Raw genomic sequence first — 53,933 nt, forward strand, 5'->3', positions numbered from 1 at the left:
AGATCCTCGGAGTATGGCCGCATCCTGGCTGGCCTCCATCGCCCAGCCCAGAGCTTGAATCAGATCTCAGCCCGTTTCGGAACCCCCGATTCAGAGCAAACACAGCATGCTCTAGCGGCGGCCCGACCCCGGCAGGAAGTGCGGCCGGCGACGGCCGGCCGCGGCAGGCGCGCGACCCCCGAAGCCTGGGTCCCGCCAGCCGCTGCCCCACCCCCGTGGCGTCAGGGCACCGGCGTCAGGGCACCGCTCCCATCGCCTGGTTGAGCCGCGACCGCGCCCGCCCCGCCGCCACTACCGCCCGGGCATCGGCCGCCTGCGCCTCGATCTGCAATTGCCGCACGCGGAACAGGTCGAAGGCGCCGATCTCGCCGGCGCGGAAGGCGCTGAGCGAAGCGGCGAGCTGCCGGTCCGCCACCGACTTCCGCTGCGCCGCCAGGCGCCGCTCCGCCTCCGCCGCGTTCAGCGCCACGCGGGCCAGGGCGATCTCGCCCTGCACCGCGCGCCGCGCCTGGGCCAGGTCGGCGCTCGCCCTGGTCCGCTCCGCCTCCGCGTCCGCCCGGCGGGGGGCGTTGCGCGCCTCGGTCGGCAGCGGCACGCGCAGGCGGATGCCGAAGGAATAGCCGTCCTCCGTCAGGTTCCCGCCCTGGCGGCGGGTGAAGAGGCCGACCTCGGGATTGTCGATCGGCGTCGCCGCCACCAGCCTGGCCCGCGCCTCGGCGGCGGACAGCGCCGCCTCCGCCGCGACCAGGGCCGGGTGGCCCTCGGCGCTGGCCGGGGCTTCCGGGCGGATGCCGGAAAGCGCCGCCGTGCTGCCGCCGGTCAGCGTCGCATAGGCGTTGCGCGCGCTTTCCTGCGCCGCCTCCGCCCGGGCCAGCTCCAGCTCGGCCGAGAGCACCTCATTGCGGCCGAGCAGGGCATCGGTCGCGGAGATGTCGCCGAGCGCGGCGCGGCGCTCGAAATCCCGGGCCACGTCGCGGGCGGTGGCCAGCCGGTCCCGCGCCACGGCAAGATCCGCCTCCGCCAGCCCCACCGCCCAATAGGCGTCGCGCAGCAGCGCCGCCACTTCCAGCCGGCGCAGCGCCAGGCGCTGGGCCTGCTCGGCCACGCCGGTCTCCACCGTGCCGGCGAGGGCGCTGCGCTGGCCGGGCAGCCAGAGCGGGGCGCCGAGTTCCACATCCCATTCCCGCGCCCGCTCCGTACCGCGGGTATCGGCGCGGAAGCTGCCGCCGATGGCCGGGCTGCCGGCGATGGGGGACCGCACCTGGGCGTCCCGCGCCCGCACCGCATCCCGCCGGGCGGCGAGGCCGCGGGCCACGGCATCGATCTCGAGCGCCGCCTCCAGGTCCCGCGCCAGGCCGGTGGCGACGGGGGCGGGCACGGCGCGCACCGCCGGCGCCGGCGCCGGGTGCGCCGGCCCGGCGACCGGCGGCGGGTTGACCGAAGGCGGCACGCCGAGCGGCCGCGGCGAGAGCGGCGTCTGCTGGGCGAGCGCCGCGGGCGCGGCGGTGGCCAGCAGCAGGGGCAGCAGCCTCCATCGCATGCCGCTCACTCCGCCACCGCCGGCTGGGTGGCCGGCATCGGCTGCGCCCGGGCCGCGCGCGGCAGGGCGAAGCGGTCATAGAGGATGGGCAGCAGCACCAGAGTCAGGGTGGTCGCCGTGACCAGCCCGCCGATGACGACGACGGCGAGCGGCCGCTGGATCTCCGCCCCCGGCCCCTCGGCGAAGAGGAAGGGCACCAGGCCGAAGGCGGCGATGGTCGCGGTCAGGATCACCGGCGTCATCCGCCGCCTGGCGCCTTCCAGCACTGCCTGGCGCAGGGCGAGCCCTTCCTCCGCGATCAGCCGGTTGATGGTGGAGACCAGCACCACGCCGTTCAGCACGGCAATGCCGATCAGCGCAATGAAGCCGACGGAGGCGGGCACCGAGAGGAACTCCCCGGACAGGTAGAGGGCGATGACGCCGCCGATGGCGGCGAAGGGCACGTTGCAGAAGACCAGCGCCGCCTGCCGTGCGGAGTTGAAGGTGAAGTAGAGCAGCAGGAAGATCAGCGCCAGGGCGATCGGCACCACCACGGCCAGCCGGGCGGAGGCGCGCTGCTGGTTCTCGAATTGCCCGCCCCATTCCAGCCGGTAGCCATCCGGCAGCCGCACCCGCTGGGCGACGGCCGCCTGCGCCTCCGCGACGAAGCCCACCAGGTCGCGGCCGCGAACGTTGGCGAGCACCGTGGCATAGCGCTGGGTGCCCTCGCGGATCACCTGGATCGGCCCCTCCTCCTCCGAGATGTGTGCGACCTGGGAAAGCGCGACGGTGCGGCCGCCCGGCAAGGGGAGGATGACGCGGGCCAGGTCGGCGGCGGAGCGGCGCAGGCTGCCCTCGCCGCGCAGCATCAGCGGAATGCGGCGTTCCTGTTCCAGCACGATGCCCATTTCCCGGCCATCCACCCAGACGCGCAGCGCCTGCTGCACGTCCCGCACATTCAGCCCGAGGCGGCCGGCGGCGAAGCGGTCGATCTCCACCTTCAGGTACTTCATGCCTTCGTTGCGCAGGGCGAAGACGTCGGCGCTGCCGCGGATGCCGCGGATCGCCGCCTCCACCTCCCGCGCGATGCGGTTCAGCTCCGGGATGGCGAAGCCGAACACCTTCACCACCACGTCGCCGCGGGCGCCGATGATCATCTCCTGCACCCGCATGTCGATCGGCTGGTTGATGGCGTAGGAGACGCCGGGGATGCGGTCCAGCACCTTGCGGATCTCGTCCACCACGTAGTCGGGGTCCTTCGGGTCGCGCCAGTCGGCGCGCGGGGCGATGGTGAGGAAGAGGTCGGTGTCGTTCAGCCCGACCGGATCGATGCCGAGCTCATCGGCGCCAGCGCGGCCCATCACCCCGCGCACCTCCGGGATCTCCGCCAGAAGCTGCTGCTGGATCAGCAGGTCGGTGGAGGCCGCGGCTTCCACGCTGACGGTCGGGTGCTTGCGGAGGGTGATGACCGGCGTCCCTTCATCCATCACCGGCATGAAGGTGGAGCCGATGCGGGTGAAGAGCATGCCGGCGACGACGAGCCCGATGGCGGCGATGCCCGCCACCTTCAGCGGGTTGCGCATCGCCCAGCCGAGGAAGGGGTCGTAGACCCGGTGCATCGCCCGCACCAGCCAGGGGTCCCGCGCATGGCCGCCGGCCTTCAGCATGGTGGCCGCCAGTGCCGGCACGATCGTCAGGGAGAGCAGCAGCGCGGCGCAGAGGGCGAAGGCGATGGTCAGCGCCACCGGGGCGAAGAGCCGCCCTTCCAGCCCCTGCAGGGAAAGCAGCGGCAGGAAGACGGTGATGATGATGACGACGCCGGAGACCAGCGGCACCGCCACTTCCCGCACCGCCTGGCCGGTCACGCGCATCCGCGCCCGGTAGTCGTGCCGCCCCTCCATCTCGGCGAGGCGGTGCGCCGTGTTCTCCACCACCACCACGGCGCAGTCCACCAGCAGGCCGATGGCGATGGCGAGGCCGCCGAGCGACATGATGTTGGCCGAGATGCCGGTGGCCCGCATGACGCCGAAGGTGGTGAGCACGGCGAGCGGCAGGACGAGCGCCACCACCACCGCGGCGCGGATATTGCCGAGGAAGAGGATGAGCAGGATGGCGACCAGGCCGATGGCTTCCAGCAGCACGCGCTGCACCGTCCAGACCGCGGCCTCGATCAGCTCGTTCCGATCGTAGAAGATCTCGATCGAGACGCCTTCCGGCAGGGTCTGCTGGATCTCCGCCAGCTTGGCCTTGGCGCCGCTGACTACGGTCTTCGCATTGGCGCCGCGCAGGCCGAGCACGATGCCCCAGACCGCCTCGCCCTCGCCGTTCCGCGTCACCACGCCGTTGCGCGCCAGGGCGCCGATCCGCACATCGGCCACGTCGGAGACGCGGACGATGCCGGTGGGGTGGGCGGCGACGACGATGCTGCGGATATCGTCGATGCCGCGGATGCGGCCCTCGGCGCGCACCAGCAGCGCCTCCTCCCCGTCCCGCACCCGGCCGGCGCCGTCATTGCGGTTGTTCTCGCCGAGCGCCCCAGCGAGCATGTCCGTGGTGATGCCGCGCGCCGCCATGGCCGCCGGGTCCGGCGCCACCTCATAGGTGCGGACGAAGCCGCCGAGGGTGTTCACATCGGCGATGCCGGGCAGGCCGCGGAGCTGCGGCCGGATCACCCAGTCGAGGATGGTGCGGCGCTGCATGGGCGAGATCGCGCCGCCCTCGATGGTGAACATCAGCATTTCGCCGAGCGGGGTGACGACCGGGGCGAGGCCGCCCGAGACGCCGTCCGGGAATTGCTCCTCCAGATCGTCCAGCCTTTGGTCCACCTGGGTGCGCGCCCAGTAGATATCCGTCCCCGGGGCGAATTCGAAGGTCATCAGCGCCACGGCGTAGCGGGTGATGGAGCGGATGTTGACGAGGTTGGGGATGCCCTTCATCGCCAGCTCGACCGGGTTGGTCACCTGCGCCTCCAGCTCCTCCGGCGGCAGGCCGGGCGCCTGCATGGCGACCAGCACCTGGGTCGGCGAGACATCCGGGAAGGCATCGATCGGCAGCTTGCGATAGGCGTCGACGCCCCAGGCGATGAGGCCGAGGGTCGCGAGCACGGCCAGCAGGCGCTGCCGCAGCGCCAGGTCGACAATCCGTCCGAGCATGCGGGTTCAGCCCCCGTAGATGTTGCTGAGTTCGGCCAGGAGGGCGAGGATGCCGCGCGACGCCACCAGATCCTCCGGCGCCAGATGGGCGCGGATGGAAACGGCATTGCCGCTTTCCGCCACCACCGTCACCGGCTTGGCACGGAACCCTTCCGGGCTGCGGACGAAGACCCAGGAGCGGCCGCCATGCCGCACCACGGAGCCGGCGGGCAGGCGCCATTGCGGCGTGCCGTTCGGCCGCAGCGCGACAGTCGCCGTCACCACCTGGCCGGGGCGCAGCGCCTCGGCGCCGTCCTCCACCTCCACCACCGCGGCGATGCTCTGCGTCACCGCATCCACGCTGCGGCCGAGCCGGATCACCTCCCCCTGCGCCTCGGTGCCGGGCACGCCGACGCGGGTGCCGGTTTCCACCGCCACGGCCTGGGAGAGCGGCACCTGCAGCGTGACCCAGAGCGGCTTGAGCTGGGCGATGCTGAAGAGCGGCGTCGCCGGCGCCACCCGCTCCCCGGCCGAGACGCTGGTCTCCAGCACCACGCCCTCGACCGGGGCGGTGATGGTGAGCGCGGGGACCATGCGGCGCTGCGCCTTCAGCTCCGCGATCGCCGCCTCCGACATGCCGACCAGGACGAGGAATTGCTCGCGCTCCTGCAGGGTGGTGCGGGCGAATTCGTGGTCGGCGCGCGTCGTGATCAGCCGGCGCTCGGCGATGATGCGCTCGCGGAAGAGCTGCTCGTCCCGCCGCAGCCGCTCGGCGGCGAGCTGCTCGGCCGAGAGCGCCTGGAGGTAGAGGCGCTGCGCCTCCAGCAGCTCCGTGCTGCGCAGCCGGGCGATGGCCTGGCCTTCCTGCACCGGCTCGTTCGGCGCCACCAGCACGGCTTCCAGCAGCCCGGCCGCCGGGGCGGCAACGACGCGAAGCTGGCGCGGCGGCACGCTGACCGTGCCTGGCAGGCTGGTCTGGGTGGTGCCGGCCTCCGCCTGGGCGCGCACCACATCGATGCCGGCGGCGCGCTGCTGCCGTTCATCGAGGCGGATGACGATCTCTGCCTGTGCCGGTTCGCCCCGGGCCGGCAGGGCCGTCGCGGCAAGGAATGCCAGGAGGCAGATGAGGGCGCGCGCGGGATGCTGCGCGCCGTTCAGGCTGGGCAAGGTGAGGGCCTCCTCGGCTCCGTTGGAGGCGCATGGCTCAGCGCCCGGCAATTGGCTTCAGGATGGCCCCGGGGCATCGTCCTGCCCGGGCATCGTCCTGAAGGGGTGGCTCAACAGGTTCCGCGTGCGAAGGAACGCGCCCCTTCGCGGGGTCTGCAGCGCCGGCCAGCGCTCAAGATGGACGTTTCGTAAGGTATTTCAACCCCCCCGAGTTTGCCTTAGGGGATCGGCGGGAAGCGATGGAGTGTCGCGCATGATCGTCCTCGTCACCGGGGCCGGTGCCGGAGTCGGGCACAGCATCGCCCGCCGCTTCGCGGCGGACGGGGCCAGGGCCATCGCCGCCGGCATGCGGCGGGGGCGGCGGTGGCGGCACCCGTCGCGGAATGCGAATGGGCAGCAGGTAATGCCGGTGGCGCGGAGCGACGGCCCGCACCGCGTGCATCATGGCTGAAAGGGCCGGGACAGGCGAGGTCGCCGCCACATCCTTCCCCCGCTCCACAGGGGAGGGGGGGCCCTTCACCCCGCCCTTCCCGGACCGGCCCACCGCCCGCCTGCCCCTGCCGGCGCTGCTGCGGCGGCTGCGGCGGAACATGCTGGAAGTGTGGCATGAGCGGCAATTCGCCGAGCCCCTCATCGCCACCGCCCTGCTCGGCCGCCGCATCCTGATCTGCAACAGCCCGGAGACGGTGCAGGACGCCTTCATCCGCCAGGCCGAGGCCTTCGAGCGCAAATCCCCGCAGCAGCGCCACGCGCTGGAGCCGCTGGTGGGCGACGGGCTCATCATCTCGGACGGGCTGGTCTGGAAGGATCGCCGCCGTGTCGTCGCGCCGGTGACCCATGCCTCCCGCATTGCCGACCTCGCCCCGGTGATGACGGAGGCGGTGGCGGAACGCGCCGGCGCCTGGGGCGCGCGGGACCCGGCCCGGCCGATCGACATGCTGGCGGAGATGGGCGCGCTCGCCGCCGAGGTGATCTGCCGCAGCGTCTTCGGCCGGGCGCTGGGGGAGGCGGCGGCAGGCCAGGTGGTCGCCGCCTTCGCCGCCTATCAGCGCAAGGTCAGCGCCGGCGGGCTGCTGGAGCTGGTGGGGGCGCCGCCCTGGCTGCGCCGGGTGCGGGGCTGGCGGCTGCGGCCGGAGGTCTCGCGCATCCATGCTGTGCTGGACGGCATGATCGAGGCGGCGCTCTCCGCCCCCGCGGGCGAGCCGAGCCTGATCCGCGCCATGGCCGAAGCGACCCTGGCGGGCAGCGGCCTTCCCATGTCCCGCACCGCCTTCCGCAACGAGGCGGCGACGCTGTTCCTGGCCGGGCACGAGACCACCGCCTCCACCATGGCCTGGTGCTGGTACCTGCTGAGCCAGGACCGGCGCAGCGCCGCCCGCCTGCGGGAGGAGGCCCGCGCTGCGCTGGGCGGCCGCCCCGCCGGCTTCGCCGACCTGCCGAAGCTGCCCTTCGCCCGGGCGGTGGTGGAGGAGACGCTGCGCCTCTACCCGCCCATCCCCGTCCTGGCGCGGGAGGCGCAGCGGGAGGTGAGGGTGGCCGGCGAGACGCTGCCCAAGGGCGGGCTGGCGATGGTGGTGCCCTGGCTGCTGCACCGGCACCGGGCCTATTGGGACCGGCCGGATGCCTTCCTGCCCGAGCGCTTCCTGCCCGGCGCCCCGCCGCGGCCGCGGCACGCCTATGTGCCCTTCAGCCTCGGCCCCCGGGTCTGCACCGGGGCGCATTTCGCCCTGGCCGAGGCGGCGATCGTGCTGGCGACGCTGGGCCAGCGCTTTGCCCCGCGCCTGGCGCCGGGGGCGAAGGTGTTCCCCGTGGCGCGGCTCACCCTGCGGCCGGGCGAGACCCTGCCGATGCTGCTGGACCGCGCCGGATGAGGGCGCTGCTCGCCGCCGGGCTGGAGCGGATGCTGTACCACCCGCTGAAATTGCTGCCGAGCCCGGTGGTGACGCGGATCGGCGCCGGGCTGGCGCGGGGGGTGGTGCCGCGCCTCTACCCGCATCTGCAGGAAAGGGCCGTCGCCACCTTCCGCGCCCTGCGCCCGGATCTGGACCCCGAGGCGGCGGCGGCCGAGAGCTGGGGCAACATCGCCGCCAGCTTCGCCGAGATGTCCCGCATCCTCCGCTTCTGGGAGGAAGGGCGGGTGGAGGTGGCGGGGGAGGCGCATCTGCGCGCGGCGCGCGCCGCCGGGCCGCTGCTGCTGGCCGGGCTGCATCTCGGCAATCCGGAGGTGCTGGGGCTGACGCTGGCGAAGCTCGGCCTGCGGCCGGTGGGGGTGGCCACCCGCCAGCCCAGCGACTTCCGCGAGCGCGTCATCACCGATATCCGCCTGCGCGGCGGCGGGCGGATGATCCGCGCCGATCGTGGCGCCGGGCGGCCGGCGATCCGGGTGCTGGAGGCGCGGGAGGAGACGCTGCTCTTCTGGATGGACGACTACATCCGCGGTGTGGTGCGCGGCCCCTCCCTGGGCCGCGGCCCGCGCACCGAGGGCAATATTCCCTATGCCGTGCGGCTGGCGAGGCTGACCGGCTGCGCCATCGTGCCGGGCTTCGTGGAACGCCTGCCGGGCACGCGCTTCCGCACCCATTTCCTGCCGCCCGTCGCCCTGCCGCCGGGCGGGGACCTGGCCGCCGGCTCGGCGGCGCTGGACGCGGTGGTGGACCAGGTGGTGCGGGCACGGCTGACGCAATGGTTTTTCACCATTTCCTGGCGGCCGGCCTAGAGCATTTTCAAGTCCGGCAGAATCGCCGGACGACTCGGAAAATGCGACCGAACAGGGGGCTAGAGCGGGTTCGCCGAGCGCAGGCGAGGTGAAATCGCTCTAGTGTTCTGCCCGCGAAACTCGCGGGATTTTCAGCGAACGCAGCGGACCAGCAGGCCACTGAAAACAAAAGCTGGTGTTCCGACCGAAGTCCGCAGGACTTCGGTCGGAACACCAGGAAAGGGCCGTTGGCAGCCACCAGGCCCCGGCTGGAGTATCACAAGGGTTGAACCGGCCGACCCGGGAGCCTGTCGCGCAAGGGTCCCGGCAGGGGACCGGCGAGGGATTTTGCGGGCCAGGAGCGTGGCGCTGCCGCGACGGCGCCAGCCGATGCCGGTGGTATCGGGAACTCCGGCAACTTCGCGGAATTCATGCGAACAGCATGCTGGCGCATGACGCCCAGGGTGGAAAACTCCCGCCGCGACGCGCGCAGACCCTTTTGCGGCAGGCTTTCAGGGTGGGGGCCGGGGGAAGCCGTTCCGCCGACGGGGCGCAGGGGCAGCGCCCCGCTTTTTCTTCCTAGCGATCAGCGGCAATCGCGCACGGCGTAATCCGCCGTGCGGTTGGCGCGGCCGGCGTCGAGGCTGGAGCCGGTCGTCGCGGCGCGCGCCGCGGCATCCTGCGCTTCCGCCACCGCCTCGGCGCAATAGCTGCCCGGCGCCGGGGCGATGGCCTGCGCCGGCGGCGCCGCGTAGGAGGAGGCGGCATAGGGCGCGGCGCCATAGGGTGCTGGGCTGGAATAGGCCAGGGGCTGCGGCGCCGGCCGCTCCACATAGGCGCAGGCCGGCAGCAGCAGGGCGAGGGGGGCAAGGTGGCGCATCGCGGATCTCCTTGCCGCGCCAAGCGCCGCCCGCCCCGTAAGGTTCCCGCCCTGGCCCGACACGCGGCGGCGACCGGGGCCTGCGCAACGAGGTCGTGTCACGCCCAGCCGCGGCGGCTCTCACTCCGCCCGCGCGCCGCCGCTTGCGCGCCGCCGCCCGCGCCGCTGCGGCTCTGCCCTGCCCGCATGGTCTGCAGCGCGGCGTCGCTGGCCACGGCGCTCATCGCCGCCAGTCAGAGGCCGGGCAGCGGAGGCGCCGCGCTCATGTCGGCGCGCCCCAATTGGCGCCCCAAGTCGCACCCCATTGGGCGGCCAGCGTCGCGGGCTCCGCCGCCGGGGCGGCGGCGGGGGCGGGCAGGGCGCGGTCCAGGATGCGGGCGATGGCGGCGATATCCTCCGCCGCGCGGCAGCCGGGGGCGTAATCCGCCAGCAGGGTCTGGCAGGCCAGCGCCTCCGCCACCGCATGGTCGCGGGCGACGGCGCCGATCAGCCGCTGGCCGAGGCTTTCCGCCATGGCCCGCGCCACTTCGCCGGCGAGGCGCGAACTGGCCTCCACCTCATTCACCACCACGCGCAGGCGGGCGGCGAAGAGGCCGCCGAGGGTGCCATTGCCGAGGAAGCGGCCGCTCTGCAATTCGGGAAGCTGCGCGACGCTGGCGCCATCCGCCAGCAGCGCCACCAGCACCAGCGTCGCCTGCGGCACCAGCGCGGCGAGCGCGCGGGAGGGGCCGGGCGGCGTGTCGGCGATGACCAGCAGCCCGGGCTCCGCCAGGATGGAGGCGAGCGGCGTGGCGAGCAGCGCCGGCTCGCGTTCCAGCGCCTCCTCCAGCGCCAGGGCGTCGTGCAGATCCACCCTGCCATGCGGCAGCAGGCGCAGCCCGGGGGCGAGGTGGCGCGCCAGGGCCCGCCAATCCGGCCGCTTCGGCAATTCGGCGAGGAAGCCGGCGCCATCCTCCAGCGGGATGCCGAAATGCAGGCGCAGGGCGTTCTGCGGGTCGAAATCCATTGCCAGCACCTGGCGGCCGGTGCAGGCCAGGACGTGAGCGAGGTTGGCGGCGATGGTGGTCTTGCCGACGCCGCCCTTGGGCGAAGCAATGCAGATGAGCGGCATCAGAACCCCGCCAATTCAGCGGCGCGGGCCTCGGCCAACAGGGTGAAGGGGCGGGGCGGGGCGGGCGCGGGGCTGGGCGGTGCCTCCATCAGGTGGTGCAGCAGGCGGAAGCCCGGCCGGGCTGACGGGGGCGGGGCCGCGAAGGCCTCGGCCGGGACGGGTGGCGCGGCGGCGGGCGACAGCGCGCCATGGGCCAGGACGGGCGCGCCGTAGGCGGGCGAGGCCTGGGCGGGGCCGGGCCGGACGGGTGCACCACGGAAGGGCGGGGCCTGGGCGGGGCCGGCCAGGACGGGCGCGTCGTGGAAGGGCGAGGCCTGGGCGGGGCCGGGCTGGACAGGCGCGCCGTGGAAGGGCGAGGCCGGGTTGGGGCCGGGCTGGACGGGCGCGCCGTCGAAGGGCGAGGCCGGGTTGGGGCCGGCTTGGGCAAGCGATCCTTGGAAGGGCGCGGCGCCGGCCGTCATGGTCTGGGATGCGCCGTAAGCGGGCGCGGCCGGGCCGGATGCGGCCTGGGCGGGCACTGCCTGGGGAGGCATGGCCTGCGCTGGCACGAAGGCGGCGGGCAGGGAGGGCGGCGCCGCGGCATGGGCGACCACGGCATAGGCCGGCGGCCCGTAAGCGGGTGGCGGCGCCATGGCGAAAGGCGGCGCGTAGCCATAGGCGGCAGCGGGCAGCGCATAGGGCGGCGGCATCAGGCCATAGGCAGGGGACGCCATGGCATAGGCCAGCATCGTATGGCCTGGCATCGTATGGCCCGGCATGGCGTAGCCCGGCATCGCATGGCCCGGACCGCCGTAGGCAGGCATGGCATAGGCAGGTGCGGCCAGGGCGGGAGTGGCCTGGGAGGGCGCGGCGTAAGCCGGCTGGTAAGGCGCGGCATGGGCCGGCACGGCCTGCAGGGGCGCGGCCGGCGCCGACACGGCATGGCCCGGCGCCGCCATGGGCCCGAAACCCGCCATGGCCGGCGGTGCGGCCATCGGCGGTGCGCCCAGCTCCGGCCGGGGCAGGCCCGGCAGCGGCACCGGGCCGGCAGGCTCCGCGACGGCGCCCTGGGCGGCCGGTGCCGCCGCCATCGCTTGCGGCGCCACCATCATGTCGGCCGCCGCCGCATCCGCTGCCGCCGGGCGCGTCGGCCGATTGCCGAAGCCGTGGTAGCGGAACCCCCGCATCCCGAAGGACCGCACCAACCGCGCGACATCCGCGTCGCCATCGGCCTTCTGCATGTGGATTTTCCCTGCACGCGCCAGACACCCGGCCATGGCTACAGGGGGAACCGCTAGGGAATGGTGAATCGGCCCGGGCTAATCCGCGCGTTGCAGGCGTCGGCAGGCGGAGGTCGGCCGCCGCCAGCGCCACCAGCAGCCCCAGCGAGGCGGCATAGTAATCCGCCGCCCCGCGCACCGAGGGCAGCGGCACCGGCCGGCCTCGCCCACCAGCGCGGCAATGGCCCGCATGCCGGGAGAGGCGGGGTAGGGCGCCTCCGCGCCGCTGCGCAGATCCACCCAGGCGGCCGGGCGGGCAGCCCAGAAGGCGCGCGCAGCCTGCGCCGCAGGGGCGTCGGGCTGCCCCGCCCAGGCCAGCAGCAGCGGCACCCGCACCGCGTCGAAGGAAAAGCGTGGCGGAAAGCGCCGGGCCGGGGCCAGGGGGCCGCCATTGCCGCTATCCAGCACCCTGCCTTCCGGCGCCAGGAAGCGCTGGCGGAACAGGCGCCATTCCGGATCGCCTGGCTGCGCCGCCGCCGGGCGGGCCAGCAGAAGGGGCAGCATGGCCAGGGCGCGGCGAGGCAGCGACATGGCGGTAGCCAACCCCCCTTGATCGCGGATGAACCCCGCACGGCATAGTCGATTGACCGCAACCGGTCACCCCGCGCATCGTACCGCGAAGCGCCGCCCAAACGGAGGCCGGCGCAAGGGGAGCGAACGGCATGCAGGACCTCGACCCGCAGGGCTTGCTGAAGGACGTCCTGGCGCAGATGGCGCATACGCCGGATCCGCGGCTGCGCCAGGTGACCGAAGCCGCCATCCGCCACCTGCACGGCTTCGCGCAGGAGGTGCGGCTGACGCCCGATGAATGGCTTGCCGGCATTGCCTTCCTCACCGCCGTGGGCCAGGCCTGCACGCCCTACCGGCAGGAATTCATCCTGCTCTCCGACGTGCTCGGCCTCTCCCGCCTGGTGAACCTGATGCATGACGCGGAGGGGCGCGAGGCGGCGGGGACGGAGACCAGCCTGCTCGGCCCCTTCTTCCGGGAGAAGGCGCCCGCCTTCCCGCTCGGCGGCAGCATCGCGGTGCACAAGACCGGGGGCGAGGAGATCTGCCTGTTCGGCCAGGTCACCGACGCTGCCGGAAGGCCGGTGCCGCATGCCTGGATCGATATCTGGCAGACCGATGCCGAGGGGCTCTACGACCTCCAGGCCAATGATGCCTCGGTGATGGATATGCGCGGCCGTTTCCAGGCGGATGCGGAGGGCCGCTACCACCTGCGGACGGTGAAGCCCATCGGCTACTCCATCCCGATGGACGGGCCGGTGGGCGCCTTCGTCCACCGCCAGAACCGCCACGGCAAGCGCCCGGCGCATATCCATGTGCTGGTCGCCGCCGAGGAGCATCGGGAGCTGGTGACGGCGCTCTACTTCGCCGACGACCCGAATATCGACAGCGACACCGTATTCGGCGTCAGCGCCTCCCTGGTGGTGGAGGCGGCGATGGGGGTGCCCGGGACGCCGCGGCCGGATCTGCCGAGCCTGCGCTACGATTTCCGCCTTTCCCGCCGGGCGGCGGGGGAGACGGGCGGGCGGGTCGGCGCCGATCCCTCGCAGATTTTGCCCGCCGCCGAATGAGCGTGATCGCCTGAGGTGGGCTCACCGAAAGGCGCGAATCACGCGAGCAAGCAAAAGGCCGGAGCGGGATGGGTGAGCGGCGCTCGACCCATCCCGCTCCAGCGGGGGATTCCGGCGGGAGAGGCGGCGCGACAGACGCCGCCCTCCCGGTCCAAGGCCGGAGGAGAAGAACGAAGGGGAGGAGACAGGCATGGATCCATTCACGCGGCGGCAATTCGGCCGCCTTTCGCTCGCCGCCGCGATTGCCGGGGCGGGACAGGTGGCAGGGGTATTTCCCGCCTTGGCGCAAGGTGCGAACCCCATCCGCATCGGCTTCGCCATGGCGCTGTCCGGCGGCCTCGCCGGCAATGGCCGCGCCACGCTGCTGGCCTACCAGATCTGGGCGCAGGAGGTGAATGCGAAGGGCGGCATCCTCGGCCGGCCGGTGCAGCTTGTGTTCTATGACGACCAGACTCAGCCCGGCCTGGTGCCCGGCATCTACACCAAGCTGCTGGATGTGGACCGGGTGGACATCGTCACCTCCCCCTACGCGACGGCGATGATCGCCCCCGCCATGCCGGTGGTGATGCAGCGCAACGTGACCTTCCTGACGATCTTCGGCGCGGGCGTGAACGAGGCATTTAAATACGATCGCCATTTCAACATGAACGTCGTCGGCGACGACATGAAGGAGACCTACGCCGCCGGCTATTTCGAGGTGGCCGCCATGCTGCCGACGCCGCCGCGCAGCATCGCGATCGCCGCCGCCGACAATGAATTCGCCCAGAAGGCCGGCGAGAGCGCGCGCTACCATGCGCGGAAGCGCGGCATCCGCGTGGTCTATGACCGTTCCTACCCGCCGAGCACGGTGGACTTCACCCCCATCATCCGCGCCATGCAGTCGGCGCGGCCGGACCTGGTCTTCATCGCCTCCTACCCGCCGGATTCCGCCGGCATGGTGCGGGCGGCGAATGAGCTGCGCTTCACGCCCGCGATCTTCGGCGGCGGCATGGTCGGCACCCAGCTCGCCAGCTTCCAGAGCCAATTCGGCCCGCTGCTGAACAACCTCGTCACCTGGGACGTCTATTCGCCCGAGCCGACGATGAACTTCCCCGGCGTCGCCGCCTTCCAGGCGAAGTACCGGGAGCTGGCGCCGCGCGAGCAGACCGACCTGCTGGGCAATTACATCCCGCCCTACGCCTATGGCCAGATGCAGGCGCTGGAGCAGACGCTGACGCGGGTGGGCAAGATCGACCAGGCAGCGATGGCCGCCGACATGCACGCCCAGGAATTCGACACCATCGTCGGCAAATTCCGCTTCAGCGCGCTGGGCGAATGGGCGGAGGCACGCAACCTCTACGTCCAGTTCCAGGGCATCACCGACAACGACCTAGAGCGCTACAAGCGTCCCGGCGCCAAGGTGATCCTGGCGCCCTCTGCCTACAAATCCGGCGCCCTCCGCACGCCCTACGGCGCTGCGGGCTGAGGTGGCGGGATGGACCCCGACCTGATCCTGCTGCTGAACGGCATCGTCAGCGGCCTGCTGCTCGGCGGCCTCTACGCCGCCGCGGCCACCGGCCTCGCCGTCTCCTTCGGCATGCTGGACATCGTCAACATCGCACATCCGGCGCTGATGGTGATGGGCGCCTTCACCGTGGTGCTGATCGGCACCGCGCTCGGCCTGGACCCGCTGCTGGTCGCGGTGCTGCAGGCGCCGCTCTTCTACCTGCTCGGCGTACTGATCTACGGGGTCTATCACCATTTCTTCGAGAAGCGGGGCGAAGAGGCGCTGCAGGGCCTCGCCTTCTTCTTCGGCGTCATGTTCATCATCGAGGTGGGGCTGGTGATGGCCTTCGGGCCGGAGCAGCGCTTCCTCGACCCGCCCTATGCCTTCATCACCTGGCGCCTCGGCGAGATCGACCTGCCGCTGCGCATGCTGGCGCCGGCGCTGCTGGCGCTGGCGGCGCTGGGGGCGCTGCATCTCTACCTGAAGCGCAGCTTCACCGGCTTGGCGGTGGCGGCGGTAGCGCAGGATGCGGAGGCGCTGCGGCTGATGGCGGTGAACCCGGTGCGCATCAAGCGGCTGGCCTTCGGGCTTTCGGTCGCGCTCGCCTCCATCGCCGGCGGGGCGCTGGTGGTGGTGCAACCGGTGGATCCCTCCTCCGGCCAGATCTTCATCGGCCGGGTCTTCGCCATCTGCATCATGGGCGGCATGGCCAGCCTGCCGGGCTGCCTGACCGCCGCGCTGCTGTTCGGCGTGGTGGAGAATGTGACGGCGACCTTCTACGGCCCCTCCTGGTCGCCCGCCGTCGCCTTCGGCTGGCTGCTGCTGGTGCTGGCCTTCCGGCCGCAGGGCCTGTTCGGGAGGATGGCATGAGCGCCGCCGGGGAGCGCAGCGTCGAGGCCGTGGGCCTGGACGCGCCGCGTGCGGCGGTGCCGAAGCTGCTGGCGCCCTCGCCGCACCACGCGCTGTTCTGGCTTTGCGCGGTGCTGCTCGGCGCGGCGCTGGTGGTGGGGCTGCGGCTGATCGGCAATGAATACGGCTACTTCGCCGGCTACTTCATCCTGCAATACATCGTGCTCTCCAGCGCCTGGAACATCCTCGGCGGCTATGCCGGCTACGTGAATTTCGGTGCCGCCGGCTTCATGGCGGCCGGCGCCTACACGGCCATCGCGCTGCGCAAGGCCTTCGGGCTGGATTTGTTGCCGGGCATCGTCGCGGCGGGCTTCGTGGCGGGGCTGCTCGGCCTCGGCACCGGCTATCTCACCTTGCGGCTGCGGGGGGTGTTCTTCTCCATCGCCACGCTCTGCCTGGCCGTGGTGTTGCAGACGCTGATCGTGAACTGGGATTATGTCGGCGGCTCGCGCGGCGCCTATATCGTCCGGCCGCGGGAAGTGCCGCCCTTCGTCAGCTATGGCGAGTACATGTTCGTCGTCATGCTGGTGCTCGCCATTCTCGCCGTCGGCATCAGCCGGACGGTGGAGCTCTCGCGGCTCGGCCGCGGCTTGCAGGCGATCCGCGACAATGAGCGGGCGGCGGAGGCGGTGGGCGTACCGACGCTGCGGCTGAAGCTGATCGCGACCACGCTCTGCGGCGCCTTGATGGGCGTGGCCGGCGCGCCGCTGCCCTATTACAGCGGCTACCTGAATCCGGAAGCGGCCTTCAGCCTGGCCTATGCGGTGAACGCCATCGCCATGCCGCTGATCGGCGGGGCGGGAAGCTGGCTGGGGCCGGTGATCGGTGCTGTGCTGCTGGGCGGGCTGCAGCAGGCGGCGACGGTGACCATTTCCTCCGCGCTCAACCTCTGGATCGTCGGCTGGATGCTGGTGATCTTCGTCGCGCTCTTCCCGCGCGGCATCATCGGCTGGTTCCGGAGGCGGGCATGAGCGCGGCGTTGCAGGACCCGGCGCCCGCCCCGCTGCTGCGCGCGGAGAAGGTGGGCAAGCGCTTCGGCGGCTTCGTCGCCCTGGCGGAGGTGGATCTGGTGCTGCGGCCGGGCGAAAGGCTGGGGCTGATCGGGCCCAACGGCTCCGGCAAATCCACCTTCGTCAACTGCATCAGCGGCGATTTCGCCCAGCATGATGGCAGCGTGACCCTGGCCGGGGCGAAGCTGGATGGGCTGAAGCCGCATGCCCGCGCCCGGCGCGGCCTGGCCCGCACCTTCCAGCTCCCCCAGCCCTTCCGCAGCCTGACGGTACTGGAAAACGTGCGCGTGCCGCTGCTGTTCGGCGGCCACGCTGCGGACGCCACCGAACGCGCCATGGCCTGTCTGGAGCAGGTGGAGCTGGCGGCAAAGGCGGCAAGGCTGCCGCGCGAGCTGACCCAGGTGGAGCAGCGTCGCCTGGAGCTGGCCCGCGCCATCGCGCTGGACCCGCAATTGCTGATTGCCGACGAGGCGATGGCCGGGCTTTCGCATGCCGAGGTGGACCAGATCATCGCCCTGCTGCTGCGGCTGAACGCGGCGGGCACGGCGGTGATCATGATCGAGCACATCATGCGCGCGGTGACCGAATTCTCCGAACGCCTCATCGTCTTCGTCGCCGGCCGCAAGATCGCCGATGGTGCGCCGCGGGAGGTGCTGGCGATGCCGGAAGTGGAGGGCGCCTATCTTGGCAAGCAATAGCCTGGAGATTTCCGGCATCGATGCCGGCTACGGCGCCGTGCGGGTGCTGCAGGATGTCTCGCTGAGCGTGCCGGCGGGGGAGACGGTGGTGCTGCTGGGCACCAACGGCAATGGCAAGACGACGTTGATGCGCAGCATCATGGGCCAGGTGCGCCCGACGCGCGGCAGCATCCGCGCAACCTTGGACGGCGTGACGCACGAGCTGATCGGCCTCTCGCCCGAGGCGATCGTGGAGCTGGGCATCGCCCTGGTGCCCGAAGGGCGACGACTGTTTCCGCGGCTGACGGTGGAGCAGAACCTTCAGCTCGGCGCCTATCGCCAGGCGGCACGCGCTGCGCTGGGGCGGAATCTCGAGCTCTGCTACGAGATGTTCCCGCGCCTCGCCGAACGCCGCGCCCAGCTCGTCGGCAGCATGAGCGGCGGGGAGCAGCAGATGGTGGCGCTGGGCCGCGCGCTGATGACCGCACCGCAGATCCTGCTGGTGGATGAGCCTTCGGTCGGGCTCGCCCCCATCCTCGTCTCCCGCACCATGGAGATGATCGCGGAGATGAAGGCGCGGCTCGGCCTGACCGTGCTGATGGCGGAGCAGAATTTCCACCAGGCGGTGCGCATCGCCGACCGCGGCTATGTCATCGTCCACGGCCATCTGGCCTTCCAGGGCGAGTCAGCCGCGGCGCTGCAGGACAATGAATTGGTGCGGAAGGTGTATCTAGGCCTCTGAGGCGCGGAAGCATTCGGCGCTGTGGTCGTCCACCACGCCGACTGCTTGCAGATAGGCGTAGATGATGGTGCTGCCGACGAAGCGAAAGCCGCGCTTCGTCAGCGCCTTGCTGATGCGGTCGGAAAGCTCCGTGCGGGCCGGGATGCGCTCGCCGGCTTCGCGCCGCGTCACCACCGGCTTGCCATCGACGAAGGCCCACAGCCAGGCATCGAAGCTGCCGAATTCCCGCTGCACCTCCAGGAAGGCGCGGGCGTTGCCGATGGTGCTCTCGATCTTGCCGCGATGCCTGACGATGCGCGCATCCTGCACCAGCTCTTCCACCTTGGCCGCATCGAAGCCAGCGACCACCGCCGGATCGAAGCCCGCGAAGCACTCCCGGTAGCCGGCGCGCTTGCCGAGGATGGTGCGCCAGGAAAGGCCCGCCTGCGCGCCTTCCAAGGTCAGCATCTCGAACAGCATGCGGTCGTCATGCTGCGGCACGCCCCATTCCTCGTCGTGATAGGCGTGGTGGAAGGGGTCGCGCGCCCAGTGGCATCGCGGGCGGTCGCTCATCCGAGGATCTCGTAATGCGCCTCGGTTGGCTTACCCGCGCGACCATTGATCGGCAGGATGTCCTGCGGGCAGCAGGACATCGCCACGATGCAGTCCAGCTCCGCCCGCAAGGTCACGTAGTCGCCGGGCTTCGTCGTCGGCGGGTCGAAGGAAAGGCCGCCGCTCGGCGTCCACGGGATGTTCATGAAGAGGTTCAGCGGCGCCGGACATTCCGGCGGCACCAGCCCCAGCGCCTGCATGCCGGCGAAGAGGTTGTCGGTACAATTGTCGTGGTATTCCTTCACGCCGAGCAGCGCGTAGCGCTCGCTGTCGCAGGCGGCCATCAGCGTGTCGTGGTCGCCCTTGGTCGTGTCCTCCGTCATCGTCAGGATCTTGCGACGCCGGTTGGTGAAAAGGCCATCGCCCTTCTGCGGCCGCAGCTTCACCAGCGTGGCGCGGGTGTGCTCCATGGACATGAATTCGGTCAGCATGCCGGCAGTGAAGGCCCAGGTATCCACCACCTGCTCGCCATGGGTGTTGACGATGCGGATGGACTGGCCCTGCCTTACGAAGGCGGCCTTGCCGCGGCGGGCGGGGATGGTCTCCATGGCGTTCAATCCTCGATCTGCACGCGGATGGGCGTCGGGTTGTAGTCGTTGCAGGGGTTGTTGATCTGCGGGCAGTTGGAGATCACCGCCAGCGCATCCATCTCCGCCCGCAGCGCCACCTGGCAGCCGGGGGGCGAGACGCCGAGCGCGATGGCCGAGCCGCCATCGCGCTCCACCGGCACCCGCATGAAGAAGTTGACGTTGGGCACGATGTCGCGCCGGCCGAGGCCGTGGCAGGCGAGCGCCGCCAGGAAATTTTCCCGGCAGCCCGGGCAATTCTCCACGCCATAGAGCATGCGGTTGGAGGGGGCGGAGCAGCAGCCGCCGATCGTGTCATGCCCGCCGAACTGATCCTCGATGATGGTGAAGATCGGCTGGGCGAGGTCGGAATAAAGCACGTGCCCTGTGGTCAGGAAGATGCTGCCCGCCGCCTTCATGGTGTTTGGCGCGTGGTAGCGCTCCAACGGGTCCTCCGCATTGTAGCAGAGGAAATCCACCGCCTGCCTGCCATGCAGGTCAGTGATGCGCAGCACCTGGCCGCGCTTCACGATGCCGGACCAGGGTGCGCCGGCTGGGATGGTCTCGTCCAGCATTCAGGCGGGATCCAGCACGCAGTCCAGCACCCAATTGTCGATGGCGTGCACCAGCGGCTCCCGGTAGCTGAAGCGGCCGGGCAGGCAGTAGGGCGAGGTCACTCCCCTCTGCTGCCGGTCGGAGGCGATGATGTCCTCCTCGAGCGTGATGTCCCAGCGCTTGTAGTAGTTCGCCGCGATCTCCTCGAAATCCGGCCGCGTCGTGCGGCTGCGCGGGAACAGCGCGCCATGCACCAGCCGCGTGCGGTCGGGCCCCAGCGGGTGCAGTTCCAGATACCAGGCGCAATCGATGGTGCAGGCCAGGTAGGTGCTGGGGTAGAGCAGCGGCGCATAGGTCCCGCCCGCCTCCCGCCGCCCTGCGAGGCTTTCGATCGGCGGGAAGCCGGCATCGCCCTTCAGCAGCGCCATGCTGTTCTCATGCTGGGCGAAGGTGATGACGTATTCGCCCGTCGCCTCCTCCACCCAATAGCCGGCGCTGCGGGCGCTGGCGTATTTGTTGATGGTCGCGCGGTGCACCGTGCCGATGTGGTAGGATTCCTTCGCGTTCTCCACGAAGATCTTCCAGTTGCACGCCATGTTGAAGGTTTTGCGGCGCGTCAGCACCATGTCGTCGAGGTTGTAGCATTCCAGCTTGTCCGGCAGGCCGCCGAGCCACTGCGCCAGGGGCGGCGCCGCGTTATCGAAGCAGACGAAGAGGAAGCCGCCCCAGCTTTCGCAGCGCAGCGGCACCAGGCCGTTCTGTGCCGGGTCGAAGCCCTCGGTCTTGTGCATCTCGGGCGCGCCGTACAGCGTGCCGTCCAGCGCGTAGCTCCAGGAGTGGTAGGGGCAGACGACGAGGCCACAATTGCCATGGCCGTGATCCAGCAGCGTGGAGCCGCGATGCCGACAGGCATTGGCGAAAGCGCGCAGCACGTTGTCCTTGCCGCGGATGATGAAGAGCGGAACGCCGGCGAATTCCATCGCCAGATAGTCGCCCGGATTCGCCACCTGAGTCACATGGCCGAGGAAATTCCATGCCTTGCGCCAGATGCGCTCCACCTCTCGCTGGTAGAAGGCGTCGGAGGTGTAGCACCAGGTCGGCAGCGTCTCCGCCTGCAACAGGGGCTTCCGCACCGCCTCGTAGTGGCGCGGGTGGAAGAGGTCGGCCGGGACGTCCATGCTGCGTCTCCCTGTGCTCAGTAGCCGGTCGTGGGATCGACCGCGTTCTTCAGCGTCTTGCCTGCCCGGAACCGCGCCAGATTGGCCATCACCAGATCCAGGGTCAGCGGCATATAAGCGTCCAGATCATCCGAGGAGCAATGCGGCGTGATGATCAGGTTCGGCACCTGCCAGAGCGGATCGCTGCTCGGCAGCGGCTCCGGATCGAACACGTCCAGCATCGCGCCCGAGACCTTGCCGTTGCGCAGCGCCTCGCTCAGCGCCGCGTAGTCCACCACGCCGGCGCGGCCGACATTGACCAGCCCGGCGCCGGGCTTCATGGCGGCGATCGCCTCGGCGTCGATCAGGTAGCGCGTCTCCGGTGTCAGCGGCGTCGCCACCAGCACGATATCGGCCTCGGCCAGCCCCTTCTTCAGCGATTTCAGCGGCAGCATGGCGTCGGCGTAGCGATGCGGCTTCGGGTTGCGGCGCATGCCCAGCACCTTCATGCCCAGCTTCTTCCCGGCTTTCGCCGCGGCGCCGCCCATATCCCCCAACCCCACCACCAGCAGCGTCTTGCCGGCGATGCTGGGCGTGAAGATCTGCCCCCAGCGCGCCTCCCGCTGCTGCGTCATCAGCGCAGGCAGGCGGAAGGTCAGCGCCAGCAGCGCCATGGTGGCGAATTCGCCGGTCTTCTGCACATGCACGCCGCTGTTGTTGGTCAGCACCACACCCGACGGCAGCCAGTCCAGCGGCAGCAGTGGCTCGATCCCCGCGCCGGTGATGTGAATCCAGCGCAGCTTCGGCGCCGCCTCGGCCAGCATCGCCTTGGGGAAGGCTGGATCGGTGATGATGTCGTTGCCGCAGACCAGCCCCTCCGCGGTCTTCAGCCAGGACAGCTCGGACAGATCCTCGCCCACCGTCCAGCGCAGCCCACGCCCGGCCTTGGCGCGCCGCGCCGCCGCCTGCACCAGCGCCGGCGTGATCTGGAAGCAGGCGGGCTTGTTGGCACGGCTTTCGAAATGCAGATGCGTCATCGTTGCTCCGTAGGGCCGGCCTCGCCGACCTTGGGCTGGGTCAGGATGTGGCCCAGCGTCGCGTAATGCGGCCCGCCGAGGCGCGCGACGGGGAGGAAGCGATCCACGGCGATGCGCCGCCCCTGCTCCAGCAGCGCCTCCTCCACCTGGAATTCCAGCACCTCGCCGATCAGCAGCCCGCTCTTCTGCTCGCCGAGCTCCAGCATGCGTTCCAGCCGGCATTCCATGGCGATGGGCGAGCAGGCGAGGCGCGGCGGCGCGACGCGCGCGCTCGGCAGCACCTCCAGCCCCAGCGCCGCCACCTCGCTGACGCCGGGCGGATAGGCGGCGGAGCTGGCATGCATCGGCGTCAGCGCGGCCTCGGTGACGACATTCACCACGAACTCGCCGCTGCTTTCGATATTCGCCGCGGTGTCCTTCAGCGCCCCGTCGCGCCTTCCGATATTCACCGCCAGCATCGGCGGCCGGTTGCAGACGAAGGTGTAGCAGGAGAAGGGCGCGGCGTTCACCGCGCCCGCCGCATCCATCGTGGTGATCCAGGCGATCGGCCGCGGCACCACGATGCCGACCAGCAGCGCATAGGCCTCGGCGGCGGAGAGGGTTTCGGCGGTGAAGCGGCGCATCATGCGCGGCAGTGAAGCGCAGCGTTGCGGCCGACACAATCGGGTTTGGATACGCAAGCACCCAATGTCTGCGCAGCGTGCAGCCTGCACGCGTGCCCTGCCGATTCCCCCGGCATTCCAGGCTGCAAGCCGCGCTTTTTCGCGGCACGCGGCTTGCTGCAAAATCGGCAGGCTCGTTTCTTATCCCGGCCGGAGGTCATCCCCATGCTCGACGCCATGCTGCCGCTCGACGACGCCGCGCTCTTCCGCCCGGAGACCTATGCGGGCGTGCGCAAGCCGCTGCTCGAAGCCTCCACCCTGCCGCCCGCCTGCTACACCTCGGAGGCGTTCTACAAGCGGGAGGTCCAGACGATCTTCCTGAAGGTCTGGAATTTCGTCGGCCGCGACGACCGCATCCCGCATGGCGGCGACTACTTCACCATCGAATTCGCCGGCATCCCCGTCATCATCGTCCGCGGCAAGGATGGCGAGGTGCGGGCCTTCGCCAATACCTGCCGCCACCGCGGCGCGCTGCTGGTGGAGGGCGAAGGCAATTGCCGCGCCTTCCGCTGCCCCTACCATTCCTGGGCCTTCGATACGGAAGGCAACCTCATCGTCGCGCCGGAGATGGAGCAGACGAAGGATTTCCGGCTGGAGGATTGGTCCCTCACGCCGGTCCGGCTGGAACGCTGGGCCGGCTTCATGTTCATCAATTTCGACAGCGAGGCCGCGCCGCTCACCGCCCATCTCGGCGACCTGCCGGAGAAGCTCGCCTCCTACCGCTTCCAGGACATGGCCTGCGTGCGGCGCAAGGAATACGACCTCGCCTGCAATTGGAAGATCTATGTCGAGAACGCGATGGAGGCGTACCACATCGCCACCGTCCATCGCAGCACGCTGTCCCGCCAGAAAGGCAAGCCCTCCCTGCCGCAGCCGGCGGCGGGCGAGTACTGTGCCCTCTACAAGGAACACAAGGGCAGCCGCGCGCTGCTCTCCGGCGATACCGGCTTTCCGGAGATGGACCATCTGGAAGGCCAGGCCGCGGCGGGAAGCTGGTATCCGCTGATCTATCCCAGCACCATGTTCGGCTGTACCTATGACTGCATGTGGTGGCTGGAACTGCATCCGATGGGCCCGGCACGCACCAAGCTCATCGTCGGCTCCGCCTTCCCGCGCAGCAGCGTGGAACGCCCGGATTTCGAGGAGGTGGTGCAGCGCTACTACAAGCGCTGGGACATCTCCATCCCCGAGGACAACGAAATCTCCGAGCTGCAGCAGCGCGGCCTCGCCTCGCCCTTCGCCAAGCCCGGCCGGCTCGCGCACATGGAGCCGCTGGTGCACACCTTCAACAATTGGGTGCTGGACCGCGTGCTGGGCGTCGCCGCCTGATGGGCTATGTCTGGCAATGGCAGATGATCTGGGACTACCGCCAGGTCTTCTACCGGGGCGTCGAGGTGACGGCGATCCTGACCTTCTGGGCGCTGCTGATCGGCATGGCGCTCGGGCTGGTGCTGGGCCTCATGCGCTCCTCCCGCGCGGCGTGGCTGCGGGTGCCGGCGGCGGTCTATATCGACGTGTTCCGCGCCACGCCCATCCTGGTGCAGCTCGTCTGGATCTACTACGCGCTGCCCATCCTGACCGGCGTGCAGATGGGCAACATCGCCTCCGCCAGCGTCGGCATCGGGCTGCACGCGGCGGCCTATATCGCGGAAATCTTCCGCGCCGGCATCGCCAGCATCGACCGCGGCCAGTCGGATGCGGCGAAATCGCTCGGCATGTCCTACGGCCAGGCGATGCGCCGCATCATCCTGCCCCAGGCGGTGCGCCGCATGGTGCCGCCCTTCATCAATGAATTCGCCACGCTGATGAAGCTGACGACGCTCGGTTCCGTGCTGGCGGTGAATGAGCTGCTGCATGAGGCGGAGAACCTCATCAACAACACCTACCGGCCGCTCGAGACCTATACCGTGGTTGCGATCGTCTTCGGCCTGCTGATCTACCCCTTCATCTGGCTGTCGCAGCGGCTGGAGCAGCACTGGAAGACCCGCGGATGATCGAGAAGCCCATCATCCGCGTCGAAGGGCTGCGCAAGAACTTCGGCAAGCTGGAAGTGCTGCGCGGCCTTGGCTTCGAGGTGAAGCGCGGCGAGGTGCTGGCCATCATCGGCCCCAGCGGCTCCGGCAAATCTACCTTGCTTCGCTGCCTGAACTTCCTGGAAGACTACCAGGCGGGCGAGATCCATTTCGAGGAGCAGCTCGTCGGCTATCGCCGCGATGCCAAGGGCCGACTGAAGCCGGACACTGAGAGCAGTATCCGCCGCATCCGCGCCCGCATGGGCATGGTGTTCCAGAGCTTCAACCTCTTCCCGCACAAGACGGTGCTGGAGAACGTCATCGAGGGCCCGGTCATCGTGCGCGGCGAAAGCCGCGGCGCGGCAGAGGCGCGGGCGCGCGCGCTGCTGGAACGGGTGGGCCTGGCGGACAAGGTCGCGACCTACCCCACGAAACTCTCCGGCGGCCAGCAGCAGCGCGCCGCCATCGCCCGGGCGCTGGCCATGCAGCCGGCGGCGATGCTGTTCGACGAGCCGACCAGCGCCCTCGACCCCGAACTGGTGGGGGAGGTGCTGGAGGTCATGCAATCGCTGGCCGCCGAGGGGATGACCATGGTGGTGGTGACGCATGAGATGGGCTTCGCCCGCCAGGTCGCCGATCGGGTGATGATGATGGACCGGGGCGAGATCGTGGAGCTCGGCCCCCCCAGCCAGATCTTCGGCGCGCCGGAATCGCCGCGAACCGCGGAATTCCTGCGGCGCGTGCTGCACTGAACAACCGGGGAGAGCAGAGCATGACCGATTTCGCGATGGGCCGCCGCGCCGGGCTGGCCGGGCTTGGTATGGCGGGGGCGCTGGTCGGCAGCGCCGCGGCGCAGACCGCCGCCGGTGGGGTGATGGAAAAGATCATCCGGGAGAAGCAGTTCAAGATCGGCTTCATTCCCTCCCCGCCCTCGGTGGTGAAGGATCCGGCGAGCGGCCAGCTCAAGGGCTTCGTCATTGACGGGGTGAAGTTCATCTGCCAGGCCATCAATGTGGAGCCGGTCTTCGTCGAGACGACCTGGGCGAATTTCACCTCCGGCCTCAATTCCGGCCAGTTCGATCTCTCCGTCGCCGGCACCTTCGCCACCATCCTGCGCGCCAGCGCGGTGCAATTCACCCGGCCGATCTGGTATCTGGGCTACAGCGCCGTGGCGAAGCGCGGCGACACGCGCTTCAGCAAGCCCGCGGACCTGAACCGCGAGGGGATCAGGATCGCCCTCGTCCAGGGCGGCGCCAGCGTGGAATACGCCAAGGAGAATTGGCCGAAGGCGCAGCACATCCTGTTGGCCACCGGCAACCTCACCGCGCCCTTCGTGGAAGTGGCCGCCGGCCGCGCCGATGTCGGCGTGGAGGATGCCTGGCAGGCGCGGCGCTTCGCCGCGGCGCAGCCCGCGGTGGTCGATCTCTTCGGCAGCGCGCCCTACAACGTCTTGCCGATCAACTGGGCCATCAAGCGCGGCAACCAGGATCTGGTGGAGTTCATGAACATCGCCATCGATTTCCTGCTGACCACGGGGCGGTGGGAGAAGATGGCGGAACCCTATGGCGCCACCGGCCGGTTCTGGGCGAAGCCGGCGCTGGTGCCCTTCGGTCCGGAGGCCTGACGGGCGGCACGAGCCGGGGTGATCGCCCGGCGCGCATGCGCTGAAGCGCAGGTAACGCGAGGGGCAGGAGGGTGAGGTGCGGGCCAGGGCACCGCGCCCTGGGGTGCGGCCATAGGCGGGTGAAACGCCAGCCATGCGTCGCGGCAATAATGCCGGCAGACCGGTTCGCTGACCGGGCCGAGGAAAGGCGCTAGAGCGGGATCGGTTGAGCTGCGCTCACCCGCCCCGCTCTAGCTCATTGTTCGGTCGCGTGATTCACGGTTCCGGTCGATTCGACCTCAACCGATCCCGCTCTAGAACGGGTCGCCGATCGGGGCCGCTGGCATAAGCCCGCGCTTCTGTCTGGCGGGCCGGGGTCCAGGGCGGTTTCACCGCGCCTGCGCTCGGCGAACCCGCTCCAGCCCTTTGTCTGGTCGCATTTTCCGAGGCGTCCGGCGAGTCCGCCGGACTTGAGAATGCTCAAGTGTCCCGATTCCGCAGCCCTGCGGACTTCGTTCTCGGGCTACTGGCTTTTGTTTTCAGTGGCCTGCTTGTCCGCTGCGTCCGCTGGAAATCCAGCGAACTTCGCGGGCAGGACGACACTAGCCGTGACGCGGCGTGGCTCCTATGACCCTGGCTCCGGCCGCGCCCGTGGCGACCGTCTTCGGTCGTCCGGCCTCGCAGCCCGGCCGAGGGTCCGATGGGTCACGACATCCTGGCGCTGGAGCGCTTCTGCCTCACCGCCCTGCCGGCGCCGCGCCAGGCATTCATCGGTCCCTTCGTGGTGAAAGGGTTTTTGGGCGGCACCGGGCGGGGCAATGCCGCCAGCTCGCTGGACCCGGCGCCGTTGGCCGATCTGCCGGGGGTGGTGGCGCGGGTGGAAGCCTGCTTCGCGGGCATGGGGCTGCGGCCGCGCTTCCGCTCGACGCCGCTGGACCCGGTGGGGCTGGGCCCGTTCCTGCAGGCGCGTGGCTATGCGGAGCAGGATGAGAGCCTGGTGATGGTCGGCCCTCTGACGCCGGTCGCGGCGCCGGATGCGGCGGTGCGCGACGAGGGCGGGCCGAGCGCGGCCTGGATGGCGCTGGTGGCGACGGCCGAATACCAGGTGCCGGCCCGACAGGCGGAGAAGCTGCGCAATCCGGAGCTGTTGGCCACCCCCGGCGCCTGGCTGGTGTTGCGGGAGCAGGGCGTGGATGCCGCCTGTCTCTTTGCCGTGGCGGAAGGCCCGTTCTGCGGCTTCTTCGATCTGGCGACCCGGCCGGAATTCCGTCGCCGCGGCCTGGCAGCAAGGCTGATCCGTGCCGCTGCGCATTGGGCCGGGGCGCGCGGCGCATCGGTGCTGACGGCCCAGGTGGCGGCGACGAATGCGCCCTCGATCGCGCTGCAGGAAAGCTTGGGCCTGCGCGAAGCCTATTGCTACCGTTATTGGCTGGCGCCGGCCTGACTCAGGGCCGGGTCCGGGGGGAAGCTCTTCCCCCCCCCGGTGGGGGTGCAGGAGGCAGCGCCCCCTGCCATGGACGCTACCGCGCCCGCAGCCTGGGATCCTCCGCCGCCTTCTTCACCAGCACGTCCAGCACCGCTCTCACCCGTCGCGGCATGGCCCGCGTCGAGGGCCACGCCACATGCACGTCATGCGGCTCGCTCCGCCAGCCCGGCAGCACCGGCACGATCGCGCCCGCTTCCACATGCGGCGTGGCGGACCAGGGCGTGAGCAGGGAGATGCCGAAGCCGTCCCGCGTCGCCCTGATCAGGCTGACGAGGTTGTCCGCCCGGAAGCGGCTCGGCGTGTTCACCATCGCCGCTTCCCCGCTCGGCCCTTCAAGTTGGACCTCCTCCCACGGCCTGCCGCCGACCAGCAGGGAGCAGAAGCTGTGCCCCGCCAGCGCCTCCGGCGTTTCCGGCCTGCCTGCCCGGGCGAGGTACTCCGGCGCGGCGTAGAAGGCGAAGTCCAGCCGCCCGATCTTCCGGGCGATCAGCGTCTGGTGCTTCAGCTCGCCGAAGCGGATGGCGAGGTCGATGCCCTGCTCCACCAGGTCGATGATGTTGGGGCTGAGATGCGCTTCCAGCACCAGGTTGGGATTGGCCAGCAGGAAGTCGCTCAGCCAGGGCATCACCACCGCGTCGAAGAAGGCGCCGATGCAGGTGAGGCGGACGGTGCCGCTGAGGCCGGATTGCGCGCCGCGGACGCTGGCCTCCGCCTCGTCCAGCGCATCGATGATGCGCACCGCCTCGGCATGGAAGGCGGCGCCGGCATCGGTGACGGCGAGGCCGCGGGGAGAGCGGAGCAGCAGCGGCACGCCGAGGCGCTGCTCCAGCTCGGCGACCAGGCGGGAGACGGAGGGCTGGGAGAGATTCAGGTCGCGGGCGGCCCGGGTGATGTTCCCGGTTTCCACCACGCGGCGGAAGACCATGAGCTGCTGCAGCCTGTCCATCAGCCGGAAATTTTCCGGCAGGAACGGTTCATGGTCCCGGCGGCCATCGTCGTCGGAATTACGGCATCAGCACCGTGCTGCCGGTGGTCTTCCGGCCTTCCAGGGCGATATGCGCCTGGGCGGCATCCTTCAGTGACACCTGTTGGTTCACCGCGATCTTCACCGCGCCGGACTTCACCGCGGCGAAGAGATCGGCGGCGGTGGCCACCAGATCCTCCCGCTTCGCGGTGTAGGTGTTGAGCGTCGGGCGGGTGACGTAAAGCGAGCCCTTGGCCGCCAGCACGCCGAGATCGGTGGTGACGGGGCCGGAGGCATTGCCGTAGCTGATCATCAGCCCGAAGGGGCGCAGGCAGTCGAGCGAGGTGAGGAAGGTGTCGCGGCCGACGCTGTCATAGACCACGGGCAGCATGGCGCCGCTGGTGATCTCCTTCACCCGGGCCGGGATGTTCTCGCTGGTCAGCAGGGCGTGGTCGGCGCCGAGCGACCTGACGAGCGCCGCCTTCTCCGGCGTCGAGACCACGCCGATGACGGTGGCGCCGAGATGCTTCGCCCATTGCACCAGGATGGAGCCGACGCCGCCGGCCGCGGCATGCACCAGGATGGCGTCGCCCTTTTTCACCGGGTAGGTGCGCTTCACCAGGAACTGCGCGGTCATGCCCTGCAGCATCATGGCAGCGGCCTGGGTGAAGTCGATGCCCTCCGGCACCTTCACCACCTTGTCGGCGGGCAGCGCGCGCGCCTCGGCATAGGCGCCGAGCGCGCCGGCATAGGCGACGCGGTCGCCCACCTTCAGCTCCGTCACGCCGTCGCCCACGGCCTCCACCGTGCCGGCCCCCTCCATGCCGATCGTCACCGGCATGGAGGGCGCCTTGTAGAGGCCGGTGCGGAAATAGACGTCGATGTAATTCAGCCCGACCGCGCCGTGGCGCACCAGTACCTCGCCGGGCTTGGGGTGGGGCAGCGGCACCTCCTCCCACACCAGCTTGTCGGGACCGCCGTGCTCATGGACGCGGATGGCGTGGTTCATCGGGGGGTTCCTTCAATGGCCCTCGGCCGCTGGCGTGGGGCTGCGGCCGAACAGGGGCAATGGGTCGGCGTTGTGTTGCGAAACGGCCCGGGCTTCAAGGGCCAGCAGGAAGCGCTTGGTGGACAGCCCCTCGCCGCCGGAATAGCCGCCGATGGTGCCGTCATTGGCGATGACGCGATGGCAGGGGATGAGGATGGGGATGGGATTCGCGCCATTGGCCTGGCCGATGGCGCGGGGCGCGCGGCAGCCCACTTCCCGCGCGATGTCGAGATAGGAACGGGTCTGCCCGGCCGGGATGCGCGTCAGCGCCGCCCAGACCTTGCGGCGAAACTCGGTGCCCTCCGGCGCCAGCTTCAGGTCGAAGCCGGTGCGGAGGCCGTCGAAATAGTCCTGGAGCTGGTCGGCAGCCCGCTGCAGCAGCGGCGTGACCTCGCCTTTCGGGGCCCGCCCCCAATCGAGCGCGACGATGCTGCCTTCCGCCTCGAAGACGGTAAGTTCGCCGAGCGGGGTATGGAGCGAGATATGCGGCATCCGGCGGTCGATGCCACACCGCCCTGGGGCGGGCGTCAAGCGCCGGGTTCCGGCCCTGGCCGGGGCGGGGGGGCGAAGCTACATCTCCGGCAGCAGGCCGGATGCCGGCCGAGGGGAGAGACAGATGCCCGACGCCGCCCGCCCTGGCGACCCGCCGCCGTATTTCCGCGCCCATGTCTTCGTCTGCTGCAACCGGCGGCAGGAGGGGCATCCGCGCGGCTCCTGCGCCGCCCGCGGCAGCGAGAAGCTGAAGGACTACATGAAGGCCAGGGCGAAAGAGCTTGGGCTGAAGGATGTGCGGGTGAACCAGGCGGGGTGCCTCGATCGCTGCGAATTCGGTCCGACCCTGGTGATCTACCCCGAGGGCATCTGGTACCGGCCGCAGACTCCGGCGGATATCGACGAAATTCTGACGGCGCATCTGATGGAAGGCGGGCGGGTGCCGCGGCTGATGCTGACCGAAAAGGACGTGCCGCCGCCGAAGCAGAAGTGATCCAGCATCCGCCCATTTTCGCCCTGGCCTCCGGCGCCGGGCGGGCGGCGGTGGCGGTGCTGCGGCTGTCCGGTGCCGGCAGCGACGAGATTGCAGCGGCGTTGGCGGGGCGGCTGCCGGTGCCGCGGCGGGCCAGCTTGCGGAAGCTGCGCCACCCGGGGACGGGCGAATTGCTCGACGAGGCGCTGCTGCTCTGGTTCCCCGGCCCCGCCAGCTATACCGGCGAGGACAGCGCGGAGCTGCATCTGCATGGCGGCCCGGCGGTGGTGGCGGGCGTCGCCGACGCGCTGGTCGCCGCCGGCGCCCGGCCGGCCGAACCGGGGGAGTTCACCCGCCGCGCCTTCCTGAACGGCCGGTTGGATCTGACGGCGGCGGAGGGCATCGCCGACCTCATCGCCGCCGAGACGGCGGCCCAGCGGCGCCAGGCGCTGCGCCAGGCGGGGGGCGCGCTGGCGGCGCTCTATGGCGGCTGGGCGCGAAGGCTGACCGCGCTGCTGGCGCGGCAGGAGGCCTTCATCGAATTCGAGGATGAGGACCTGCCCGCCGAGCTGGACGACGAAGTGGCGCGGGATGCGGCGACGCTGCGGGCGGAGATGGCGGCGCATCTGGCCGATGGCGGGCGGGGGGAGAGGCTGCGGGAGGGGCTGGTGGTCGCCATCCTCGGCGCGCCGAATGCCGGGAAATCCTCGCTGCTGAACGCGCTGGCGGGGCGGGAGGCGGCGATCGTCTCCGCCCGCGCCGGCACGACGCGGGATGTGGTGGAGGTGCGGCTGGACCTGGGCGGGGTGCCGGTGACGCTGGCCGATACCGCCGGGCTGCGCGAGGCGGCGGACGAGATCGAGGCCGAGGGGGTGCGGCGGGCGCGGCGGCGGGCGGAGGAGGCCGATCTGGTGCTGGCCGTCTTCGCCGTGGACCGGGCGCCGGATGCCGAGACGCTGGGCTGGGTGCGCCCCGGCACGCTGGTGCTGGCGAACAAGCTGGATTTGGCGCCGGCCCCGGCGGAGATTGGCGGGGTAGCGCCGCTGGCGGTTTCCGCCCGGACCGGGGCGGGGCTGGCGGCGCTGCGGGAAAGGCTGGAAGCGGCGGCGGCCGAACTGGCCGGCACCGGCGACTCGGCATTGCTGACCCGCCCGCGGCACCGGGCGGCGCTGGAGGAGGCGGCCGGATGGCTGGCGGAACTGGCCTCGGCGCCGCTGCCGGAGCTGCGGGCGGAGGCGCTGCGGGCGGCGCTCAGGGCGCTGGGCCGCATCACCGGCCAGGTGGGGGTGGAGGCGGTGCTGGACGCCGTCTTCGGCGAATTCTGCATCGGGAAATGACGCCATGGCGATGAGCGCCGAGGAGATCCGCGAAACCTATGCGCGCTGCGCCGCCGCCCGGCAGCGGCTGCAGGAGCTGGCGGTGCGCGCCACGCCGCGGGAGAAGATCCGGGAACAGATCCAGCGCCTGGGGCTGAGCCTGGACGAGGAGATGGGCCAGAATTCCGCGGAGGAGCTGGCCTATGCCTTCGACCTGGCGATCTACACCGCGCCACCCGGGCGAAGCCGGGCCATCGACCGGGTGGCGAGGCAGCATGCGCGGCTGCCGGGCGAGGCGGCGCTGGTGCTGAACGCGCTGACCCGGTCCTGGCTCTCCATCTTCCGCGTGCTGGACCGGCACCCGGAAGAAGGGCTGGTGCTGGAGGATGCGCTGCTGGGCGGGGAAATCTGGTTGGTGGACCAGAATCTGGCGGAGACGGCGCCGCCCGGCACGGTGCTGGCCAGCCGGGTGGGGCGGGTGCTGGGCTTCGCCATCACCACCGGGGTGGTGGCGCTGCTGGATGAGGGCATGCTGGCCGCCATGCTGGGCACGCTGCGCCAAGGCGGGGTGGAGGGCGCGGCCTTGGCGGAGGATCCGCGCTTTGCCCGGGCGATGTGGCAGCGGGCGCTGGGGTTCCATGTGGATCAGGGGTGGTGATGATGGGGGCTCCGCCCCCATGTCCCCGCCAGGGGCTCTGCCCCTGGACCCCGCCGGGGCCAGGACCTGGCCGCGGACCCCGGTCTGAGTTTCAGACCCGACGGTTCAACCCGCCGACTCCCCACCGGGGTCCGGGGAGGGGATTCCGGCAATCCCCGGCGGGGGTGCAGGGGCAGCGCCCCCCGCCGGGGGGGCCAGGGGGCGCTGCCCCCATTCACCCCGGAATCTCCGCCGCCAGCACCGTCCCCGACTGGCTCTCGGTAATCAGCAGCGTCCGGCCATCCGGCGCGAAGCAGCAATTGGTCGGCGCCCGGCCGAAGGCGGTGCAGTCCAGCCGGAACAGCGCCACGCCATGCGGGTCCACCCCCCAGACCTGGCCATGGCCGGGATTGGCGACGAACAGCCGGTCCGCCGCATCCACCGCCATGCCGTCCGGGCCGCTGGTGCCGGCGGGCACGCGGAAGAAGCAATTCGCCTTGCCCACCACCGCATCCGGCCGCAGGGCGAAGCGCCAGACCTCACAGCTTCGCGTCATCGCCACATAGCAATGCGTGCCGGCGGCGTTCAGGGCGACGCCGTTGGGGCTCGGCCCGTTCGCGAGCAGCCGGTCGATCCGGCCACCGACGCCCAGCCGGTACACCCGGCCGGAAGGGTCCTGCAGCCCGGTCTGGCCCTGGTCGGTGAAGAGGATGTTCCCCGCCGCGTCCAGCACCAGGTCGTTCAGCCCGCGGAAGCCCTCGGAGAGCAGATTCTCCAGCAGCGGGGCGATGGCGCCGGTGGCGGGGTCCAGACTCAGCAGCCCGTGGCGGTAATCGGTGATCAGCAGCTCGCCCTCGCGGGCGGCGAGGCCGTTCGGCCAGCCATCATATTCCGCGACCTTCTCCCAGGCCTCGCCCGCGACGCGGAACACCCGGCCATTCGGGATGTCGCTGACGAAGAAATTGCCGGCGGCGTCGAAGCAGGGGCCTTCCAGGAAGCTGTCGATCGGCGCGCCGGCGCGGTTGGCATCCGACCACGGGGTCCGGCGCGGCTGGCGCAGGCCAGCGGGCAGGGCGGAGAAGCGGCGAACCGGCAGTTCGCGGGGCGGGGGCGGCCACATGCGCCACAGCCTGCTCCCGTCGGCGCCTGGCGGGAAGGGGCCATGCGCGCCGCGCCCCTGGCCATCCCCTTCCGCGCATCGCGGCCTCCACAAGCTGCGCCACTCCCCCTTATGCTGCGATGCAGCAGGAGTGAAACATGCCCGCCCCGAAAACGCTCGCCGAGCTGGAACAGGATGTCCGCCGCGACCTGGCGCTGACCGCCCACCCCAGCGCGCCCTGGCTGGTGCCGAAGACCAGCGGCGGCAAGCCCGTGCTGGACTGCCTCGTCATCGGTGCCGGGCAGTGCGGTCTGGCCGTCGCGCATGCGCTGCAGCGGGACCGGGTGGACAATCTCCTGGTGGTGGACCGCGCCCCCTACGGCAAGGAAGGGCCCTGGGTCACCTATGCGCGGATGCGCACCCTGCGCTCCTGGAAGACGCAGATCGGGCCAGACCTCAAGCTGCCCTCCCTCTGCTACCAGGCCTGGCACGAGGCGCAGTTCGGCGCCGACCACTTCGACCGCATGACCTGGATTCCGAAGGAATTGTGGCAGGACTACCTGCTGTGGTTCCGCCGCATTACCGGGGTGAAGGTGCGGAACGGCGTGGCGGCGGGCGCCATCACCCCTTCGCGGACGGATGACGGGCTGCCCTGCCTCCGCGTCGAGACCTCCGACGGCCCCATGCTGGCGCGCAAGGTGGTGCTGGCGACGGGGCAGGAGGGCGTCGGCTTCTGGTGGATGCCGGAGTTCGTCGCCGCCCTGCCGCGCCACCTGCGGGCGCATGCGGCGGAGGAGATCGACTTCGCCGCGCTGCGGGGCAAGCGCGTGGCGGTGCTCGGCGCCGGCGCCTCGGCCTTCGACAATGCGGCGATGGCGCTGGAGGCCGGCGCCGCCGATGTCCAGCTTTTCTGCCGCCGGGCGGAGCCGATGGTGATCCAGCCCTATCGCTGGCTGACCTTCGCCGGCTTCCTGAAGCACATGCACCAGATGCCGGATGCATGGCGCTGGCGCTTCATGGCGAAGGTGCTGGGGCTGCGGGAGGGCTTTCCGCAGGACACCTACAGCCGCGTCACCCGCTTCCCGAATTTCCTGATGCGCATCGGCCAGCCCTGGACCGCCGCCCGGGCGGAGGGCGCGGAGGCGGTGGTGACAACGCCGAAGGGCGAGCATCGCGCCGATTTCCTCATCTGCGGCACCGGCGTGCGCATGGACCCGAGCGCGGTGCCGGAGCTGGCCGCCTGCGCCGGCAACATTGCGCAGTGGCACGACCGCTACACCCCGCCGGCGGCGGAGGCGGATGAGCGTCTGGGCTGCTTCCCCTACCTCGCCGCCGATAGCAGTTTCGAGGAGAAGCGGCCCGGCGAGACACCCTGGATCCGCGACATCCATCTCTTCGGCATCGGCACCTCCATGAGTTTCGGCCCGGCCGGCAGTTCGATCAACGCGCTCAGCATTGCCGCGCCGCGGGTGGCGGCCGGGGTGACGCGCGGGTTGTTCGAGGCCGATCTGCCCCGCTTGTGGGACAGCCTGCTGGCCTATGACGTGAAGCAGGTGGAGCTCGACCCCGCCCGGCTCGCGGCGGAGTAGCCGGGACAGCCGGGTTTCGACTCGGACCGGGGTCCGGGGGGTGGTCCACCCCCCGGCGGAGGTGCAGGAGGCAGCGCCTCCTGCCGGGCCCGGGGCGGCGTCCCGCCTACCCACTTGCCCCCAAGGTTTCGCCCGCCATTATGCCCCCCATGCCCCATTTTTCGACCGGCCGGTGAACGGCCGGCTTGCCGGCGTGGCGCTGATCGTGGCGGCGCTCGCGACCTTCACCTGCATGGACACGCTCATCAAGCTGCTCACGGCCCGCTTTGCCGTGCCGCAGCTCATGTGGGCGCGCTTCCTGTTCAGCCTGCTTTCGGTTGCCGTGATGTTCCAGGTCACCATGGGGCGCCTGCCCTGGCGCAGCCGCGCGCCGCTGCTGCAGGGCACGCGCAGCCTGTTGCTGGCCGGCGCCAATTGGCTGTTCTCCAGCGCCCTCGCCCATATCCCGCTGGCCGATGCCACCGCCATCGGCTTCGCCTCCCCCTTGCTCACCGTGGCGCTGGCGGCGGTCTGGCTGCGGGAGAGGGTCTCGCCCCGCCGCTGGTGCGGCGTGCTGATCGGCTTGCTCGGGGTGATGGTGGCGCTGCGGCCGCCCTTCCTCACCGGCGGGGCATCGATGCATTGGGCGGTGCTCCTGCCGCTCGGCACCGCCGCGCTTTCCGCGGTGTACCAGATCCTCACCCGCAAGCTGGTGACGGTGGACGACCCGCGCACCACCATCCTCTACACCGGCTTCGCCGCCACCATCGCCACCAGCCTGGTGCAGCCTCTGGTCTGGACCTGGCCGGGCGCCTGGGACTGGCCGCTGCTGGTGGCGCTCGGCCTGCTGGGGGCCCTGGGGCATGGGCTGCTGGTGCTGGCCTATGCCCGGGCGCCCGTCAGCCTGCTCGCCCCGCTCTCCTATACCCAGCTCATCTGGGCAACCCTGGCCAGCATTGCGGTGTTTGCCGATTGGCCGGATATCTGGACCCTGGTCGGTGCGCTGGTCATCGCCGGGGGCGGGGTGCTGGTGGCGTTGCCGGATCGCCGTCCGGCCACGAACTGAAACCCCGCTTGCGTCAGAGTCCCGCTTGGTCTAGCGAAGCTTTCAAGAATTCCGGGGAGAGGGGTCATTTCCCACGCAAGGCTCCAGGTGGCTGAGCGCAAGCTGATCGCGCATGCCGGCCACCCTCGCGCAGCGCTCGATACCGAGGCGGTGCGCGAGGCCTATCGCCGTTGGGCCGGCGTTTATGACAGCGTCTTCGGTGGGGTTTCCGGCGCTGGCCGCCGCCGGGCCGTCGCCGCGGTGAACCGGCTGCCCGGCCGTCGCGTGCTGGAGGTGGGCGTCGGCACCGGCCTCGCCCTGCCGCTTTACGACCCGCGCAAGCGCGTGGTCGGCATCGATCTCTCCCGCGACATGCTGGCCAAGGCCCGCGACCGGGTGCAGCAGGAGAAGCTGCGCAACGTCGAGGGGCTGGTGGAGATGGATGCCGAAGCCATGGCCTTCGCCGATGGCAGCTTCGACATCGCCGTGGCCATGTTCACCGCGACGGTGGTGCCGGATGCCCGCCGCCTGTTCCGCGAGATGCGCCGGGTGGTGCGGCCGGGGGGCGAGCTGCTCTTCGTGAACCATTTCGCCGCCGAGGGCGGGCTGCGCTGGTGGGCGGAACGGACCCTGGCGCCGCTCTCCCGCGTGCTGGGCTGGCACCCGGATTTCGCCCTGGGCGACCTGCTGGACGACCCCCGCCAGGCGGCGGAGATCGAGCCCTGCCAGCCCTTCGGCCTGTTCACCCTGGTGCGCGTGCCGAATCTGGCCTTCGCCTGACCTCGCAGGCCAAATGGGGGCGCGGCGCCCCGCGGCGGAAGACCAGCACCGGCTGCCGCCCGGCGGCGCAAAGGCCCCGGGCGGCGCGCAGCGGCACGCTGCCCCCCTGGCCCCAGGCCGCCGCCAGCCGCGCCATCGCCACCCGGCTCTGATAGGCGGCGCCGCGGGCGTCCTCGGACGAATGGTACTGGGCGATGGCGCTGCCCCAATTGCCGGTGCGGGCGTAGAGCTCCTTCAGGAAGCGAATCGCATAGGCGACGTTCCGCGCGGGGTCGAAGCCGTCCTCCGGGCGGGGGAAGGCGTCGGGGTGGTGCAGCAGATTGACCTGCATGCAGCCGACATCGACGGAGCGACGGCCGGCTTCCAATAGGGCGCGGAGCTCGGCCTCGGCGGCGGCGCGGCTGGGGGCGAAGCCAGGCTCGCCGCCGGCATTCCAGGACCAGGGCCAGGGGGCGATGCGGCCGGTGGCGGGGTCGTGGCGGCCGGTCTCGACCATGGCGATCGCCAGCAACAGGCCACGGGGGAGGCCGGAAGCCGGCTCGGCCGCCGCGATGGCCTGGCGGCACAGGCCCCAATCCTGGGCCACGGCAGGGGAAAACCATAGGAGAAACAAAAGAAAGACGGGGGCTCTGCCGCCAAGCCCCCGCCGGGGATTGCCGGCATCGCCGGCAATCCCCTCCCCGGACCCCGGTCCGAATCTGCCAATTCCGACAGCCCGCAGCAGAAGCCTCAACCGGCTACGGCGTCCCAGAGGAGCTTGGCGTTCATCACCAGAATCACGGCCGTGGCCGCCCAGCCCAGCACCAGCTGCCAGCGCGGGGCGGCCAATTCGCCCAGGCGCCGGCGGTCGCTGGCGAACAGCATCAAAGGCACCACGGCGAAAGGGAGCTGCAAACACAACACCACCTGGGAAAACACCAGCAACTCCGCGGTGCCGGACGGGCCCCAGAAGGCGGTGACGACCACCGCCGGGACGATCGCCACCAGCCGCGTCACCAGCCGCCGCACCACGGGGGGCAAGCGTAACCCCAGGAACCCCTCCATCACCACCTGGCCGGCCATGGTCGCCGTCACCGTCGCATTCACCCCGCAAAGCAGCAGCGCCACGGCGAACAGCGTGGCGGCGGCGGCGGTGCCGACCATGGGGGCCAGCAGCGCATGGGCTTCCTGGATCTCCGCCACCTCCGTCCGCCCGCCGGCATGGAAGACGGCGGCCGAGGTGATGAGAATGGCCGAGTTCACCAGCAGCGCCAGGCACAGCGCCGCCGTGCTGTCGATGCTGGCGAAGCGGATCGCTTCCCGCTTCGCCAGCACCCCGACCCCGACGGCGCGGGACTGCACCACGGCGGTGTGCAGGTAGAGATTATGCGGCATCACCGTGGCACCGAGGATGCCGATGGCGATGTAGAGCTGCTGCTGCTCCGTCAGGATGGAGAGCGACGGCAGATAGCCCCGCAGCACCGCCCCCCATTCCGGCTGCGCCAGCGCGAGCTGCGCCGCGAAGCAGCCGAAGATCAGGAAGATCAGCCCGGCCACCAGTGCTTCCAGCCAGCGCACGCCGCGATGCTGCAGCCAGAGGATCAGCAGCGCATCCAGCGCCGTCAGCACCACGCCGAGCAGCAGCGGAATGCCGAAGAGCAGCTCCAGCGCGATGGCGGTGCCGATCAGCTCCGCCAGGTCCGTGGCGCAGATCGCCACCTCCGCCAGCGCCCACAGCCCGAGATTGACCGGCCGCGGAAAGCGGTCCCGGCAGAGCTGCGCCAGATCCCGCCCCGTGGCGATGCCGATCCGGGCGCAGAGCGCCTGCAGCAGCATGGCCATCAGCGAGGAGGCCAGCGCGACGGTCAGCAGCGTGTAGCCGAAGGCCGAGCCACCGGCGAGGGCGGTCGCCCAATTGCCAGGGTCCATGTAGCCGACGGCCACCAGATAGCCGGGGCCGATGAAGGTCAGCAGCCGGCGCAGCCAGCCGCCGGCATGCGGCACGCCGACGCTGCGATGGATCTCCGGCAGGCTGACGCCGGGCTCCGCCGTCGCGGAATGCGGCCGCGTCAGCATGGCCGGCGCCCCGCGGCGGAACAGGCGATGCGTGAACAGGTCTTCAACTGTTCAGTTGTTCCTGATTTTTCAAGCGGTTAGAGTTGCATCTGCAGGTGCGGCCGCTGGCGTCTTCTGTCAAGACTTCGCCTGCAAGCCTTCGCTTGCCGGCCCTCGCTTGCCCTGGCGCGGCAAGGGCGCGAGTGTAACGGCCGGGTGAAGCGAGGCGATATGCGCGGGCTGGAGCGGATCGGCGACGACCAGGTCGTGGAGCTGGCGGAGATGTTCCGCCTGATGAGCGACCCGACGCGGCTGCGAATCATTCTTGCCTGCCTCGACGCGCCGGCGGCGGTGGGGGAGATGGCGGAGCGGCTCGGCATCTCCGCCTCCCTCGTCTCCCACCATCTGCGGCTGCTGCGCGCGGCGCGGCTGCTGCAGGCGGACCGCCGCGGCCGCCAGGTCTTCTATGCAGTGCAGGACGAGCATATCCGGTCCATGCTGTCGGACATGGTGGACCATGTCGCCGAGGTGGATGCGGAAGCCGAGGGCGGCGGCTGAGCCGCCGCCGCGGCGCATCCGCCGCACGGCCATGTAACCCGGCGCCGGTGCCGCCCAGCCTACCTTGTGAGGCTGCGAAGGCCCGACTATGGTCCGCCTGCATCGCTCCCCCCCTGCGTCGTCAGGGGGCGCGGCGCGCCGTCCGGCCCGCCTCGCGGCAGCCGGCGGCTGTGAAGGCATCAGGGCGGCGCGCGCCGGCGCGTCCGGGCAGGATACGGGATGCAGCTTGTCATCGGGCGTTGGCTCAGCTTGCGTTGGTTCGGCAGGGCGTTGGGGCTGGCGGCCGCCACCCTGATGGGCATCGGTCAGGCGGCGGCCCAGGGGGCAGCGGCGCCGGGAGCAGCAGCTCAGGGGACGACGGAGCAGGCGGTGGGCGCCCCGCACCGCTGGGGCATCAACCTCCAGGAGGCCTTCGGGCCGGTGAAGGAGGCGATCCACGACTTCAACACCCTGGTGCTGTGGATCATCATCCTCATCAGCATCTTCGTCACAGCGCTGCTCGCCTATGCGGTGTGGCGGTTCCGCGAGAGCGCCAACCCCACCCCCTCCCGCACCAGCCATAACACGCTGCTGGAAGTGGCCTGGACGGTGGTGCCGGTGCTGATCCTCATCATCATCGCCATCCCCTCCTTCCGGCTGATCTACTATGAGGACCGGGCGCGCGAGGCGGATCTGACGATCAATGTCCAGGGCCGGCAGTGGTACTGGCACTACGCCTACCCGGACAATGGCGGCCTGGCCTTCGACAGCCGCCCGATCCCGACCGAGGAGCTGCAGCCCGGCCAGCTCCGCAACCTGACGGTGGATGAGCCGCTGGTGATCCCGGTCGGTGCCAATGTGCGGGTGCTGACGACGGGGCAGGACGTGATCCACAGCTTCTTCGTCCCCTCCCTCGGCGTGCAGAAATACACCATCCCCGGCCGGACGCTGGAGACCTGGTTCCGCGCCGACCGCGCCGGCACCTTCTACGGCCAGTGCAACCAGATCTGCGGCACCAACCACTGGTTCATGCCGATCCAGGTCCGCGCCGTCCCCCAGGCCGAATTCCAGGCCTGGCTGGAGGAGGCGAAGAAGAAATACGCGGCAGCCACCCCCGCGGCACCGGATGCGGCGCCGCAACTGGCTGCCCTGGCAACGACCGAGACGAGGCGGGACTGATCCCATGGCAAGCGCGACCGAGCACGAGGCCCATGGCCACGGCGAGCATCACGACCATGCGCCGGGCTTCTTTGTCCGCTGGTTCTTCAGCACGAACCACAAGGATATCGGCACCCTCTACCTGATCTTCTCGGTCTTCGCCGGGCTGGTCGGCTACCTGCTCTCCCTGCTGATGCGCATGGAGCTGCAGAGCCCCGGCCTGCAGATCTTCGCCGATGGCCAGGTGTGGAATGCCGTGGTCAGCGCCCACGGCATCATCATGGTGTTCTTCGTGGTCATGCCGGCGCTGATCGGCGGGTTCGGCAATTGGTTCGTGCCGATCATGATCGGCGCGCCGGACATGGCCTTCCCGCGCATGAACAACATCAGCTTCTGGCTGCTGGTGCCGGCCTTCATGCTGGGCGTCGCCAGCCTCTTCATCGGTGAGGGCGCGGGCGCGGGCTGGACGATCTATACCCCGCTCTCGGACATCGCCTACCACCCCGGCATCTCGATGGACCTGGCGCTGTTCGCGCTGCACCTCGCCGGTGCCTCCTCCATCATGGGCGCGGCCAATTTCATCACCACCATCTTCAACATGCGCGCCCCGGGCATGACGCTGCACAAGATGCCGCTCTTCGTCTGGGCGATGCTGGTGACCGCCTTCCTGCTGCTGCTGGCCGTCCCGGTGCTGGCCGGCGCCATCACCATGCTGATCACCGACCGGAACTTCGGCACCGCCTTCTTCAAGCCGGAGGGCGGCGGCGACCCGGTGCTGTTCCAGCACCTGTTCTGGTTCTTCGGCCATCCCGAAGTCTACATCATGATCCTGCCGGGCTTCGGCATCATCAGCCACATCGTCTCCACCTTCAGCCGCAAGCCGGTCTTCGGCTACCTGGGCATGGCCTACGCCATGGTGGCGATCGGCGTGGTCGGCTTCGTCGTCTGGGCCCACCACATGTTCACCTCGGGCATCGACGTGGACACGCGGGCCTACTTCATGGCCGCGACCATGGTCATCGCGGTGCCGACGGGCATCAAGATCTTCTCCTGGATCGCCACCATGTGGGGCGGCTCCATCCAGCTGAAGGTGCCGATGCTCTGGGCCATCGGCTTCATCTTCCTCTTCACCATCGGCGGCGTCACCGGCGTGAAGCTGGCCAATGCCGGCGTCGATGTGGTGCTGCACAACACCTATTACGTCGTGGCGCACTTCCACTACGTGCTGTCGCTCGGCGCCGTCTTCTCCATCTTCGCCGGCTTCTACTACTGGATCGGGAAGATGAGCGGGAAGCAGTACCCGGAGTTCTGGGGGAAGGTGCATTTCTGGCTGCTGTTCATCGGCGCCAACCTGATCTTCTTCCCGCAGCACTTCCTGGGCGCGCAGGGCATGCCCCGCCGCTACCCGGACTATCCGGACGCCTTCACCCCGTGGAACGCCCTCTCCTCCATCGGGGCCTATCTCGCCGGCCTCTCGCTGCTCGTCTTCTTCTATGTCTGCTGGAGGACCTTCACCTCCAAGGAGCATGTGGCGGACAATTACTGGGGCGAGGGTGCGACGACGCTGGAATGGCAGGTCAGCTCCCCGCCGCCCTTCCACACCTTTGAGGAATTGCCGCGGGTTCGGTGAACCGCCGGGGTTCGGAGCTGCCCCGGGTTGGTTGGGCCCGCTGGGGTTCGGAGCTTTCGCGGGTTGGTTGAATCCGCCGAGGCTCGAAACTGCCGCGGGTCCGCTGGACCCGCCCAGGGGCCGGGGCCGGGGCCGCCGCCGCTTCGCCGGCCTCGTTCGCCCCTTGCCGCCGCGGGGTCGGTGACCTCGGGCGGCACGGATTGCCGCGGACGCGCCGCGCGCCCCGGCTATTGGAACCGCTTCCGGAACGCCGCGCCGCCCGGTGTGGCGTTTCCTGCTGCAAGGCCGTAAACCCCCGCCATGTCAGACGCAGCCGCCGCCACGCCGATCGAGCCCGACCTCTCCGAGGTCTCCGACTGGGTCGCCCTGCTGAAGCCGCGGGTCGTCTCCCTGGTGGTGCTGACCGGCATCTGCGGCCTGCTGCTGGCGCCCGGGCATCTGCCCGTCGCGCTGGCCATCGCCGCCATGCTCTGCATCGGCCTCGGCGCCGGCGCCGCGGGCGCCATCAACATGTGGTACGACCGGGACATCGATGCGGTGATGCGCCGCACCCAGTCCCGGCCCATCCCCGCCGGGCGCATCGCCCCGGGCGGCGCGCTGGCCTTCGGCGTCGGCCTCGCCGCCGCCTCGGTCGGCATCATGGGGCTGGCGACCAATTGGGTGGCGGCCGCCACGCTCGGCACCTCCATCCTCTTCTACGTCTTCATCTACACCATCTGGCTGAAGCGGCGGACGCCGCAGAACATCGTCATCGGCGGCGCCGCCGGCGCCTTCCCGCCGGTGGTTGGCTGGGCGGCGGTGACCGGGGAGGTGAGCCTCTACCCGGTCGTCCTCTTCGCCATCATCTTCTTCTGGACGCCGCCGCATTTCTGGTCGCTCAGCCTCTACGCCCATGCGGATTACGCCCGCGCCGGCGTGCCGATGCTGCCGGTGAGCCGCGGCGCGCGGGAGACGCGGCGGCAGGTGCTGCTCTACACCCTGCTGCTGCTGCCCATCTCCCTGCTGCCGGTCCTGCTCGGCCATGCCGGGCGCTTCTATGCCGGGGCGGCGCTGCTGCTCGGCGGCGGCTTCGTCTACCATGCCGTCCGCGTCTGGCGGGACCGCCAGGATGCCGAGGGCCGCAGCCTGACCGGCGATGCGCCGGCACGGCGGGCCTTCCGCTATTCGCTGGCCTATCTGGCCCTACTCTTCCTTGCCCTTGTCCTCGATGCGCTGGTGCTGCGGTGACGCCGGAGGAAAGGGCCGAATTCTACCGCCGCCGGCGGCAGAAGAATTGGGCGGTGCTCGGCGCCCTGCTGGCCCTGGTCGTGCTGTTCTTCTTCATCAGCGCGGCCCGGGTGCTGCGGGGCTGACGGGGGCCGCCACCAGCCCGGGACGGGCGCCCGTCCGCCCCGGCGCATCGTTCGGTCGCGTGGGTCACGCTTTTCGGTGATCGCATTCCGGCGGTCACGCTCCAGGTGAGGCGCATGATGGATTCCGCCAAGCTCCGCCGCCGCAATCGCCTGATGGGGGTCGGCGTCGCCGGCTTCGTCGCCGGCATGGTCGGCCTCTCCTTCGCATCCGTGCCGCTCTACCGCATCTTCTGCCAGGTCACGGGCTATAACGGCACCGTCCAGGTCGGCGGCCCGGCGGCGCCGGGGGCGGCGGAGCAGGTGGTGACCATCCGCTTCAACGCCAACACCCAGCCCAACCTGCCCTGGCGCTTCGCCCCCATGCAGAACGCCACCTCCCTGCGGGTGGGGGAGGAGGGGGTGGCCTTCTACCAGGCGGCCAACCAGTCCCGGCAGCCGGTGACCGGCGTCGCCACCTACAACGTCACGCCGGAGGTGGTGGGGAAGTATTTCCACAAGACCGCCTGCTTCTGCTTCAACGAGCAGACCCTGGCGCCGGGGCAGGAGGTGGACATGCCCATCTCCTTCTGGGTGGACCCGAAGATGGCCGAGGACCCGAATACGCGGGACATCCGCACCATCACCATCAGCTACACCTTCTTCCGCAGCCTGGACGATGCGGAGCGTAGCGGGGCCCTGGCCAATGCCGGGCCGCATGTCGGGCCGGCGACGCCTTGAGAGGGGCGTCGCGCCGTAAGGCGCGCCTTACGGCGCGACCCCTCTCGCACTCTCCCCGCCAGGGGCCGAAGGGCCCTTGGAACCCTAGAGCGTGATCGGTTGAGGTCGAATCGACCGAAACCGTGAATCACGAGACCGAACAACGAGCTAGAGCGGGGCGGGTGAGCGCAGCTCAACCGATCCCGCTCTAGAGCAGATCGCCGGAGGGCGGCATCGCCCGGAGGCGTGAATCTGCTCTACAATCCATAAGCCAGGGCGGTTTCGCGCTGCACAATCAGCGTGAAACCGCTCTAGAGTTTGGCGTCTTGACCGTCTCGTCCGGATCCACGGTTTCCAAAGCCCCTTCGGCCTTTGGCGGAGCAGAGCCCGAGAGGGGCTGAGCCCCCTCCCGAACACCGGAATTCCCCACCCCCGCCCTTGATCCCTGCCCGGTTTTGGGGATTGATGCGGCACACTGCGCCGGGACACCGGCTCACCCTGTCAGGACGCGCGATGGCCAGCACCACGGATATGGCGACGGCGGAACCCGCCCCGCTGCACAAGCACCCCTATCACCTGGTCGATCCCTCGCCCTGGCCGCTCATCGGCTCCTTCTCCGGCGGCGCGCTGGTCCTCGGCATCATCCTGCTGGCGCATTACGGCATCCATTGGATGCTCTGGCTCGGCATCATCGGCGTCGCCGCCACCATGTTCTTCTGGTGGCGGGACGTGATCCGGGAAGCCCATACCCCCGGCATGCACACGCCGATCGTCCGCATCGGCCTGCGCTACGGCATGACGCTCTTCATCGCCTCCGAGGTGATGTTCTTCGTTGCCTTCTTCTGGGCCTATTTCCATTTCGCCCTCTATCCGGCGCATGTCTCGGGCGCCGAGGTGGCGGTCTGGCCGCCGAAGGGCATCCTCACCTTCGATCCCTTCGGCCTGCCCTTCCTCAACACCATGATCCTCCTGCTCTCCGGCTGCACCGTCACCTGGGCGCATCACGGGCTGTTGCATGGCGACCGGAAGACGCTGATCCAGGGCCTGGCGCTGACCGTGGTGCTCGGCGCCAGCTTCACCTTCTTCCAGGCCGTGGAGTACATGGAGGCGCCGTTCAAGTTCACCGGCGGCGTCTATCCCTCCACCTTCTTCCTCGCCACCGGCTTCCACGGCTTCCATGTGCTGGTCGGCACCACCTTCCTGCTGGTCTGCCTGATCCGCGCCATGAAGGGGCATTTCACGCCGGAGCGGCATTTCGGCTTCGAGGCGGCGGCCTGGTACTGGCATTTCGTGGACGTGGTGTGGCTGTTCCTCTTCGTCTGCATCTACTGGTGGGGCGCCGGCGAGATCGCCGAGCACTGAGATGATGGCGGCTGGGCCGGCACCGCTGGTGCCGGCGGCCCTGCTGGGCCGCTGCCCGCGCTGCGGGCGCGGCCCGCTTTTCATCCGGGTGCTGGAGGTGCGGGAGGAATGCCCGGTCTGCGGCCTGGATCTCCGGGCGCATGATGCGGGGGACGGGCCGGCCGTCGCCGGCATCTTCCTGGTCGGCGCCATTGCGGTGATCGCCGCCCTGATCGTCGATACGAAATTCGGCCCGCCGCTCTGGGTGCATGCCGTACTGTGGCCGGTGGTGGTGCTGCCGCTGACGGTGGGGGTGATGCGGGTGGCGAAGGCGGCGCTGCTGGGGCTGAATTACCGTCACCGGCAGGGGGTGTGAGGCGCGGACCATGGCAGGGCGCGGGCGGGGAGGCGGGCGAGGCTGGCTGCTGCCGCTCTGTGCCCTGCCGGTGCTGGTGGCGCTGCTGGGCCTCGGCACCTGGCAGGTGCAGCGGCTGCACTGGAAGACCGACCTGCTGGCCCGGATCGCCGCCGCCGAGGCCGGCCCGGCCGTACCGCTGACCGGCACGCCGGAGCCCTATGCCAAGGTGGCCGCCACCGGCCGCTTCGACCATGGGCGGGAGGCGCTGCTGGGGGTGGAGCTGCGCGGCAACAGCCTCGGCGCCCATCTGCTGGTGCCGTTGCTGCGGGAAGGGGCGCCGCCCTTGCTGGTGGACCGTGGCTGGGTGCCGCTGGAGCGGGACCGGCCGATCGCCCGGCCGGAGGGCGAGGTGGCGGTCACCGGCTATGTCCGGGAGGCGGATGAGCGCGACTGGAACAGCCCGCGCGACGACCCGGCCGGCCGCCGCTTCTACCTCTTCGACCCGGCGGCGATCGGCCAGGCGCTGGACCTGCCGCCGCCTTCGCCCTTCGGCCTGGTGGCGCTGGCAGCGCCCGGCGCCGACCCCCGGGCGCTGCCGGTGGCGGCCAGCAGGCTGCCGCGGCCGACCAACCCGCATCTGGGCTATGCCGTCACCTGGTATGGGCTGGCGGCGGCGCTGGTGGCGGTGGTGGTGGCGGCGATGCGGCGGCGGCCGGATCCCGTGCCGCCGCCTCCGGATGAGGACGGCGTCTGAAGCGGGCGGGCGTCGTCTCTTCCACGAGGCGGCCCTCTGCGTCGGCATCGCGCGCCGGGCAGCGGGCGGGGACGGCCCGCCGCCATGTGGCCCTGAAGGACCGCGCTTCGCCCTGCGCGGCGGCGCCGCAACCTTGACACGCCGCAGGCCGCATGGCTGTCGCGACGGAAGCGCTCGGTGGCGCCGGGCGCGCGGATTGCACGCCCGGGCCGCAGGCCCTGAAGGAACCAACCCATGAACGCCGCCTATCAGCGCCTCGCCACCCGCTTTGCCCGCATCGCCGCGCTGGGCGAGGCCAGCGCCATGCTGCACTGGGACGCCAGCGCCATGATGCCCCCCGGCGGCGGCGCCGCCCGCGGCGAGCAGCTCGCCACCCTGGCCGGCCTGCAGCATGAATTGCTCACCGCGCCGGAGGTCGCCGAGGACCTCGCCGCCGCCGCGGCCGAGGGCGAATGGCCCGAAGCCAACCTCGCCCTGATGCGGCGCGAGCATCTCCGCGCCACCTGCCTGCCCACGGCGCTGGTGGAGGCCACCACCCGCGCCAACGCCGCCTGCGAGAAGGTGTGGCGGGAGGCCAAGGCCCGCGCCGATTTCGCCCTGGTCCGCCCCCACCTCACCGAGGTCGTCCGGCTGCAGCGGGAGACCGCCGCCGCACTTTCCGCCGCCCTCGGCCTCGCCCCCTATGATGCGCTGATGGATGGCTACCAGCCCGGCATCGCCGCCGCCGATGTGGAGCCGATCTTCGCCGCCTACCAAGCCTTCCTCGCCGAGGCCTTGCCCCAGGCCGAGGCCCGCGAGGCCGCCGCCCCCGCCCCCCTGCCGCTCACCGGCCCCTTCCCGGTGCCGCTGCAGCGGACGCTGTGCCGGGAGATGTCGGAGCGCGTCGGGCTGGACTACGCCCATGCCCGCCTCGACGAAAGCCTGCACCCCTTCTGCGGCGGCACCCCCACCGATGTCCGCATCACCACCTTCTATGCGGAGCAGGAGGTGGGGAAGGCGCTGCTCGGCGTGCTGCACGAGACCGGCCATGCGCTGTACGAGCGCGGCCTGCCGGAAGAATGGGCCCGCCAGCCGGTGGGCCAGGCCGCGGGGATGGCGGCGCATGAATCGCAGTCGCTCATCATCGAGATGCAGGCCTGCCGCTCGGACGCCTTCCTCGGCTTCCTCGGCCGCCGGCTGCAGGCGGTCTTCGGCGGCGACCCGGCGCGCTTCGCCCAGGCCAACCTCGCCCGCCACTGGCGCCGCGTGGCGCGCAGCCTCATCCGCGTCGATGCCGATGAGCTGACCTACCCCGCCCATGTCATCCTGCGCTTCCGGCTGGAACGCGCCATGATCGAGGGGCGGCTGGACGCCGCCGACCTGCCCGCCGCCTGGAACGAGGGGTTCCGCACCCTGCTCGGCATCGCGCCGCCGGATGACGCGCAGGGCTGCCTGCAGGACATCCACTGGCATGACGGCGCCTTCGGCTATTTCCCCAGCTACACCCTGGGCGCCATGGCGGCGGCGCAGTTGATGAAGGCGGCGCGGGCGGCGGTGCCGGGGCTGGAGGCGGCGATCGCCGAGGGCGATCTGCGTCCCCTGACCACCTGGCTGCGCGGGAAGGTGCACAGCCAGGGCTCCCGCCTCGGCTTCCAGGATCTGCTGCGGCATGCCACGGGCAAGCCGCTCGATCCGGAGGATTTCCTGGCGCATCTGCGGGCGCGCTACCTCGGCTGAGGCGGTGGCCGGGCGGCAGCAGCCCCGGCCACTGCTTCCCGCAGCTTCGGCGGTGACGTTCGCGGCGGGCGCGCCCTGCGGTGCCGCGCCCGCTTCAGGCCATGTGGCTGCGGCGGAAGAGGAGGGTCAGGTTGTTCGCCGGCATCTCCTCGATGAGCGGTGGCAGGAATCCCTGGGCGACCGCCTCGGCCGTCACGGCCTCCAGCTCCCTGACCCCCCATGCCGGGTTGCGCCGGCGCAGATCGGCGTCGAATGCCGCGTTGCTCGGCGCGGTATGGGTGCCCCGGCGGAACGGGCCGTAGAGCGCCAGCACCCCGCCCGGGCCCAGGCAGCTCCCCGCGCCCGCCATCAGCGCCGGCGTCGCTGCCCAGGGCGCGATGTGGATCATGTTGGCGCAGAACACCGCCTCGGCCCGGGCGACGGGCCAGGGCGTTTCCCGGACATCCAGCGCCAGGGCCGGGCGGAGATTGGGCAGGCCGGCCCGCCGCGCCCAGGCATCGATGCTGGCCCGGGCGCCGGCCTCCGGGTCACTGGGCTGGAAGACCAGGCCAGGCAGGGCGGCGGCGAAATGCATCGCATGCTCCCCGCTGCCGCTGGCGATCTCCAGCACCAGCCCCGCCTGCGGCAGGTGCCGGCGCAGCACCGCCAGGATGGCGTCTTGGTTGCGCAGCGCGGCGGGGGCGTGGCGGCGGGCATCCTCGGCGGGGGCGGGCATGGGGGTCTCCTCGGTGGGCCGGGGGAAGATTGGCGCCACGGGGCGAAGGGCCAGGGGCCGTCGGCAATTTCCCCGGCAATTCTCCGGCTACCGGCGCCTTTGCCTGGCTGGCCTGGCCGGCGCGCGGGCATCGCGCCGGGTGCGGGCGGCGGCGCGGCTGGGACCGTGCTGCGTGCTGCCGCCCCCGGCTGGCGGCACGGCCCCGGCACCCGTCCCACGCTACCCTGCCGCGCCGAAGCGCAGCCCGTGCCTCGCCGCATAGGCGCGCAGCCGGGCCGGGTCCTGCCCCGCCCAGGCGAGGCCGACATGCCCGTCCGGCCGCAGCAGGTAGGCGGCATCCCGCGCCAGCCCGGCCCGTCCGGCCGCCGCGCTCCAGGGGAAGGCATCGAGCTTCAGGCCGAGCTCCGCCGCCACCGCAACCAAAGGCGGCGCGGCCTCGCCATGGAGCTGCAGCCGCCAGCCCCGCCCATCCAGCGGGGCATGGCTGTCCCCGCCCGGCACCTCGAGGAAGGGCAGCCGCGCCCCGGCCGGCAGCGCCCCGGCCCTGCCCTCGCTGAGGGGGCTGTCCGGATAGGCGATGTGGATCTGCGAGACGGTGCGGAACAGCCGCCGCCGCACCGGCCCGATGCCGAGCAGCGGCGGCGCCAGGCGCGGCAGCACCAGGCTGCGCAGCAGCCGGCTGCCGAGGCCGGTGCCGACCATGGCGGTGAAGGCCCGGTCCGTGGTGGCGACCAGGCTCCGGGCGAAGCCGATCCGCTCCGGCTCGTAGCTGTCCAGCAGGCTTTCCGCCGCGCGGCCCCGCAGCACCTCCGCCAGCTTCCAGCCGAGATTCACCGCGTCGCCGATGCCGGTGTTCATCCCCTGGCCGCCGGCCGGGCTGTGGATATGGCCGGCATCCCCGGCGAGGAAGGCGCGGCCGCGCCGGAAGCCCGCCGCCACGCGGTGGTGCACGTGGTAGGTGGAGAACCAGTTCACCCGCGCCACCGAAATGCCGAGCATCGCCTCGGCCGTCGGGCGGATGGCCTCGAACTCCACCGCCTCCCGGTCGCCCAGCCCGGGCGGCAGGATGCCGATCACCCGCTGCATGCCGGTGCGCCGCACCGGGAAGAGCAGCGCCAGGCCCTGGGCGGCAAGGTTCGCCTCGATATCCGGGCGGGGCGGGCCGTCGATGGCGACATCCGCCACGTAGAAGCGCTGGGCATAGGTGCCGCCGGGAAAGCCGAGGCCGAGCGCCTGCCGCACCCGGCTATGGGCGCCGTCGCAGCCGCAGAGCCAGGCGGCGTCGCAGCTTTCCTCCCCGGCCGGCGTCGCCAGGGTCGCGCGGACCCCGTCCGGCCCCTTCGCCAGCGCCCGCAGCGCCACCCCCCATTCCACCCGGACGCCCAGCGCGACGAGCTGCCGCCCCAGCAGCGCCTCATGCTCGTCCTGCGGCAGGCTGAGGATGAAGGGGTAGCGGCTTTCGCCGGCGCCGAGCGCGCCGAGATCGAGCCGTGCCACCTCCCGCCCCGCCTCGCGCAGGCGCAGCGCCGCCATGGGGATGCCGGCCGCGACCACCCTCTCCGCGAAGCCGAATTGGCGGTAGAATTCCAGGGTGCGCGCATGCACCGCCATGGCGCGGGAGGCCTCGCCGGGCCCGGAGGCGCGGTCGATGATGCGGCAGGCAATGCCCCGCCGGGCGAGCTGGATGGCGAGCACCAGGCCGGTGGGACCGGCACCGACGATCAGGACCTGGGTCTGCGGCATGCGGCGCCTCCGGCGGGAGCTTGCGGGGTCAACCCACGGGTCGGGAACTCGGACTTCGGTCCGGGGGAGGAGTATCCTCCCCGGCGGGCCTCAGGGGCAGAACCCCCTGGCCTTCCCCTCGACGTCCCCGGGCAGGTGCCCGTGCCGCGCAGCATGCCGGCGGAAGGTGAATCCCGCACCTGCCGGCGCTCAGCCCGGCGGCGGCAGGCGCGGGGCATCCGCGGGCGGCGGCTGCCGCTCCAGCGACTCGATCAGGTCCCGCATCTCGCCGATCTCCCGCTGCTGCGCCGCGATGATCCGGTCGGCGAGGTCGCGCACGCGGGGATCATGGATGCGCGCCCGCTCGCTGGTCAGGATCGCGATGGAATGGTGCGGGATCATCGCCTTCATGTAGGCGACGTCATCCACCGTGGCCTGGCTGCGCACCAGGAAGAGCGCACCGGTAAAGGCCAGGGCGGCGCCGAGCAGGATGGCGAGGTTGGCCCGCCGGTTCCGGTACATCCCCCACATGAAGAGCAGCATGATGGCGGCCATGGCGGCGCCCATCACCACCGCCATCCAGCTTCGCGTCTGGCTGAAGAAGAGATGCGCGGCCGAATAGGCGTTCAGGTACATCAGGCCGAACATGACGAGGGTCGAGGTCGCGATCATCGTGCCGAAGCGGGCATAGCTCATCGGCCGGGCCTCCTGCGGGGGATGGGCGGGGAACGCCGCGCAACCCGGGAGGATGCCGGCGGGGAGCCTGGGGGAAGCGGCAGCGGCGGCATGGCAGCCCCCCCCGCCGCGGGATGGACGCCCCCGCCGCTGCGGTGCACAAAAGCGGGAATGTCCGCCCCGCACCTTCCGAACCCGAACCGGCTGATCCTGCTGCTCGGCATCACGGCCTTCGCCGGGGCGCTCAGCGTGCGGGTCACCGATCCCTTCGTCGCCATCATCGCCGAGGAATTCGCCGCACCGCCGGACCGGGTGGCGCTGCTCGCCTCCGCCTTCGCGGTGCCCTTTGCGCTGATCCAGCCGATCCTCGGGCCGATCGGCGATGCGCTGGGCAAAAGGCGGGTGATCCGGGTCTCGCTCCTCCTGCTCTCCGTGATGGCGCTGATCGCGCCCTTCTCCCCCGGCCTCGGCACGCTGATGCTGCTGCGGGCGCTGACCGGCATGGCGGCGGGCGGCATCATGCCGCTGACCCTCGCCACCATCGGCGATGCGGTGCCGCTGAAGGACCGGCAGGTGGCGCTCAGCCGGGTGCTGGTCTTCGCCATCGCCGGGCAGATCGGCGGCGGGGTGCTGGCCGGGATGCTGGCGCCGGTGCTCGGCTGGCGCGGCGTGCTGGGCCTGTGCGGCGGGGTCGCGGTGCTGGCCTCCGCGCTGCTGGCGATGATCCCCTTCGGCGGCCCGCCGGAGCCGCGCCTGCCCTTCGAGCCGGTCAGGGCCTTCGGCCGCTACCGCGCCCTGCTCGGCATGCCGGCGGCGCGGCTGCTGTTCGGCGCGGTGCTGGTGGAGGGGATCCTGATCTTCGGCACCTTCCCCTACCTGACCCTGCTGCTGGGACAGCACGGGCTGGCGGAGGCGGCGGGCGCCAGCTTCGAGGCGGGGCTGACGGTGGCCGCCTTCGGCTGCGGCGGCTTCGCCTATGCGGCGCTGGTGAAGAGCGCGCTCGGCCGGCTGGGCCAGGCGCGGATGGTGGTGCTGGGCGGGGCGATGTCGGGGGTGGCGCTGCTCGGCTTCGGCCTGGCGCCGACGGCCTGGCTCTTCGTCTCGGCCGGGCTGCTGCTCGGGGTCGGGTTCTACATGATGCATAACAGCATCCAGACCCGGGTGACGGAGGTGGCGCCGGAGGCCCGCGGCTCCGCGGTGGCGATGCACGCCTTCCACTTCTTCATCGGCCAGTCGCTGGGGCCGGTGGTGATCGGGGCGATGATCGGCGGCTTCGGCGCGCCGGTCGCGCTGGCGCTGGCCGGGGCGGGGATCGTGGCGCTGGCGTTGAAGCTGGGGCGGCGGTAGGCGGCCATCGGGCCGATGGACCGGCCTTGGCCCGGCGGCCCGGATCCTTGCCCTAGAGCGGGATCGGTTGAGCTGCGCTCACCCGCCCCCGCTCTAGCTCATTGTTCGGTCGCGTGATTCACGGTTTCGGTCGATTCGACCTCAACCGATCACGCTCTAGGCGGCCGCGGCCCCCGCTGCGAGGCAGCAGGTTCACCCGTCGGGTCGCGAACTCGAACCGGGGTCCGGAGGCCAGGTCCTGGCCCCTGGCCCCTGGCGGGGGTGCAGAGGGCAGCACCCCTGCCGGCGGGCGGGGGGCGAAACCCCCAGGGCCTCTATGCCGATTTCAAATGCGCCAGCAGCTTTTCCGTCGCCTGCGCCTTGTCGGTGCGGTCGATGGCGGCGAGCTCGGCGGCCAGGCGGTCCATCGCCTGCTCGTAGATCTGCCGCTCGGAGAAGGACTGGTCCGGCTGGCCGGCATTGCGGTGCAGGTCGCGCACCACCTCGGCGATCGCGACCGGATCGCCGGAGTTGATCTTCGCCTCATATTCCTGGGCACGGCGGGACCACATGGTGCGCTTGATGCGCGCCTTGCCCTTCAGCGTGTCCAGCGCCTCCTTGATCGCATCGGGGGCGGTGAGCTTGCGCAGGCCGGAGGACGCAGCC

General features: G+C 71.0%; 55 protein-coding genes (1 of these 55 running past the window's edge). 31 read left to right on the forward strand and 24 right to left on the reverse strand.

Annotated features, from left to right (window positions below):
- Positions 1–235 precede the first annotated feature (235 nt).
- Genes E5N76_RS12700 through E5N76_RS12710 form a run of 3 tightly spaced genes read right to left on the reverse strand, consistent with a single transcriptional unit; the run spans position 236 to position 5,817 of the window.
- Positions 236–1,540, reverse strand: coding sequence for a TolC family protein (locus E5N76_RS12700; RefSeq protein WP_149537682.1), 1,305 nt, complete (start codon positions 1,538–1,540; stop codon positions 236–238).
- Between the two features lie 5 nt (positions 1,541–1,545).
- Complete coding sequence (locus E5N76_RS12705; protein ID WP_149537683.1) at positions 1,546–4,671, reverse strand: efflux RND transporter permease subunit; 3,126 nt, start codon at positions 4,669–4,671, stop codon at positions 1,546–1,548.
- Positions 4,672–4,677: 6 nt separating this feature from the next.
- Entirely contained in the window at positions 4,678–5,817 is a 1,140-nt protein-coding gene (locus tag E5N76_RS12710) for an efflux RND transporter periplasmic adaptor subunit (RefSeq protein ID WP_187830137.1), read from the reverse strand.
- A gap of 253 nt (positions 5,818–6,070) precedes the next feature.
- Between E5N76_RS12710 and E5N76_RS30490 the strand changes: the two genes are divergently transcribed.
- Genes E5N76_RS30490 through E5N76_RS12725 form a run of 3 tightly spaced genes read left to right on the forward strand, consistent with a single transcriptional unit; the run spans position 6,071 to position 8,533 of the window.
- Positions 6,071–6,268 carry an SDR family NAD(P)-dependent oxidoreductase gene (locus E5N76_RS30490; protein ID WP_235907692.1) on the forward strand — a complete coding sequence of 66 codons (198 nt, stop codon included), beginning with the start codon at positions 6,071–6,073 and terminating at the stop codon, positions 6,266–6,268.
- Complete coding sequence (locus tag E5N76_RS12720; protein ID WP_235907693.1) at positions 6,261–7,688, forward strand: cytochrome P450; 1,428 nt, start codon at positions 6,261–6,263, stop codon at positions 7,686–7,688. The genes E5N76_RS30490 and E5N76_RS12720 overlap by 8 nt, the downstream gene beginning before the upstream one ends.
- Positions 7,685–8,533 (forward strand): lysophospholipid acyltransferase family protein, encoded by an 849-nt coding sequence (locus E5N76_RS12725; protein WP_149537685.1) that lies wholly within the window; start codon positions 7,685–7,687, stop codon positions 8,531–8,533. The genes E5N76_RS12720 and E5N76_RS12725 overlap by 4 nt, the downstream gene beginning before the upstream one ends.
- Positions 8,534–9,098: 565 nt before the next feature.
- Here the strand turns inward: E5N76_RS12725 and E5N76_RS12730 are convergent.
- From E5N76_RS12730 to E5N76_RS12745, 5 genes are all read right to left on the reverse strand, one after another.
- On the reverse strand, positions 9,099–9,392 hold the full coding sequence (locus tag E5N76_RS12730; protein ID WP_149537686.1) for a hypothetical protein: 294 nt from the start codon (positions 9,390–9,392) through the stop codon (positions 9,099–9,101).
- A 98-nt stretch (positions 9,393–9,490) separates the two neighbouring features.
- Complete coding sequence (locus tag E5N76_RS31020; protein WP_268921304.1) at positions 9,491–9,616, reverse strand: hypothetical protein; 126 nt, start codon at positions 9,614–9,616, stop codon at positions 9,491–9,493.
- 38 nt (positions 9,617–9,654) lie between these two features.
- Positions 9,655–10,503 carry a cellulose biosynthesis protein BcsQ gene (gene bcsQ, locus E5N76_RS12735; protein ID WP_149537687.1) on the reverse strand — a complete coding sequence of 283 codons (849 nt, stop codon included), beginning with the start codon at positions 10,501–10,503 and terminating at the stop codon, positions 9,655–9,657.
- On the reverse strand, positions 10,503–11,723 hold the full coding sequence (locus E5N76_RS12740) for a hypothetical protein (protein WP_149537688.1): 1,221 nt from the start codon (positions 11,721–11,723) through the stop codon (positions 10,503–10,505). Before E5N76_RS12740 ends, bcsQ begins: the two co-directional genes overlap by 1 nt.
- A 78-nt stretch (positions 11,724–11,801) precedes the next feature.
- On the reverse strand, positions 11,802–12,293 hold the full coding sequence (locus E5N76_RS12745) for a glycosyl hydrolase family 8 (RefSeq protein WP_149537689.1): 492 nt from the start codon (positions 12,291–12,293) through the stop codon (positions 11,802–11,804).
- Positions 12,294–12,424: 131 nt separating this feature from the next.
- On the opposite strand from E5N76_RS12745, the gene E5N76_RS12750 reads away from it, so the two are divergent.
- The 6 genes from E5N76_RS12750 to E5N76_RS12775 all read left to right on the forward strand — a co-directional run bounded on the left by E5N76_RS12750 (position 12,425) and on the right by E5N76_RS12775 (position 18,163).
- Complete coding sequence (locus E5N76_RS12750) at positions 12,425–13,339, forward strand: dioxygenase family protein (RefSeq protein ID WP_149537690.1); 915 nt, start codon at positions 12,425–12,427, stop codon at positions 13,337–13,339.
- Positions 13,340–13,529: 190 nt separating this feature from the next.
- The gene (locus tag E5N76_RS12755; RefSeq protein ID WP_149537691.1) at positions 13,530–14,804 is read left to right on the forward strand and encodes an amino acid ABC transporter substrate-binding protein; all 1,275 of its coding nucleotides are present in this window, start codon (positions 13,530–13,532) and stop codon (positions 14,802–14,804) included.
- Between the two features lie 9 nt (positions 14,805–14,813).
- Positions 14,814–15,695, forward strand: coding sequence for a branched-chain amino acid ABC transporter permease (locus E5N76_RS12760; RefSeq protein WP_149537692.1), 882 nt, complete (start codon positions 14,814–14,816; stop codon positions 15,693–15,695).
- Positions 15,692–16,705: a branched-chain amino acid ABC transporter permease gene (locus E5N76_RS12765; RefSeq protein ID WP_149537693.1), complete on the forward strand. Its 1,014-nt coding sequence runs from the start codon at positions 15,692–15,694 to the stop codon at positions 16,703–16,705. The genes E5N76_RS12760 and E5N76_RS12765 overlap by 4 nt, the downstream gene beginning before the upstream one ends.
- Positions 16,702–17,442 (forward strand): ABC transporter ATP-binding protein, encoded by a 741-nt coding sequence (locus E5N76_RS12770; RefSeq protein ID WP_149537694.1) that lies wholly within the window; start codon positions 16,702–16,704, stop codon positions 17,440–17,442. Before E5N76_RS12765 ends, E5N76_RS12770 begins: the two co-directional genes overlap by 4 nt.
- Positions 17,429–18,163 (forward strand): ABC transporter ATP-binding protein, encoded by a 735-nt coding sequence (locus E5N76_RS12775; RefSeq protein WP_235907694.1) that lies wholly within the window; start codon positions 17,429–17,431, stop codon positions 18,161–18,163. Before E5N76_RS12770 ends, E5N76_RS12775 begins: the two co-directional genes overlap by 14 nt.
- Here the strand turns inward: E5N76_RS12775 and E5N76_RS12780 are convergent.
- Genes E5N76_RS12780 through E5N76_RS12805 form a run of 6 tightly spaced genes read right to left on the reverse strand, consistent with a single transcriptional unit; the run spans position 18,152 to position 22,695 of the window.
- Entirely contained in the window at positions 18,152–18,715 is a 564-nt protein-coding gene (locus tag E5N76_RS12780) for a DNA-3-methyladenine glycosylase I (RefSeq protein WP_149537696.1), read from the reverse strand. The two genes, E5N76_RS12775 and E5N76_RS12780, sit on opposite strands and share 12 nt — an antisense overlap.
- Complete coding sequence (locus tag E5N76_RS12785) at positions 18,712–19,302, reverse strand: DUF1989 domain-containing protein (protein WP_149537697.1); 591 nt, start codon at positions 19,300–19,302, stop codon at positions 18,712–18,714. The genes E5N76_RS12780 and E5N76_RS12785 overlap by 4 nt, the downstream gene beginning before the upstream one ends.
- Before the next feature lie 5 nt (positions 19,303–19,307).
- A complete protein-coding gene (locus tag E5N76_RS12790) occupies positions 19,308–19,895 on the reverse strand; it encodes a DUF1989 domain-containing protein (RefSeq protein WP_149537698.1) in 588 nt (195 codons plus the stop codon).
- Positions 19,896–21,053: an aromatic ring-hydroxylating oxygenase subunit alpha gene (locus E5N76_RS12795; RefSeq protein WP_149537699.1), complete on the reverse strand. Its 1,158-nt coding sequence runs from the start codon at positions 21,051–21,053 to the stop codon at positions 19,896–19,898.
- A 17-nt stretch (positions 21,054–21,070) separates the two neighbouring features.
- Complete coding sequence (locus E5N76_RS12800) at positions 21,071–22,069, reverse strand: D-2-hydroxyacid dehydrogenase (protein ID WP_149537700.1); 999 nt, start codon at positions 22,067–22,069, stop codon at positions 21,071–21,073.
- Positions 22,066–22,695, reverse strand: coding sequence for a flavin reductase family protein (locus tag E5N76_RS12805; protein ID WP_207791965.1), 630 nt, complete (start codon positions 22,693–22,695; stop codon positions 22,066–22,068). Before E5N76_RS12805 ends, E5N76_RS12800 begins: the two co-directional genes overlap by 4 nt.
- A gap of 201 nt (positions 22,696–22,896) precedes the next feature.
- Between E5N76_RS12805 and E5N76_RS12810 the strand changes: the two genes are divergently transcribed.
- The 5 genes from E5N76_RS12810 to E5N76_RS12830 all read left to right on the forward strand — a co-directional run bounded on the left by E5N76_RS12810 (position 22,897) and on the right by E5N76_RS12830 (position 27,790).
- Positions 22,897–24,060: an aromatic ring-hydroxylating oxygenase subunit alpha gene (locus E5N76_RS12810; RefSeq protein ID WP_149537701.1), complete on the forward strand. Its 1,164-nt coding sequence runs from the start codon at positions 22,897–22,899 to the stop codon at positions 24,058–24,060.
- Positions 24,060–24,725: an amino acid ABC transporter permease gene (locus tag E5N76_RS12815; protein WP_235907695.1), complete on the forward strand. Its 666-nt coding sequence runs from the start codon at positions 24,060–24,062 to the stop codon at positions 24,723–24,725. The genes E5N76_RS12810 and E5N76_RS12815 overlap by 1 nt, the downstream gene beginning before the upstream one ends.
- On the forward strand, positions 24,722–25,495 hold the full coding sequence (locus E5N76_RS12820) for an amino acid ABC transporter ATP-binding protein (protein WP_149537702.1): 774 nt from the start codon (positions 24,722–24,724) through the stop codon (positions 25,493–25,495). The genes E5N76_RS12815 and E5N76_RS12820 overlap by 4 nt, the downstream gene beginning before the upstream one ends.
- 20 nt (positions 25,496–25,515) lie before the next feature.
- Positions 25,516–26,367, forward strand: a complete 852-nt coding sequence (locus tag E5N76_RS12825) for a substrate-binding periplasmic protein (protein ID WP_149537703.1) — start codon at positions 25,516–25,518, stop codon at positions 26,365–26,367.
- A gap of 679 nt (positions 26,368–27,046) precedes the next feature.
- Complete coding sequence (locus E5N76_RS12830) at positions 27,047–27,790, forward strand: GNAT family N-acetyltransferase (protein ID WP_149537704.1); 744 nt, start codon at positions 27,047–27,049, stop codon at positions 27,788–27,790.
- Positions 27,791–27,866: 76 nt separating this feature from the next.
- On the opposite strand, the gene E5N76_RS12835 is transcribed toward E5N76_RS12830, so the two are convergent.
- Genes E5N76_RS12835 through E5N76_RS12845 form a run of 3 tightly spaced genes read right to left on the reverse strand, consistent with a single transcriptional unit; the run spans position 27,867 to position 30,336 of the window.
- Entirely contained in the window at positions 27,867–28,778 is a 912-nt protein-coding gene (locus E5N76_RS12835) for a LysR family transcriptional regulator (RefSeq protein ID WP_149537705.1), read from the reverse strand.
- 58 nt (positions 28,779–28,836) lie between these two features.
- A complete protein-coding gene (locus tag E5N76_RS12840) occupies positions 28,837–29,805 on the reverse strand; it encodes a quinone oxidoreductase family protein (RefSeq protein WP_149537706.1) in 969 nt (322 codons plus the stop codon).
- Between the two features lie 12 nt (positions 29,806–29,817).
- Complete coding sequence (locus E5N76_RS12845; RefSeq protein WP_149537707.1) at positions 29,818–30,336, reverse strand: methylated-DNA--[protein]-cysteine S-methyltransferase; 519 nt, start codon at positions 30,334–30,336, stop codon at positions 29,818–29,820.
- 124 nt (positions 30,337–30,460) lie between these two features.
- On the opposite strand from E5N76_RS12845, the gene E5N76_RS12850 reads away from it, so the two are divergent.
- Genes E5N76_RS12850 through E5N76_RS12860 form a run of 3 tightly spaced genes read left to right on the forward strand, consistent with a single transcriptional unit; the run spans position 30,461 to position 32,782 of the window.
- Positions 30,461–30,829: a (2Fe-2S) ferredoxin domain-containing protein gene (locus E5N76_RS12850; RefSeq protein ID WP_149537708.1), complete on the forward strand. Its 369-nt coding sequence runs from the start codon at positions 30,461–30,463 to the stop codon at positions 30,827–30,829.
- The gene (mnmE, locus tag E5N76_RS12855) at positions 30,829–32,145 is read left to right on the forward strand and encodes a tRNA uridine-5-carboxymethylaminomethyl(34) synthesis GTPase MnmE (RefSeq protein ID WP_457852677.1); all 1,317 of its coding nucleotides are present in this window, start codon (positions 30,829–30,831) and stop codon (positions 32,143–32,145) included. The genes E5N76_RS12850 and mnmE overlap by 1 nt, the downstream gene beginning before the upstream one ends.
- A 4-nt stretch (positions 32,146–32,149) precedes the next feature.
- On the forward strand, positions 32,150–32,782 hold the full coding sequence (locus E5N76_RS12860; protein ID WP_149537710.1) for a hypothetical protein: 633 nt from the start codon (positions 32,150–32,152) through the stop codon (positions 32,780–32,782).
- Between the two features lie 214 nt (positions 32,783–32,996).
- Here E5N76_RS12860 and E5N76_RS12865 read toward each other — a convergent pair whose 3' ends face one another.
- On the reverse strand, positions 32,997–33,881 hold the full coding sequence (locus E5N76_RS12865; RefSeq protein WP_149537711.1) for an SMP-30/gluconolactonase/LRE family protein: 885 nt from the start codon (positions 33,879–33,881) through the stop codon (positions 32,997–32,999).
- Positions 33,882–34,018: 137 nt separating this feature from the next.
- Here E5N76_RS12865 and E5N76_RS12870 point away from each other — a divergent pair, with 137 nt between their 5' ends.
- The 3 genes from E5N76_RS12870 to E5N76_RS12880 all read left to right on the forward strand — a co-directional run bounded on the left by E5N76_RS12870 (position 34,019) and on the right by E5N76_RS12880 (position 37,253).
- The gene (locus E5N76_RS12870) at positions 34,019–35,449 is read left to right on the forward strand and encodes an NAD(P)-binding domain-containing protein (RefSeq protein WP_149537712.1); all 1,431 of its coding nucleotides are present in this window, start codon (positions 34,019–34,021) and stop codon (positions 35,447–35,449) included.
- Positions 35,450–35,621: 172 nt separating this feature from the next.
- Positions 35,622–36,494: a DMT family transporter gene (locus E5N76_RS12875; RefSeq protein ID WP_149537713.1), complete on the forward strand. Its 873-nt coding sequence runs from the start codon at positions 35,622–35,624 to the stop codon at positions 36,492–36,494.
- 87 nt (positions 36,495–36,581) lie between these two features.
- Complete coding sequence (locus E5N76_RS12880) at positions 36,582–37,253, forward strand: class I SAM-dependent methyltransferase (RefSeq protein ID WP_235907696.1); 672 nt, start codon at positions 36,582–36,584, stop codon at positions 37,251–37,253.
- Here the strand turns inward: E5N76_RS12880 and E5N76_RS12885 are convergent.
- Together E5N76_RS12885 and E5N76_RS12890 are read right to left on the reverse strand one after the other, a co-directional pair.
- Positions 37,216–37,839, reverse strand: coding sequence for a transglycosylase SLT domain-containing protein (locus E5N76_RS12885; RefSeq protein ID WP_187830138.1), 624 nt, complete (start codon positions 37,837–37,839; stop codon positions 37,216–37,218). The genes E5N76_RS12880 and E5N76_RS12885 overlap by 38 nt on opposite strands.
- 143 nt (positions 37,840–37,982) lie before the next feature.
- Entirely contained in the window at positions 37,983–39,308 is a 1,326-nt protein-coding gene (locus E5N76_RS12890; RefSeq protein ID WP_149537715.1) for an Nramp family divalent metal transporter, read from the reverse strand.
- Between the two features lie 195 nt (positions 39,309–39,503).
- Between E5N76_RS12890 and E5N76_RS12895 the strand changes: the two genes are divergently transcribed.
- From E5N76_RS12895 to E5N76_RS12935, 10 genes are all read left to right on the forward strand, one after another.
- Positions 39,504–39,845 carry a metalloregulator ArsR/SmtB family transcription factor gene (locus tag E5N76_RS12895; protein ID WP_328593059.1) on the forward strand — a complete coding sequence of 114 codons (342 nt, stop codon included), beginning with the start codon at positions 39,504–39,506 and terminating at the stop codon, positions 39,843–39,845.
- Positions 39,846–40,064: 219 nt separating this feature from the next.
- Positions 40,065–41,003, forward strand: a complete 939-nt coding sequence (gene coxB / locus E5N76_RS12900) for a cytochrome c oxidase subunit II (RefSeq protein ID WP_149537716.1) — start codon at positions 40,065–40,067, stop codon at positions 41,001–41,003.
- 4 nt (positions 41,004–41,007) lie between these two features.
- On the forward strand, positions 41,008–42,612 hold the full coding sequence (gene ctaD, locus E5N76_RS12905; RefSeq protein WP_149537717.1) for a cytochrome c oxidase subunit I: 1,605 nt from the start codon (positions 41,008–41,010) through the stop codon (positions 42,610–42,612).
- Positions 42,613–42,912: 300 nt separating this feature from the next.
- Positions 42,913–43,839 carry a heme o synthase gene (locus tag E5N76_RS12910; RefSeq protein WP_149537718.1) on the forward strand — a complete coding sequence of 309 codons (927 nt, stop codon included), beginning with the start codon at positions 42,913–42,915 and terminating at the stop codon, positions 43,837–43,839.
- A complete protein-coding gene (locus tag E5N76_RS31025) occupies positions 43,836–43,964 on the forward strand; it encodes a hypothetical protein (protein ID WP_268921305.1) in 129 nt (42 codons plus the stop codon). Before E5N76_RS12910 ends, E5N76_RS31025 begins: the two co-directional genes overlap by 4 nt.
- 114 nt (positions 43,965–44,078) lie before the next feature.
- Positions 44,079–44,681: a cytochrome c oxidase assembly protein gene (locus E5N76_RS12915; protein WP_149537719.1), complete on the forward strand. Its 603-nt coding sequence runs from the start codon at positions 44,079–44,081 to the stop codon at positions 44,679–44,681.
- Positions 44,682–45,173: 492 nt separating this feature from the next.
- Positions 45,174–46,022, forward strand: a complete 849-nt coding sequence (locus tag E5N76_RS12920) for a cytochrome c oxidase subunit 3 (RefSeq protein ID WP_149537720.1) — start codon at positions 45,174–45,176, stop codon at positions 46,020–46,022.
- A gap of 4 nt (positions 46,023–46,026) precedes the next feature.
- Positions 46,027–46,377, forward strand: a complete 351-nt coding sequence (locus E5N76_RS12925) for a DUF983 domain-containing protein (protein ID WP_149537721.1) — start codon at positions 46,027–46,029, stop codon at positions 46,375–46,377.
- A 10-nt stretch (positions 46,378–46,387) separates the two neighbouring features.
- Entirely contained in the window at positions 46,388–47,113 is a 726-nt protein-coding gene (locus tag E5N76_RS12930; RefSeq protein WP_149537722.1) for an SURF1 family protein, read from the forward strand.
- 234 nt (positions 47,114–47,347) lie between these two features.
- Entirely contained in the window at positions 47,348–48,829 is a 1,482-nt protein-coding gene (locus tag E5N76_RS12935) for a carboxypeptidase M32 (RefSeq protein ID WP_149537723.1), read from the forward strand.
- A 94-nt stretch (positions 48,830–48,923) separates the two neighbouring features.
- Here the strand turns inward: E5N76_RS12935 and E5N76_RS12940 are convergent, their stop codons facing one another.
- The 3 genes from E5N76_RS12940 to E5N76_RS12950 all read right to left on the reverse strand — a co-directional run bounded on the left by E5N76_RS12940 (position 48,924) and on the right by E5N76_RS12950 (position 51,962).
- Positions 48,924–49,544: a DUF938 domain-containing protein gene (locus E5N76_RS12940; protein ID WP_149537724.1), complete on the reverse strand. Its 621-nt coding sequence runs from the start codon at positions 49,542–49,544 to the stop codon at positions 48,924–48,926.
- 219 nt (positions 49,545–49,763) lie between these two features.
- Positions 49,764–51,287 (reverse strand): FAD-dependent monooxygenase, encoded by a 1,524-nt coding sequence (locus tag E5N76_RS12945; RefSeq protein WP_149537725.1) that lies wholly within the window; start codon positions 51,285–51,287, stop codon positions 49,764–49,766.
- 189 nt (positions 51,288–51,476) lie between these two features.
- Positions 51,477–51,962, reverse strand: coding sequence for a DUF305 domain-containing protein (locus E5N76_RS12950; protein WP_149537726.1), 486 nt, complete (start codon positions 51,960–51,962; stop codon positions 51,477–51,479).
- A 150-nt stretch (positions 51,963–52,112) separates the two neighbouring features.
- Here E5N76_RS12950 and E5N76_RS12955 point away from each other — a divergent pair, with 150 nt between their 5' ends.
- Entirely contained in the window at positions 52,113–53,288 is a 1,176-nt protein-coding gene (locus E5N76_RS12955; RefSeq protein WP_187830140.1) for an MFS transporter, read from the forward strand.
- 314 nt (positions 53,289–53,602) lie between these two features.
- Here E5N76_RS12955 and E5N76_RS12960 read toward each other — a convergent pair whose 3' ends face one another.
- A protein-coding gene (locus E5N76_RS12960) for a CarD family transcriptional regulator (RefSeq protein ID WP_149537728.1) crosses the window boundary here: on the reverse strand, positions 53,603–53,933 show its 3' portion. Its footprint extends 155 nt past the window's final position; the window shows 331 of its 486 coding nt (coding positions 156–486); its start codon lies off the right edge, out of view — the gene reads right to left on this strand; it ends in the stop codon at positions 53,603–53,605.

This window comes from Siccirubricoccus phaeus, assembly GCF_008360935.1.
GTDB classification, from domain to species: domain Bacteria; phylum Pseudomonadota; class Alphaproteobacteria; order Acetobacterales; family Acetobacteraceae; genus Siccirubricoccus; species Siccirubricoccus phaeus.

What these genes read in the sequence shown, in the direction of transcription:
- E5N76_RS12940 (WP_149537724.1), bottom strand. Translation starts at nt 49,544, where the DNA reads ATGCCCGCCCCCGCCGAGGATGCCCGCCGCCACGCCCCCGCCGCGCTG.
- E5N76_RS31020 (WP_268921304.1), bottom strand. Translation starts at nt 9,616, where the DNA reads ATGAGCGCCGTGGCCAGCGACGCCGCGCTGCAGACCATGCGGGCAGGG.
- E5N76_RS12920 (WP_149537720.1), top strand. Translation starts at nt 45,174, where the DNA reads ATGGCCAGCACCACGGATATGGCGACGGCGGAACCCGCCCCGCTGCAC.
- E5N76_RS12910 (WP_149537718.1), top strand. Translation starts at nt 42,913, where the DNA reads ATGTCAGACGCAGCCGCCGCCACGCCGATCGAGCCCGACCTCTCCGAG.
- E5N76_RS12825 (WP_149537703.1), top strand. Translation starts at nt 25,516, where the DNA reads ATGACCGATTTCGCGATGGGCCGCCGCGCCGGGCTGGCCGGGCTTGGT.
- E5N76_RS12860 (WP_149537710.1), top strand. Translation starts at nt 32,150, where the DNA reads ATGGCGATGAGCGCCGAGGAGATCCGCGAAACCTATGCGCGCTGCGCC.
- E5N76_RS12870 (WP_149537712.1), top strand. Translation starts at nt 34,019, where the DNA reads ATGCCCGCCCCGAAAACGCTCGCCGAGCTGGAACAGGATGTCCGCCGC.
- E5N76_RS12745 (WP_149537689.1), bottom strand. Translation starts at nt 12,293, where the DNA reads ATGTCGCTGCCTCGCCGCGCCCTGGCCATGCTGCCCCTTCTGCTGGCC.
- E5N76_RS12800 (WP_149537700.1), bottom strand. Translation starts at nt 22,069, where the DNA reads ATGACGCATCTGCATTTCGAAAGCCGTGCCAACAAGCCCGCCTGCTTC.
- E5N76_RS12790 (WP_149537698.1), bottom strand. Translation starts at nt 19,895, where the DNA reads ATGCTGGACGAGACCATCCCAGCCGGCGCACCCTGGTCCGGCATCGTG.
- bcsQ (WP_149537687.1), bottom strand. Translation starts at nt 10,503, where the DNA reads ATGCCGCTCATCTGCATTGCTTCGCCCAAGGGCGGCGTCGGCAAGACC.
- E5N76_RS12925 (WP_149537721.1), top strand. Translation starts at nt 46,027, where the DNA reads ATGGCGGCTGGGCCGGCACCGCTGGTGCCGGCGGCCCTGCTGGGCCGC.
- E5N76_RS12795 (WP_149537699.1), bottom strand. Translation starts at nt 21,053, where the DNA reads ATGGACGTCCCGGCCGACCTCTTCCACCCGCGCCACTACGAGGCGGTG.
- E5N76_RS12850 (WP_149537708.1), top strand. Translation starts at nt 30,461, where the DNA reads ATGCCCGACGCCGCCCGCCCTGGCGACCCGCCGCCGTATTTCCGCGCC.
- E5N76_RS12835 (WP_149537705.1), bottom strand. Translation starts at nt 28,778, where the DNA reads ATGGACAGGCTGCAGCAGCTCATGGTCTTCCGCCGCGTGGTGGAAACC.
- E5N76_RS30490 (WP_235907692.1), top strand. Translation starts at nt 6,071, where the DNA reads ATGATCGTCCTCGTCACCGGGGCCGGTGCCGGAGTCGGGCACAGCATC.
- E5N76_RS12760 (WP_149537692.1), top strand. Translation starts at nt 14,814, where the DNA reads ATGGACCCCGACCTGATCCTGCTGCTGAACGGCATCGTCAGCGGCCTG.
- E5N76_RS12770 (WP_149537694.1), top strand. Translation starts at nt 16,702, where the DNA reads ATGAGCGCGGCGTTGCAGGACCCGGCGCCCGCCCCGCTGCTGCGCGCG.
- ctaD (WP_149537717.1), top strand. Translation starts at nt 41,008, where the DNA reads ATGGCAAGCGCGACCGAGCACGAGGCCCATGGCCACGGCGAGCATCAC.
- E5N76_RS12805 (WP_207791965.1), bottom strand. Translation starts at nt 22,695, where the DNA reads ATGATGCGCCGCTTCACCGCCGAAACCCTCTCCGCCGCCGAGGCCTAT.
- coxB (WP_149537716.1), top strand. Translation starts at nt 40,065, where the DNA reads ATGCAGCTTGTCATCGGGCGTTGGCTCAGCTTGCGTTGGTTCGGCAGG.
- E5N76_RS12740 (WP_149537688.1), bottom strand. Translation starts at nt 11,723, where the DNA reads ATGCAGAAGGCCGATGGCGACGCGGATGTCGCGCGGTTGGTGCGGTCC.
- E5N76_RS12700 (WP_149537682.1), bottom strand. Translation starts at nt 1,540, where the DNA reads ATGCGATGGAGGCTGCTGCCCCTGCTGCTGGCCACCGCCGCGCCCGCG.
- E5N76_RS12810 (WP_149537701.1), top strand. Translation starts at nt 22,897, where the DNA reads ATGCTCGACGCCATGCTGCCGCTCGACGACGCCGCGCTCTTCCGCCCG.
- E5N76_RS12830 (WP_149537704.1), top strand. Translation starts at nt 27,047, where the DNA reads ATGGGTCACGACATCCTGGCGCTGGAGCGCTTCTGCCTCACCGCCCTG.
- E5N76_RS12915 (WP_149537719.1), top strand. Translation starts at nt 44,079, where the DNA reads ATGATGGATTCCGCCAAGCTCCGCCGCCGCAATCGCCTGATGGGGGTC.
- E5N76_RS12950 (WP_149537726.1), bottom strand. Translation starts at nt 51,962, where the DNA reads ATGAGCTATGCCCGCTTCGGCACGATGATCGCGACCTCGACCCTCGTC.
- E5N76_RS12725 (WP_149537685.1), top strand. Translation starts at nt 7,685, where the DNA reads ATGAGGGCGCTGCTCGCCGCCGGGCTGGAGCGGATGCTGTACCACCCG.
- E5N76_RS12890 (WP_149537715.1), bottom strand. Translation starts at nt 39,308, where the DNA reads ATGCTGACGCGGCCGCATTCCGCGACGGCGGAGCCCGGCGTCAGCCTG.
- E5N76_RS12865 (WP_149537711.1), bottom strand. Translation starts at nt 33,881, where the DNA reads ATGTGGCCGCCCCCGCCCCGCGAACTGCCGGTTCGCCGCTTCTCCGCC.
- E5N76_RS12955 (WP_187830140.1), top strand. Translation starts at nt 52,113, where the DNA reads ATGTCCGCCCCGCACCTTCCGAACCCGAACCGGCTGATCCTGCTGCTC.
- E5N76_RS12730 (WP_149537686.1), bottom strand. Translation starts at nt 9,392, where the DNA reads ATGCGCCACCTTGCCCCCCTCGCCCTGCTGCTGCCGGCCTGCGCCTAT.
- E5N76_RS12780 (WP_149537696.1), bottom strand. Translation starts at nt 18,715, where the DNA reads ATGAGCGACCGCCCGCGATGCCACTGGGCGCGCGACCCCTTCCACCAC.
- E5N76_RS12845 (WP_149537707.1), bottom strand. Translation starts at nt 30,336, where the DNA reads ATGCCGCATATCTCGCTCCATACCCCGCTCGGCGAACTTACCGTCTTC.
- E5N76_RS12945 (WP_149537725.1), bottom strand. Translation starts at nt 51,287, where the DNA reads ATGCCGCAGACCCAGGTCCTGATCGTCGGTGCCGGTCCCACCGGCCTG.
- E5N76_RS12840 (WP_149537706.1), bottom strand. Translation starts at nt 29,805, where the DNA reads ATGAACCACGCCATCCGCGTCCATGAGCACGGCGGTCCCGACAAGCTG.
- E5N76_RS12705 (WP_149537683.1), bottom strand. Translation starts at nt 4,671, where the DNA reads ATGCTCGGACGGATTGTCGACCTGGCGCTGCGGCAGCGCCTGCTGGCC.
- E5N76_RS12815 (WP_235907695.1), top strand. Translation starts at nt 24,060, where the DNA reads ATGGGCTATGTCTGGCAATGGCAGATGATCTGGGACTACCGCCAGGTC.
- E5N76_RS12820 (WP_149537702.1), top strand. Translation starts at nt 24,722, where the DNA reads ATGATCGAGAAGCCCATCATCCGCGTCGAAGGGCTGCGCAAGAACTTC.
- E5N76_RS12765 (WP_149537693.1), top strand. Translation starts at nt 15,692, where the DNA reads ATGAGCGCCGCCGGGGAGCGCAGCGTCGAGGCCGTGGGCCTGGACGCG.
- E5N76_RS12720 (WP_235907693.1), top strand. Translation starts at nt 6,261, where the DNA reads ATGGCTGAAAGGGCCGGGACAGGCGAGGTCGCCGCCACATCCTTCCCC.
- E5N76_RS12785 (WP_149537697.1), bottom strand. Translation starts at nt 19,302, where the DNA reads ATGGAGACCATCCCCGCCCGCCGCGGCAAGGCCGCCTTCGTAAGGCAG.
- E5N76_RS12755 (WP_149537691.1), top strand. Translation starts at nt 13,530, where the DNA reads ATGGATCCATTCACGCGGCGGCAATTCGGCCGCCTTTCGCTCGCCGCC.
- E5N76_RS12935 (WP_149537723.1), top strand. Translation starts at nt 47,348, where the DNA reads ATGAACGCCGCCTATCAGCGCCTCGCCACCCGCTTTGCCCGCATCGCC.
- E5N76_RS12750 (WP_149537690.1), top strand. Translation starts at nt 12,425, where the DNA reads ATGCAGGACCTCGACCCGCAGGGCTTGCTGAAGGACGTCCTGGCGCAG.
- E5N76_RS12930 (WP_149537722.1), top strand. Translation starts at nt 46,388, where the DNA reads ATGGCAGGGCGCGGGCGGGGAGGCGGGCGAGGCTGGCTGCTGCCGCTC.